Origin of the sequence: Myxococcus virescens, assembly GCF_900101905.1 — a bacterium.
Taxonomy (GTDB): Bacteria; Myxococcota; Myxococcia; order Myxococcales; family Myxococcaceae; genus Myxococcus; species Myxococcus virescens.
In genome coordinates this window covers 276,935-325,117 of record NZ_FNAJ01000008.1, presented here as the reverse complement: position 1 = coordinate 325,117, position 48,183 = coordinate 276,935, and the positions used below count along the sequence as shown (strand labels likewise).

Annotated in this window: 43 protein-coding genes and 1 pseudogene (2 of these 44 only partly in view); 20 read left to right on the top strand and 24 right to left on the bottom strand. The window is 67.4% G+C overall.

The features are described from left to right. From BLU09_RS23915 to BLU09_RS23900, 4 genes are all read right to left on the bottom strand, one after another. On the bottom strand, positions 1-230 hold a 230-nt coding region (locus BLU09_RS23915), incomplete at its 3' end, for a transposase (RefSeq protein WP_167371144.1). A 178-nt stretch (positions 231-408) separates the two neighbouring features. After that, a complete protein-coding gene (locus tag BLU09_RS23910; protein ID WP_090491812.1) occupies positions 409-624 on the bottom strand; it encodes a hypothetical protein in 216 nt (71 codons plus the stop codon). An 80-nt stretch (positions 625-704) separates the two neighbouring features. Further along, the gene (locus tag BLU09_RS23905; protein WP_228560528.1) at positions 705-1,202 is read right to left on the bottom strand and encodes a hypothetical protein; all 498 of its coding nucleotides are present in this window, start codon (positions 1,200-1,202) and stop codon (positions 705-707) included. A gap of 242 nt (positions 1,203-1,444) precedes the next feature. Next, on the bottom strand, positions 1,445-3,580 hold the full coding sequence (locus BLU09_RS23900; RefSeq protein ID WP_090491810.1) for a S9 family peptidase: 2,136 nt from the start codon (positions 3,578-3,580) through the stop codon (positions 1,445-1,447). A 127-nt stretch (positions 3,581-3,707) separates the two neighbouring features. Between BLU09_RS23900 and BLU09_RS23895 the strand changes: the two genes are divergently transcribed. Both BLU09_RS23895 and BLU09_RS23890 read left to right on the top strand, forming a co-directional pair. Beyond that, positions 3,708-4,778 (top strand): hypothetical protein, encoded by a 1,071-nt coding sequence (locus BLU09_RS23895; RefSeq protein ID WP_244171986.1) that lies wholly within the window; start codon positions 3,708-3,710, stop codon positions 4,776-4,778. A gap of 247 nt (positions 4,779-5,025) precedes the next feature. Continuing rightward, positions 5,026-5,958: a hypothetical protein gene (locus BLU09_RS23890; RefSeq protein ID WP_244171985.1), complete on the top strand. Its 933-nt coding sequence runs from the start codon at positions 5,026-5,028 to the stop codon at positions 5,956-5,958. A gap of 724 nt (positions 5,959-6,682) precedes the next feature. Here the strand turns inward: BLU09_RS23890 and BLU09_RS39490 are convergent. Further along, positions 6,683-6,982 carry a hypothetical protein gene (locus tag BLU09_RS39490; protein WP_222595300.1) on the bottom strand — a complete coding sequence of 100 codons (300 nt, stop codon included), beginning with the start codon at positions 6,980-6,982 and terminating at the stop codon, positions 6,683-6,685. 284 nt (positions 6,983-7,266) lie between these two features. On the opposite strand from BLU09_RS39490, the gene BLU09_RS23880 reads away from it, so the two are divergent. Then, positions 7,267-8,952 (top strand): LVIVD repeat-containing protein, encoded by a 1,686-nt coding sequence (locus BLU09_RS23880; RefSeq protein ID WP_090491807.1) that lies wholly within the window; start codon positions 7,267-7,269, stop codon positions 8,950-8,952. 47 nt (positions 8,953-8,999) lie between these two features. Here BLU09_RS23880 and BLU09_RS23875 read toward each other — a convergent pair whose 3' ends face one another. Beyond that, on the bottom strand, positions 9,000-10,529 hold the full coding sequence (locus tag BLU09_RS23875; protein ID WP_244171984.1) for a DUF4034 domain-containing protein: 1,530 nt from the start codon (positions 10,527-10,529) through the stop codon (positions 9,000-9,002). Positions 10,530-10,689: 160 nt separating this feature from the next. On the opposite strand from BLU09_RS23875, the gene mtgA reads away from it, so the two are divergent. Continuing rightward, positions 10,690-11,589, top strand: a complete 900-nt coding sequence (gene mtgA / locus BLU09_RS23870) for a monofunctional biosynthetic peptidoglycan transglycosylase (RefSeq protein WP_090491805.1) — start codon at positions 10,690-10,692, stop codon at positions 11,587-11,589. A 58-nt stretch (positions 11,590-11,647) separates the two neighbouring features. Here the strand turns inward: mtgA and BLU09_RS23865 are convergent, their stop codons facing one another. After that, a complete protein-coding gene (locus BLU09_RS23865; RefSeq protein ID WP_090491804.1) occupies positions 11,648-12,730 on the bottom strand; it encodes a hypothetical protein in 1,083 nt (360 codons plus the stop codon). Between the two features lie 65 nt (positions 12,731-12,795). Then, entirely contained in the window at positions 12,796-13,614 is an 819-nt protein-coding gene (locus BLU09_RS23860) for a hypothetical protein (protein ID WP_090491803.1), read from the bottom strand. Between the two features lie 224 nt (positions 13,615-13,838). Between BLU09_RS23860 and BLU09_RS23855 the strand changes: the two genes are divergently transcribed. Continuing rightward, positions 13,839-14,993: a hypothetical protein gene (locus tag BLU09_RS23855; RefSeq protein WP_244171983.1), complete on the top strand. Its 1,155-nt coding sequence runs from the start codon at positions 13,839-13,841 to the stop codon at positions 14,991-14,993. Between the two features lie 189 nt (positions 14,994-15,182). Then, a complete protein-coding gene (locus BLU09_RS38885; protein ID WP_167371143.1) occupies positions 15,183-15,587 on the top strand; it encodes a hypothetical protein in 405 nt (134 codons plus the stop codon). Between the two features lie 170 nt (positions 15,588-15,757). On the opposite strand, the gene BLU09_RS23845 is transcribed toward BLU09_RS38885, so the two are convergent. After that, a complete protein-coding gene (locus BLU09_RS23845) occupies positions 15,758-16,780 on the bottom strand; it encodes a hypothetical protein (RefSeq protein ID WP_279627367.1) in 1,023 nt (340 codons plus the stop codon). A gap of 667 nt (positions 16,781-17,447) precedes the next feature. Here BLU09_RS23845 and BLU09_RS23835 point away from each other — a divergent pair. After that, positions 17,448-18,929, top strand: coding sequence for a DUF3943 domain-containing protein (locus tag BLU09_RS23835; RefSeq protein ID WP_244171982.1), 1,482 nt, complete (start codon positions 17,448-17,450; stop codon positions 18,927-18,929). Positions 18,930-19,026: 97 nt separating this feature from the next. Here the strand turns inward: BLU09_RS23835 and BLU09_RS23830 are convergent, their stop codons facing one another. The 4 genes from BLU09_RS23830 to BLU09_RS23815 form a co-directional block, all read right to left on the bottom strand. Further along, positions 19,027-20,802, bottom strand: a complete 1,776-nt coding sequence (locus BLU09_RS23830; protein ID WP_090491797.1) for an ABC transporter ATP-binding protein — start codon at positions 20,800-20,802, stop codon at positions 19,027-19,029. Further along, positions 20,802-22,607 (bottom strand): ABC transporter ATP-binding protein, encoded by a 1,806-nt coding sequence (locus BLU09_RS23825; protein ID WP_186817921.1) that lies wholly within the window; start codon positions 22,605-22,607, stop codon positions 20,802-20,804. The genes BLU09_RS23830 and BLU09_RS23825 overlap by 1 nt, the downstream gene beginning before the upstream one ends. A 144-nt stretch (positions 22,608-22,751) precedes the next feature. After that, positions 22,752-23,564, bottom strand: a complete 813-nt coding sequence (locus BLU09_RS23820) for a helix-turn-helix domain-containing protein (RefSeq protein ID WP_090491795.1) — start codon at positions 23,562-23,564, stop codon at positions 22,752-22,754. Positions 23,565-23,646: 82 nt separating this feature from the next. Then, positions 23,647-23,931 (bottom strand): hypothetical protein, encoded by a 285-nt coding sequence (locus BLU09_RS23815; protein WP_244171981.1) that lies wholly within the window; start codon positions 23,929-23,931, stop codon positions 23,647-23,649. Between the two features lie 138 nt (positions 23,932-24,069). On the opposite strand from BLU09_RS23815, the gene BLU09_RS23810 reads away from it, so the two are divergent. Continuing rightward, positions 24,070-25,305, top strand: coding sequence for a single stranded DNA-binding domain-containing protein (locus BLU09_RS23810; protein WP_244171980.1), 1,236 nt, complete (start codon positions 24,070-24,072; stop codon positions 25,303-25,305). 64 nt (positions 25,306-25,369) lie between these two features. Here the strand turns inward: BLU09_RS23810 and BLU09_RS23805 are convergent, their stop codons facing one another. Further along, on the bottom strand, positions 25,370-26,971 hold the full coding sequence (locus BLU09_RS23805) for a PKD domain-containing protein (protein ID WP_186817920.1): 1,602 nt from the start codon (positions 26,969-26,971) through the stop codon (positions 25,370-25,372). 935 nt (positions 26,972-27,906) lie between these two features. Between BLU09_RS23805 and BLU09_RS23800 the strand changes: the two genes are divergently transcribed. After that, the gene (locus tag BLU09_RS23800) at positions 27,907-28,743 is read left to right on the top strand and encodes a ferritin family protein (RefSeq protein WP_186817919.1); all 837 of its coding nucleotides are present in this window, start codon (positions 27,907-27,909) and stop codon (positions 28,741-28,743) included. Positions 28,744-28,908: 165 nt separating this feature from the next. Here BLU09_RS23800 and BLU09_RS23795 read toward each other — a convergent pair whose 3' ends face one another. The 3 genes from BLU09_RS23795 to BLU09_RS23785 form a co-directional block, all read right to left on the bottom strand. Further along, positions 28,909-29,592, bottom strand: coding sequence for a ferredoxin (locus BLU09_RS23795; RefSeq protein ID WP_090491792.1), 684 nt, complete (start codon positions 29,590-29,592; stop codon positions 28,909-28,911). A 71-nt stretch (positions 29,593-29,663) separates the two neighbouring features. Then, a complete protein-coding gene (locus BLU09_RS23790) occupies positions 29,664-30,908 on the bottom strand; it encodes an MFS transporter (protein WP_090491791.1) in 1,245 nt (414 codons plus the stop codon). Positions 30,909-31,225: 317 nt separating this feature from the next. Then, positions 31,226-32,206, bottom strand: a complete 981-nt coding sequence (locus tag BLU09_RS23785) for a hypothetical protein (protein ID WP_090491790.1) — start codon at positions 32,204-32,206, stop codon at positions 31,226-31,228. Positions 32,207-32,859: 653 nt separating this feature from the next. On the opposite strand from BLU09_RS23785, the gene BLU09_RS23780 reads away from it, so the two are divergent. The 4 genes from BLU09_RS23780 (at position 32,860) to BLU09_RS23765 (ending at position 35,834) form a co-directional block, all read left to right on the top strand. Then, a complete protein-coding gene (locus BLU09_RS23780) occupies positions 32,860-33,291 on the top strand; it encodes a hypothetical protein (protein ID WP_244171979.1) in 432 nt (143 codons plus the stop codon). Positions 33,292-33,321: 30 nt separating this feature from the next. Continuing rightward, positions 33,322-34,314 carry a hypothetical protein gene (locus tag BLU09_RS23775; protein ID WP_090491789.1) on the top strand — a complete coding sequence of 331 codons (993 nt, stop codon included), beginning with the start codon at positions 33,322-33,324 and terminating at the stop codon, positions 34,312-34,314. Beyond that, on the top strand, positions 34,311-34,706 hold the full coding sequence (locus BLU09_RS23770; protein WP_208610772.1) for a hypothetical protein: 396 nt from the start codon (positions 34,311-34,313) through the stop codon (positions 34,704-34,706). Before BLU09_RS23775 ends, BLU09_RS23770 begins: the two co-directional genes overlap by 4 nt. Before the next feature lie 669 nt (positions 34,707-35,375). Continuing rightward, positions 35,376-35,834 (top strand): GNAT family N-acetyltransferase, encoded by a 459-nt coding sequence (locus tag BLU09_RS23765; protein WP_090491788.1) that lies wholly within the window; start codon positions 35,376-35,378, stop codon positions 35,832-35,834. Between the two features lie 78 nt (positions 35,835-35,912). On the opposite strand, the gene BLU09_RS23760 is transcribed toward BLU09_RS23765, so the two are convergent. Beyond that, positions 35,913-36,653 carry a YggS family pyridoxal phosphate-dependent enzyme gene (locus BLU09_RS23760; RefSeq protein WP_261771127.1) on the bottom strand — a complete coding sequence of 247 codons (741 nt, stop codon included), beginning with the start codon at positions 36,651-36,653 and terminating at the stop codon, positions 35,913-35,915. A gap of 103 nt (positions 36,654-36,756) precedes the next feature. Between BLU09_RS23760 and pdxR the strand changes: the two genes are divergently transcribed. Then, a complete protein-coding gene (pdxR, locus tag BLU09_RS23755) occupies positions 36,757-38,220 on the top strand; it encodes a MocR-like pyridoxine biosynthesis transcription factor PdxR (protein WP_090491786.1) in 1,464 nt (487 codons plus the stop codon). A 335-nt stretch (positions 38,221-38,555) separates the two neighbouring features. On the opposite strand, the gene BLU09_RS23745 is transcribed toward pdxR, so the two are convergent. Then, a complete protein-coding gene (locus BLU09_RS23745) occupies positions 38,556-38,945 on the bottom strand; it encodes a hypothetical protein (RefSeq protein WP_143043186.1) in 390 nt (129 codons plus the stop codon). 292 nt (positions 38,946-39,237) lie between these two features. On the opposite strand from BLU09_RS23745, the gene BLU09_RS39930 reads away from it, so the two are divergent. Next, positions 39,238-39,372 carry a hypothetical protein gene (locus tag BLU09_RS39930; RefSeq protein ID WP_261771115.1) on the top strand — a complete coding sequence of 45 codons (135 nt, stop codon included), beginning with the start codon at positions 39,238-39,240 and terminating at the stop codon, positions 39,370-39,372. A gap of 241 nt (positions 39,373-39,613) precedes the next feature. Here the strand turns inward: BLU09_RS39930 and BLU09_RS23740 are convergent, their stop codons facing one another. Genes BLU09_RS23740 through BLU09_RS23730 form a run of 3 tightly spaced genes read right to left on the bottom strand, consistent with a single transcriptional unit; the run spans position 39,614 to position 42,683 of the window. Continuing rightward, positions 39,614-40,549: a cation diffusion facilitator family transporter gene (locus BLU09_RS23740; RefSeq protein WP_090491784.1), complete on the bottom strand. Its 936-nt coding sequence runs from the start codon at positions 40,547-40,549 to the stop codon at positions 39,614-39,616. A gap of 55 nt (positions 40,550-40,604) precedes the next feature. Beyond that, positions 40,605-41,174: an RNA polymerase sigma factor gene (locus BLU09_RS23735; RefSeq protein WP_090491782.1), complete on the bottom strand. Its 570-nt coding sequence runs from the start codon at positions 41,172-41,174 to the stop codon at positions 40,605-40,607. A gap of 9 nt (positions 41,175-41,183) precedes the next feature. Beyond that, the gene (locus BLU09_RS23730; protein ID WP_244171976.1) at positions 41,184-42,683 is read right to left on the bottom strand and encodes a hypothetical protein; all 1,500 of its coding nucleotides are present in this window, start codon (positions 42,681-42,683) and stop codon (positions 41,184-41,186) included. 266 nt (positions 42,684-42,949) lie between these two features. On the opposite strand from BLU09_RS23730, the gene BLU09_RS23725 reads away from it, so the two are divergent. The 3 genes from BLU09_RS23725 to BLU09_RS39995 all read left to right on the top strand — a co-directional run bounded on the left by BLU09_RS23725 (position 42,950) and on the right by BLU09_RS39995 (position 45,881). Next, positions 42,950-43,279, top strand: a complete 330-nt coding sequence (locus BLU09_RS23725) for a hypothetical protein (protein WP_090491779.1) — start codon at positions 42,950-42,952, stop codon at positions 43,277-43,279. Positions 43,280-43,622: 343 nt separating this feature from the next. Then, positions 43,623-44,543: a hypothetical protein gene (locus BLU09_RS23720; RefSeq protein WP_090491778.1), complete on the top strand. Its 921-nt coding sequence runs from the start codon at positions 43,623-43,625 to the stop codon at positions 44,541-44,543. Positions 44,544-45,311: 768 nt separating this feature from the next. After that, positions 45,312-45,881 carry a DUF3175 domain-containing protein gene (locus tag BLU09_RS39995; protein ID WP_306440805.1) on the top strand — a complete coding sequence of 190 codons (570 nt, stop codon included), beginning with the start codon at positions 45,312-45,314 and terminating at the stop codon, positions 45,879-45,881. Between the two features lie 527 nt (positions 45,882-46,408). On the opposite strand, the gene BLU09_RS23705 is transcribed toward BLU09_RS39995, so the two are convergent. Then, entirely contained in the window at positions 46,409-47,212 is an 804-nt protein-coding gene (locus BLU09_RS23705) for a polysaccharide deacetylase family protein (protein ID WP_090491776.1), read from the bottom strand. A gap of 151 nt (positions 47,213-47,363) precedes the next feature. Continuing rightward, entirely contained in the window at positions 47,364-47,801 is a 438-nt protein-coding gene (locus tag BLU09_RS23700) for a YciI family protein (RefSeq protein ID WP_011555222.1), read from the bottom strand. Between the two features lie 72 nt (positions 47,802-47,873). Here BLU09_RS23700 and BLU09_RS39925 point away from each other — a divergent pair. Further along, a pseudogene (locus tag BLU09_RS39925) lies at positions 47,874-48,183 on the top strand (hypothetical protein) (its annotated part continues 56 nt past the right edge of the window); the annotation flags it as partial. Beyond that, positions 48,137-48,183, top strand: partial view of an arginase family protein gene (locus BLU09_RS39920; protein WP_306440806.1) — the start only. It continues 346 nt past the right edge of the window; only the first 47 of its 393 coding nucleotides appear in the window; its start codon is at positions 48,137-48,139; its stop codon lies beyond the right edge, outside the window. The pseudogene BLU09_RS39925 and the gene BLU09_RS39920, both read left to right, overlap by 103 nt.

The following is a 48,183-nucleotide window of genomic DNA, read 5'->3' as shown; positions in this document are numbered from 1 at the left end:
TCGCTTCGCACCGAGTAGAACGCCATCAGGAGACAGGACTTCAGCAAATGCTCCGGCGGAATGCTCGGCCGCCCGGTGCCGCTGTACATCTCATCGAACGTCGGCGAGAGCGCCGCCAGCGCGGCGTCCGCCATGTCCTTCACCCTGCGCAGCGGATGGCCTGCGGGCACCCGGTCTCCCGGCGTCCGCAGGCTGAACAGTGTCGTCTGTTGCTTGGGCCGTCCGCGCATCACTGCCTCCGATGAGCGGAGGACACCACGTCACGCGGCGGGGTGTCGATCCCTCGGAGGGGTTTCTCAACAGCCTGCTAGTGGGCGTCGGCGTCCATCCGGATGCAAGCCGGGCATCGAGGAGTTCATCTGCGCTGGGTCGGTGGTCCCACACGGAGACCGAAGTGACTCCGCCCAGTCAGGTCGTGTCAAAGACGAGGTAGCTGCCTTCCATCCACGGCATCACCACGTCGTGGGTGAACTCGTCCTGGACGATGACCTCCGTGACATCGCGCGGCGGCGAGCTCGCGAAGCCCCAGCGCACGACGTCCTGGAGCAGCGTGAGGGACGCCAGCTCTTGTTCCAGGGCGGAGCGCGCTTCATGAGGCAGCGAAGCCCGGTCGGTCAGAGGCACCGCGACGGGGCCAGCTTGTACTTCCCGCCACCGAAGTCGTGCAGGGCCTTGTCGGACGCCTGTTTGTCGCTGGGGACGAACTAGAACCGGTGTACCGCCGTGAGCCTCACGACGGGGTGCAGCGTCTGTGTTGTCTCGACGGTGCGCTCGGGCTTCGAAAGCAGACACCAGGAGAACAGCGTGCAGGTCGCGGAGCGCGGCAGCTCGGTCTCCTGCCGGAGATGGCTGAACCCAGCGCCGCCCGCCAGGGCGATATGCCACTGGTTGCCCAACTGCTGCGAATACCCGACCAGTCCGCTGACGGATGCGCGGAGCTTCGATACATCCTCATCCGCGTCGAAGAAGGTCCCATCGCCCTGGACGGACAGGAAGGGGCCCTGGAAGGGCCTCCCGGTCAGATAGACGCGGCCGCCAGCCTGGAGGCCCGTCGCCTTCAGGTTCACGCCCACGTGCCCGCCTGCGAACACCGAGATGAACGGTGACAGGGGCTGCTCGATGTCCACGATGAAGGCCATCGAGGCAGGGGAGACGGAGTCCACGGAGAGCGAGTGCACGCCCAGGGCCGCCGCGCTGCTCAACCTCTGGGTTCCCCCATGGACAGCGGGAGGCGCGGAATGGGGTGCGACAGTCGGTACTTCCTGGGCGTGCGCGAGCATCGGCGCGGACACGAGGCCAGCAAGAGCACGGACGCGAAGGGCGCTGAGATTCATGTGCCCATACTCATCAAGGGGCATGCCAACGCGAAACCCCACGAAATGACAGAAGGCCGTGTCAGCCACTGTGCATGCAGTTGCACAAGTGCGAAGCCGTGCTCGCGGCTTCAGGGGCTCTGTCGGAGGTGCTGGTCCAGGAAGGAGAGGATTCTCACGGAGGTCTCCGCTTCGCTCTTCGTGCTGCTGAAGCCATGGCCGTCGTTGGGGAGGACGAAGTAGTCGACGGGCACGCCGTTCTTCCGGACGGCTTCGACGAGCGCGTCTGTCTTGCCCTTGGGCACGCGCGGGTCGTTGGCGCCCTGGATGACGAGCAGGGGCCTGCGAATCTTCTCCGCGTGGAACAGCGGGGAGATTTCTCGAAGCATCGCCTCCTGCGTCTGGGGGTTGCCCAGTTCCTGGTAGAGCGCCTCGCGCAGGGCCTCCTTGTGGGGCGGCAGCTCGCGCAGAGCGCTCAGCCAGTCGGAGATGCCGAACGCATCCACGCCCACGGCGAAGACGTCGGGATGGAACGCCAGCGCCGCGAGCACCATGTATCCGCCGTAGCTGGGGCCCAGGATGCCCACGCGCGCACCGTCCACGTAGGGGAGGGCGGCCAGGTACTTCTTCGCCTCGACGCAATCCTGGAGCGGCGCCTTGCCGTGCTGCTGGTCATCCGCCGCGAAGAACGACTTGCCGTAGCCCTCGCTGCCCCGGTTGTTGACGGCGAGCACCACGTAGCCGTGGTGGACGAGGACCTGGAAGAAGCTGCTGTAGCCCTTGGCGGACTGTCCTCCCGGTCCCCCATGGACGAAGACGATTGCGGGGGCGCGCTGCTTCGCGGTGGCCTGCTGGGGCTTGTAGAGCAGCGCCGGAATCTCCAACCCGTCGAAGGACTTGAAGCGCACCCGCTCCGACTCCACCAGGTGCTGGGGGGCCAGCGCCCGGCCCAGCGTGTCCGTCAGCCGGGTGAGCTTCTTCGTCTCGAAGTCATAGACGTACAGGTTGCCGGGCGAGCGGTCTCCGTCGACGTGGAAGGCCATGCGCCTCTCACCGCGGGACAGGCTCACACCGGAGATCGCCCCCTCTGGAATCCCTGGCAGGGACACGCGCCTGCCGGCCTTCACGTCGTGGACTCGAAGCGTGGTGCGGCCGTCCTCGTTGACGCGGGTGATGCGCCACGTGCCACGTCGCGAGAACACCGTGGAGAGCACGTCCCAATCCAACTGCTCCACCAACTCGCGCTTCCCGGAGGCGAGCACGTGGCGCTCCACGCGAATGAACTCGGAGCCCTCGTTGGTGAGCAGGTACAGCGCGGAGGACGCCGGGTCGAAGGTCGCGGCCTTCCAACTGGCCGAGCCCTCGTGCGCGGTGAGGTGCCGACGCTGCTGGGTGGCGAACTCGTAGAGGTAGACGTCGCTGTCGGACAGCGTCCGTGACTTCTCCAGGGCCAGCCACTTCTCGTCCGGGGAGAGGGCGCCGGGCACATGCTCGCCATCGCCCGCGTAGAGCAGGGTGCGGGCATACGTCTTGGCGTCGTAGCGGTAGAGGTCCTGGAAGCGTGCGTCGCGCTCGTTGGTGAGGACGTAGAAGGCGGCGCCGTCCTGGCTCCAGCCGAAGAAGGACGCGCGGTGCTCGTCGCCCGGAGTGAGGTCTTTCTCCTGGCCGTCCAGCGTGCGCACGTAGAGGTGGGCGAGTTCGTTGCCTCCCGAGTCTCGCGTGAAGAGGACGCGGTCGTCGGTGGGGAAGTAGGCGGCGGCGATGGAGGCGTCCTGGGTGGAGCGGGTCAGTTGCGTGGGCTTTCCGCCCGTCACCGGGACGGAGAAGACATTGAAGACGCCGGTCTCGTTCGACGAGTACAGCACCCGCTTCTCGTCCGAGGAGAAGGACGCACCGAGCACGGAGGTCGTCTCCATGAACTGCTCGACGGTGTAACGCTTTGCCGGGCCTGGGGGCCGGGTCGCTCCGGCGCGGGGAGCGGACAGCGCCAGTGAGGGGAGGACCACGATGACGACAAGGGCTCGCGTGAGGGTGGACCAGGAGGTCATGGGGGTTCCACAAGTCGGGCGGTGGAGCAGGGACGTGCAAGAGACTGTGGCGTGATTGAGGACGGGAGACGAGTTTCCAGGTGGAAGGCGTGGCACCGCGCCAGGAGGAGGGCTCAGCGCACACCCCTTGCCTGTGTCGGGGAAGAGGTTGGATCCGGCGCACAGCCGCCGGTCCCAACAGCTCCGACGCGGGAAGGCGCTGCGAAGCGGCGGTGGCACCCGCGTAGGCGGCGCGCCAGGACGCCGATGTCAGGAACGGACCGGCCCGGGCTCGCGTCCTCAGAGGGAGCGGGCCTCTGCACCGGTTTTGCACTGACATCCAGGCTCACCGGTGGAGGAGGTTCCCATGCGCTGGATGCGCACGTTGACGTTGGGTGTGTTGGCGATGTCGGGCGGCTGTACCGAGAGCAAGGTGGCGGAGGACCAGGACATCGTCCTGAGTGGACGACTCGTCGACGAGGCGGGTGCGCCGCTCTCGGACGCGCTGCTGAAGCTCTACCGCAGTGAGAACTCCTCGTGCGCGTTCGCTGCCTTCTCGGCGAGCTGGAGGTCGGTGAAGACCCGCTCCGATGGCACCTTCGAGGTCGACCTGCTGGGGGCGGACACCCGCAACGGGAGCATCGCGCGTTGCTTCGTGGCCCGCTCGCCCGAGCAGTCCCAGGGAAGGCGCGTTTCGGCCTTCTTCCTCATCCAGCAGTCGGAGGTCGCGCTGCCCGTCGTCCAGGAGTGGACCGGCACGCTGACGGCCACCGCGCAGGCGCAGGGAGTGAGCGTGGGCTTCCGGCCGCTGTCCGCCACCCACGGTGCCGGGAGCGATGAGCACGTGCTGTACCTCCACCCGTCGAGCGCCAGGGAGGCCTGGCAGGTGCTCAAGGCCACCTCGCCGGTCCATCTGAGCGACTACGTCCTTGAGGACGCGGAGGGGCTCAAGGCCTCCCTCATCACCACGCGCGATGTGAATGCGGGGGGTGTGACGGTCGGCCTCACCTATTCCAGCGATGACGTTGTCCTGCCTCGCCGCGCCCTCGTCCCGGCAAGCCGTGGCGCGGCGTGCACCTACCTGAACGCCGAGACGCCCTGCCGCGTCACCAACGGCGACCTCGGCGGGATTGTGCTCTTCCAAGAGGGCGTCCGTGAAGTCGCCGTGCAGCTCTCGCGGCCCGTGGTGCCTCGCAAGGCCGTGCTGCGCAACTTCGGGGTGACGGGCACCATGAGCGAGCTGGTGCTGGAGGGAAGCGCTGACGGCGCCCAGTGGATGCCTCTGGCCAACTTGCTCAATGGCTCCAGTGTGCAGTCCTTCATGGAAGTGGACCTCACGGGCACGACACCCGTGTCGCAGGTCCGTGTTCGGGCAACTCCGCAAGAGGCGGTGGGAGCGTTGCGCTCACTGGGGCAGCTCTCGCTCTTCGAGGAGTGACAGGACCGCGGCCAGGGTTCTTCGTTTCTCGGTGAGGGACGTCGGGGCTCGGCTCCGTTCAGGGGAGTGACGGCGAATGAGCGCCGTCCTTCCTCACGGAGTTCCCGCTATGACGTCGCCCCGTTCATTCCGAGCGCTGGCCTGCACTGGTGCCCTCGCCCTCCTGGGGGCATTCCCCGTATGGGCGGCGCCCACCGAGTCGTCCGGACCGCGCGAGATTGCCCGTGTCGGGACTTCTGACAGCCATGTGCTCTGGCTCGAGGGAGAGGGGGGCGCGGTCAACGTGGCCGTCATCGCCCAGTATCCGCGGCGTCCACTCGTGGCCCCTCGTTTCTTCCAGACACACTCGGCGGCGGAGGTGTTCCTGGCCGTGGCACCCGAGGGGCACGCGCTGCCCCCGGCCCTGGCGGACCACGCGCTCGTCGCGATGGATGAGGGCGAAAGAGCGCAGCTCCGGCGGCAGAACGAGGCGGAGCTCTCCGCCTTACCGACCACCTTCCCCGATGAGCCTCGCTCGCTCACCGGGAGCTGCTCGGCCTCGAACCGCGCCTGGGCTGCCTCCGTCTATGGGGACCCCACCTGCGGGGACCCAAGCCAGGAGGTCATCCACACGGCCTTCACGAGCGACTACTACTGCAACTCCCCGGACTGTGACTTCCCACTCGGAAGTGAGGACGGCGATCAGTGCTCCCCTCAATTGCTCGCCTGCGACAGGGTTCGTGGCACCGCGACGCGAGTCCGTCTGCGCGCCACCAACTGGAACGGGGCCCTGTCATTCAATCATCCAGGGCACTCCATGCACTTCGCCGTGCTGAACTGCGCGGGCAATGGGCCGGTGACCTTCAACTTCAGCCGAGGCACGGGGGCCGACAGCGTGCAGCTCAACCCTGGACAGATGGGGAACGTCAAGCTCGGGGCGCACATCGCTCCGGCCGTCGCCGCAAAGCGCGTCACCATGGGCCGGTGGACCGAGGGCCTGCCCGCGAGCGGCGACTCGTACGTCTCCAACGCCATGTCGGTGGCCGACAATTCTGGCACGGCGGACGCCGTGCTTGCCTGCGGAGACATCATCACCCGTTACACCATGTCGGACCTGACCGTCCCCGCCTGTCACAACTACGCTGACCTCGCGCTCTGCAACGGCACGAACTGCAGCAACGCCTGCTATTACACCTGGTAACGGGAGGGCTGCTCCGCCCTCGCTTCCGGACGGACTTGCTCCGGGCGAGGGCATGCTGCTAGGGCACGCGCCCGTCAATGACCAAGACCTCCTTCGGGCGCGCACTCCTCCCGCTGTTGCTGTGCTGTTTGTTCACCACCGCTTGTTCCTCTGAGGGGCCCGTGGGCCCCCAGGGGCCGGCGGGACCGCAAGGGCCGCAGGGCCCCGCGGGCGGACCTCCGGGGCCGCAGGGCCCCGCGGGTCCGCGCGGAGAGCAGGGCCTGACGGGCCCACGAGGCCCGATGGGCGTGGAAGGCCCGCGCGGCGTCATGGGGCCCCAGGGCTCGCAGGGACCCAAGGGCGACACGGGCGAGCAGGGCCCGCCTGGCGCGACGGGCGCGCAGGGCCCCCAGGGGCCCCGGGGCGACACCGGGCCGGTGGGCCCCATGGGGCCTGTGGGGGAGTCGCCGGAGATCTGCACGCCCGGAGAGTTCTTCTGCGAGGGAACGAGGCTGTGGGCCTGCACACGCTCGGGCACCGACGCCGTGCTGAACTCGAAGTGTGCGGGTGGCACGACGACGAATCCCACGGGGTGCTTCACGACCGCCTGCGCCCCCGGCGACGCCGCGTGCTGCCGCACCGAGAGGCCCACGTGTCGGTGGACCATGAGCCGACCCCTCACCAGCACGGGCGCGGTCTACGAGAACGCACATGGCGGCTCCGTTTCGCCTGACCGTTTCTACTGCTACGCGCCCTCGAGCTGCTTCTCGACGGATACCTTCACCGTGCAGATGGGAATCACGGGCAATGAGAGCGTCACCTGTGGCGCGGTCTTCTCGACGCTGATCATCCGGTTGACCCGGCCCATGACGGCGCCGGGGCAGGTCTTCACCTTGCCGAACTCCAGGGCGTCGCTCTCCCTGTTCGCGGATGAAAACGTCCGGGCCTGCTCGAACTGGACGGGCACCGTGACCTGGCATTCCGAGGTCCCGGCCTGGAGCGTCAGCGTCAATGCGACCTGCTCGGAGACGGGCAAGAGCCACATCCAGCTTGTGGGCTCCTACAGCGGCGACACCTGAGCCTCCCACGGCCCGCCCACGCCCTGTCCTCACCCGGCTGGGCGTGGCTGCTGGACGCTGGAGCCGCGCCGGTCCGGACGTCATGCAAGGCCAGGACCGTACGGGGCGCTTTCCCCGGGATTCCGAGCTCGCGGGCGGACCTTGTCTCCACGCCGCAACCATCTCTCGCCTCAATGAGGGAATCCGGGCGTCAGGCCGCTTGAGTCATGGCCCCCACGTTCGTGGGAGGCCTTTGCTCGCGAGGTCCACGATGCCGTCCATGTTGCGTCCGTCCTGGGGGCTGCTTTCCTCCTGCGTCCTGTCGCTGTCCACGCTCTCCGCCTGCGACGAATCCGGCCCCACTCCTGATGCAGGGACCTGGCTTCCCGAGGACGCGGGGGCGCCGGACTCCGGCGCTCCCGATGCGAGCGCGGAGGCGCCGTGGGATGGCGGCTACACCGTGCTGGAGGAACGCGGTGACTGGATTGACCGGGGCCGTTACTCGCCATGCGACTTCAATCAGCAGGGAGACCCCACCACCATCCGGTGTGATGACCTGTCGCGCTACGACGTTTCGCAGTGCTCACCGGAGGCGCTCTCCCAGGTGGCGCAGCACGGCATCTACCTGGCCGACATGCGAGGTGAGCGCCTGCTGTCTGACGGAGGGACCCAGATTGCCCCCGACTTCACCACCTACCAGCTCTTCTCCGACGGAGGGACGGACACGCTCAACGGCCAGCCGTTGCTGACGCGGAACACGGACGGCGGGAGCTTCTTCGTCGTTGGCAGCCGCACCAATCCCTTCAATGGGGCCGTCACTGTCACCGCGCTCGCCGGCTGCCAGGTGCCCTCACCCGGCATCATCACGGGCTGCTACGCCCGCTGCACCAACGGAAGGTTCAGCCGGGCCGGCACCTTCGAAGCGTGGCGCATGCCCTCACAGCGAGGGGAGGGCGAGTCCTCGGGCGGGCTGCGCCTCATCTCCGAATCCCCCGTCGCACTGGGGGATGCCGTGGACGTCTATGTCACGAAGAACCACGCCTACGTCGTCTCCATCGACGACCTCGGCGGCACCAGCAACGGCGGACTCACCGTCTTCGACGTGAGTGACAGGGCGCACCCCATCTTCAAGGCCTCCATCAGTCTGCCAGGAGACTCGAGCTGGAATGGCGTGTGGGCCAAGGAGGATGCCCTCTACATCGCCGGCAACCGCGCGGGCGTCGTCGTCTATGACATCTCCAACCCCGCGCAGCCAGAGTACGTGCGCCACCTGCCCGCGGGGCAGGGGGCGCACACCGTGCTGGTGGATGGAGACCGGCTCTATGCGATGTCACCCGGCGAGGTGACCTATGTGCACGACGTCACCTCGCCGCTGGCGCCCGTCCTGCTCCAGCTCATCACCGTGCCGTCCGAGTTCTCCTCGGGGGGCGCGCATGACGCCTTCGCGTACGAGGGCCGGCTCTACGTCAGCAATGGCTTCGGTGGTTACTCCGTCATGGATGTCACCGACCTCGACAACGTGCGGCACCTGGGCCAGTACGTGCACGGCTTCAACGCCTTTGCGCACCACAGCGCCGTGGGGACCTTCGCCGGGCGCACCATCGCCTTCGAGGGCACTGAATTCAATGGCAGCCACCTGCGCGTGCTGGACGTCACCGACCCGGCGAACATCGTCAAGATGGGGGAGTTCCGCCTCAGCCCCGTCACGTCCATCCACAACCTGATTCTGAAGGGCCACCTGCTCTACATCGCCTGGTACCACGAGGGCGTGCGCGTGCTGGATGTGTCCAACCCCACGAAGCCGCGCCAGGTGGCGCACTACAACACCTTCCGTGAGAGCGACCCCGGCCGCACGGACAACCTTTTCGAGGGCACCTTCGGCATCCGAGTGCCCGGCGACGGGTACGTGTACGCCGCCGACTCCGTGCGCGGCCTGCTCATCCTCAACGAACTCTGAGCGTCCCACGGCGTCGCTGGAGCAGGGGGGGGCTGTGAGGTCACGCCTCAGCGGGCCGCGGCCTTGGCGCGCTCGACCTGGCGCGCCCGGGCACAGCCTTCGTTGACGCCCAGGTCACACGCCTTCTTCAGGTCGGACAGCGCGGACTCGAGGTCCCGCAGGTGGTAGTGCGTCCCGCTGCGCTCCATGTAGGCCAGCCCATGGTCGGGATTGCGTTCGATGAAGGCATCCCAGAGCGGGAGGATTTCCTTGAAGCGCCGCTCGCGCGCCAGGGCGTAGTCCCGTTGCTGCACGGTGCGGAAGTCCTCCGCCCCCTCGCCTTGCTCCTCCTCGGTCCGTGCCTCTGCCTGCTGTGGAGATTGGACGACCCATGCACGCCGCCGCGCCACCTCGGGGTTGCCTGGGGCGAGCTCCCCGGCTAGTTCCAGCAGGCCCAACGCTTCCTCGCGGCGTCCGGCCTTGTGCGCCTCCCAGGCGTCGTAGATGACCCCCTTCACCACGTGGTCCCGCAGGGCCCGTCCGTCCGAGTCCGTCGCGTCCAACCGCAAGGCGTGCAGGAGGTCCTTGCCCGCGGGTTCCCACTTCCGGCTGTTGGAGAAGATCCGAGCCCGTTCGAAATAGACGGACGCACGAGCGGGCCGCAGGGCCACGGCCCGGTTCGCCTCCGCCAGCGCGGCGTCCAGGGCCTTGGTGCGGCGCAGTTGCTTCGCCCGAGCCAGCCTGAACTCCCAGTAGTCGCCGGCTGACAGTGCCTGAGCGAGCAGGACCAGTCCCTGGTCGTGCTTGCCCTGGACCGCCAGGTCGTGTGCGCGGTCAAAATCGGCGAAGCCGCGCAGGAAGCCCACCTTGGGGTGAGCAAGGCTCTGCGCCTCGGCGAAGGCGTCCATCTTCTCGTAGGTGCCACCCCAGCGTGGGGCGAGACCATGGAGATAGACGGCCCGGACGTCCGCACACGTGGGGCACTGCTCCATGGCGCGGGTGTAGGCGCGCTCGCGAGCCTCGTCGTCGCCCAGCGCGTTCGCCACGTAGATGAGCGGCCGCGCCGCCGCAACCGCCTTCGGCTGGAGCGACCACGCTCGGACGAGATCGGGCACCGCGCGTTCGAAGGCTTCATGCATCCCGGCGAATTCCTCCTTCGCCGTTGCGCCCACGGTCTTCCCCCCGCGGCGCAGGTATCCCACCGACACCCAGTGGGTCCCCCTCGCGAGGTAGGGCGCGAAGGAGCGCGGTGACGCTTCCACCCAGGCGTCGAGGAGCTCCGTCGATTCGGAGGAGCCGTTGCCGAGCGCCAGGATGCCGTCCGTCATCCAGTGCTCGTCCTGGGGGTTCGACTCCATGCCCCACTGGAGCTGCTCGACCGCCAGCGTCAGCTCCTCGAACTGGCGTCGGAGCAGGAGCGAGCGCAGTGCCACCCCGTCCACATGCCCTTGGGGGACTTTGCCCTCCTCGCGCCCGGCAGGCGTCACGATGGGGAGCCCTTGCGGCGCGGGGCCGGGGGCGGGTGTCAGGACGGGCTCCTGGCGCGCCGCGATGCGCGCTTCGACTTCGGCGCTTCGCGTTGCCCGTGAAGCGGTCACGGCAAGTCCGGCGCCCAGACCTATAACGAGGACTCCCGCCCCGAGCGCGGTACGAAGAGATGGCATTGAGCCTGGCATCCTACTCAAGACAGGCTGCTGCGTGCCTTCCTGGCCGTCTTCTGGACAGGGACCGTGGACCGGGGCAGATGTGTGCATACCGATGGCCTCCCGTCCGCCCTCCGTCCGTGCCTCCTCCCCCCGGACGCAGAAGACGAAGCAGCTCCCTGCCGGCGCCCGGCGCGCCGTGAGGAAGGATTCCAGCCCGGGCTGGGGCCGCTGGATGTTTGGCGCGTGGCTGCTGTTCGTCGTCTGGCTCAGCGTGGAGTACGTGCGGCTGCCCGACGTCCGCTCGCTTCAGACGCAGAACCCGCGCACCACCGCGCTCATCACGCAGCGGGCCGAGGAGGCGCTGGCGGAGGGGAAGAAGCCCCGTGTGCGGCAGGCCTGGGTGCCTCTGGAGGCGGTGGCGCCGCACGCGGTGGACGCCGTGCTGAGCTCCGAGGACGCGCGCTTCTACAAGCACGAGGGCGTGGATTGGATCGAGGTGGAGAACGCCCTCGAGCAGTCCGTGCGGAAGGCGCGCCTGGGCCGCGGCGCGTCCACGCTCACCCAGCAGCTGGCCAAGAACCTCTACCTCTCCACGGACCGCAGCCTCCTTCGCAAGGGCAAGGAGTTGCTGCTCGCCCGCCAGCTGGAGACCCATCTGTCCAAGCAGCACATCCTCACGTTGTATGTGAATGTGGTGGAGTGGGGAGAGGGCGTGTATGGCATCGAGGCTGCGGCGCGTGAGCACTTCGGTACCTCGGCGCGGGCGCTCTCCGTGGCACAGGGGGCGATGCTCGCGGGCATGCTGCCCGCCCCACGCCGCTGGCTGCCCGCCCAGAAGCCCGAGACGCTGCGCATCCGGGCCGGCGCCATCATCGGGAGGCTACAGCGCGAGGGCCGCATCACCGCGACGCAAGCCCGCGAGGCTCAGGCCGAACTCTCGCGTTTCTTTGGCGAAACCTCCGTGCCCGGCTCCGTGGTGGAGGCCATCTCCCGGATGTCCTCGGAGAGCTGACCCGCGGACCCGGTCAGGTGAGCCTCGAACGATGGGGACCGCGCTGCGAGGCTTCCCGCTACCTCGGCGTGTTGATGAGCGTCAGCCGGTGTGGCTCCGGCGTCGCCCAGTTCTGGGGACTGTTTCCAGACAGCGCAACCCCGTCGAGGATCACGTTGCTGTCGAAGAAGTAGAGTGCCCCGCCCTCCGGTGCCCTGTTGTTACGGAACTCGCCGCCGCGGAACGTCCATTGGTTGCTGGCCGGGAGGTGCGCGGTGTTGACCGCGCCACCCACGCCTCCGAACTGGGTTCGCGGACCGGTGCATTCGTTGCCGTGGAAGATGTTCCCGGTGGCGACGCCCGAGCTGGTCGGCGCAATCAGCATCAGCGCGCCGCCGAACGCGGGCGCCTTGTTGAAGCGGAACTCGTTGTGGTTCAGGTTCACGTTCGCGCGTGAGCCAATCCAAAGCGCGCCACCGGCGTTCTCGGAATAGGAGCCCTCCGCGCCCGCGCCGTTCTCGCCGTCGATCTTGTTGCCGTACTCCAAGATGCAGTGTTCCAGGAAGTCCGACCCGGCGTCCGACGTCGCTGCCAGACGCAGTCCAGCCCAGCCTCGGGAGGGATTGTTGGCGGTGAAGACAATGGGGCTGGCCGAGGTGCCCTGCGCGGTGATTCGCCCATGCACGGCGAGCTTGTGGTGGCCCATGAAAATGAGGTGGACGCCGGGCTCGATGGTGAGCCGGCTCCCCGCGGGCACCGTCAAGTCACCCGTCACGTGATACGGCGAGCCCGCGCGCGTCAGTGTGCGCGTCGTGAGGCTTCCGGAGAGATTCGTCCCATCGGACGTGCTCACCGCGACCGTGGTGCTCGCGGTGGTGCTGCCGCTCGCGTTGGTCGCCGTGAGTGTGTACGTCGTCGTCGCTGTCGGGCGGACCTGCACTGACTTTCCGGGCACCTCGCCCACGCCGTAATCGATGGAGAGGTCCTGCGCGCCGGTGACTTCCCAGGACAATTCGGCGGACTCGCCCGGAGCGATGGTCGCCGGGTTTGCTTCGAAGCGCAGGATGTTGGGGCGGTCCGGGACTGGATCCGGCGAACTGCAGGCGGTGGCAACCGCGACAACGGACGAGAGGGCCAGGACGAAACGACGCGAGTGGAGCATGCGCCCGTTCTATCTCAACAGGGGAGGCCCGATAATCCAACAGCCAGCGGGTTCTCCTGGCGTGCCTACATCCACGTCGCGTCACACCGGGGACACATCGTGGCGCGCTCATACTCCTCTCGTGGGCCCTCGAAGCCGCAGGCGTAGCAGGTCCGCAGTGACTTCAAGACATGCGCTGCCATGGCAGGCGTGGGCTCCGTGCTCCAACTGGGCGCGGCGCTGGCGGCGGGGAGGGCCATCCCCGGCTCCCAGACGAGCTCGCATTGCAGGTCGGACAGTGGCTCCACGGGGCCGTCGACCACGGCTGCGATGAAGGCGGTCGGAAGCGTGGCCGCCGCGTGGCGCTTCACAGCCAGGCTGCCCGGTGAAACCTGGGGTCCCATCTTCATGTAGGCGGTGACACTCAGGCCCCCAGACATCACGGTGTTGAGCAGGGATTCACCGAGGTCGATTCCCATGGAGACCTCGCCCGACACCGCCTTCATGTCACTCTCCTTGGGAATCTCCAGGGTGTCGAAGAGCTTCCACGCGGGCCGCACGCGCCCGGCGTTGGGGTGAAGACTCGACTCCACCTGGAAGTGGACTTCATCGAACTCCGGGGGCAGCTCGAGCGGAAGCCGCCACCGCACCACGCGACCTCCCGCAAGAGACGGCAGCGGGAACTGGCCCAGCATCCGGTGCGCGGAGCCCTGCTTCTGCCTGCCCATCACCCGCACGGACGACGGGGTGGTGGCGAGGGGCTCGAAGGCGGCCTGGAGCCACACGACGGCGGTGGCCTGCCCGAGTGGATTTCGAATCACGGGCTCCACGTGCAGGTGGACGGAGCCGAACTCTCGGGGGGGACGCCCGACGTGGTCGAGGACGTCCGCGTAGAAGTCATCCATGCCGCGCATCCTCGCCGAGCCAGCGGCGTATGGACAAACGGGAAGCTCCGGCCTCACTCGCTGCCGCCACTCGTGCATGCGGGCGGACATCCAGGACGTGCATCGAATCGTCGGCGTATGGCAGTGGGTGCGCGGGAGCGTGGAGGAGCTCACGCCTTGAGCGGGATGGCCCGCGCTGCGCTCATGCTTTGAGGCGCTGTCATTCGTGGGGGATAGTCGCGCTGATGCTCATCGGGATTCCCGCACTCGACGCGACGGACTGGTCACGGCTGGTACACGCCTATGGCCGCGCCACTGACACGCCTGAACACCTTCGTGCCTTGCTCACCGAGGACGCGCGGGCGCGCGGTGCAGCCGTGCAGCACCTGTGGTCGGCCATCATCCATCAGGGCACCGTCTTCCCCGCGACGGCTCCAGTTGCACTCGTGATTCTCGGGTTGCTCGACGACGCGAGGCTGGATGCGGGCGAGGAGCCTGTTCGCGCGGAGTTGCTGTTGTTCCTGACGCGTGTGGTGGACGCCTTCGAGCGGAGCGGCGCGACGATGGAGGACCTGGAGTCGATGGCCCGGTTCGACCTGGGGCCGCTCCTGGACGCGGACGACGATGATGCCATTTACGAGGACGAGGACGCCTCGAACGCGCTCCATGCGCAGTCCGTGCTGGCGTGTGTCCGGGTGGCGCCGTTCCTGACCCGCTCGCTGCTGGCCAACCTGGACCATCCGGATGCCCGGGTGCGGATGCACGCGGCGATGGCCGCCACCGCGCACGCCACGTCACCGGCGTCGGACGTGCGGCCGGGCGAACTGGTGGAACGGCTGACGGAGCTGGCGACGCGGACGGTGGATGTGGCGGAGCGATGCTCCCTGCTCCTGGCGCTGGGAGAGCTCAACGTGTCCCTGGAGCGCTTCTTGTCGGATGCGGAGCCCTCGGTGCGCCTTTGCGCGGCGATGGCGCCGTCCCTGGCACGGAGCGAGGTCGCGACACGCGAGTTGCGCACCGCGCTGGAGCAGCATGCCGCGCACATCAACGACTGGTTCCCGGTGAAGCCGCCGCAGCTTCCGATGCAGCCGCGCTTCACGGTCGTCCAGCGGCTCCTGGAGCGCGTCCCCGACTTCGACCTCGTGGTGGACGCGGCCGTGGCGGTCGCGCGGACCACCAAGAAGTCCTGGGTGGACTTCGAGTGGGGCCCCCTCCTCGTCCACGCCTTTCCGAGTGGAGATGGGGTGGTGAGGACAGAAGCACAGCGGCGCTTCCTCGCCGCGCTCGTGGACACCTCGCACCTCTGGGACCCGCGCTTCGGCAACGCCGGGGGGCACTTCAGGAAGGCGGGGCTCCCCTATGAGCGCGAGGCGTGCGCGAGGCTCGTGAGCACGGCGTGAAGGGGCGGGCTTCCTCACGGTGTCTGAAGTTGATCTGCCCCCGATTCATCGGTCGCTAGAATCACCAGGGGTTGGCAGCAACAGCGTTTGGGATTGAACGCTGTCAGGCGGTGTATGGGATTTCCATGAGTCCACCCGCCGAATGTTTGCCCTAGATTGCCTCCAACTCGTATGCATTGGGGGTGCGCCATGGCTATCACGACCCGACAGCCTGTCTTTCATGCAATGCGAAGTCTGCTGGGCATGGGCTCAGCCTCCAATGCAAAAAGCGCCGCGCCGAGCACGACGACCGCGACGAAGGCGTCTGACGCAGCCCCGGATTGGAGAGCGACGGCGGCAAACCTCATGGAGTCCTTCATCCAGTCCGGATACGTGATTGGAATCAACAAACCCGGCATCGCGAATCTCGAAAAGAAGATCATGGGTGAGATGGAGGCGTTCATTCGCGACAACCCGAAGCAGTCGGCGGAGGAACTCGACAAGGCGGCGAAGCGGGTCACGATGCGTCACCTGTCCATGGCGAGGACGGATGGCCAACGGGAGGCGAAAATCAAGGCTCGCCTTCAGGAACTCCAGCAAGACCGCTGGGGGTGATGGCTGTCCGCCTCAGCGTCTCGATCGGCGGCCGGCGTGGCGGCTTTCCTCAAAGGGGAGGGGGCCGGTGCTCTCGCCGTCGTCTGGCAGCGCAACGCTTCGGTGGGCCCAGGCCCCTGACACAGGGGCCTGGGCAGGTCCGACTCACCGTCAGGTGAGCCGGACCGCGGTTACTTCCTGCGCTTGAAGGTGTCGAGCGAGGGGCAGTAGGTGGCGTACCCGTGGCCGGTGATGGCGCCATTTTCGTAGAGGCCATTCAAATCGAAGGCCACGAAGTGCGATTCGGGAGGGGTACCGCTCAGGACGCAGGTGGGGCAGAGCGAGGCGGCCACAGGTGTGAAGGTGAGGCTCGTGCTGTGCAGGAAGTACGCGGTCATGAGCACACCCTCGAAGTCGAAGAGCGTCGCTGTCGGCTCGCCCGACATGGTTCCTACCTGCGGCGTTGCGTCCACCGGCATCCTCACCTTGTGAACGTTGACCAGCTGCGGCGGGAGCGGCGAATCCTCGGTGGGGCACTCACCCGGCGCGCCGTTGTTGAGCTCGATCCAAAGCTCCCACGGGGCCTCGGGGTTGTCCGTCTCTTCATATCCGAAGTAGGCGCTGGTCAAGACACGCTGGTTCTCGCCCAATCGAACCGTGGTCGCGGTTTCCTGGCACTCGCCCTCGCAAACGGTGAACGGATCCGGGTTGGTGCCAGCGTCGGGGTCGGTGCCTGCATCCGGGTCGGTGCCTGCATCCGGGTCGGTGCCGGCATCCGGGTCGGTGCCGGCATCCGGATCGGTGCCTGCATCTGGGTCGGTGCCGGCGTCGGGGTCGGTGCCTGCATCTGGGTCGGTGCCGGCGTCGGGGTCGGTGCCGGCGTCGGGGTCGGTGCCTGCATCCGGGTCAGTGCCGGCGTCAGGCTCGGTACCCGCGTCCGGCTCAGTGCCAGCGTCAGGGTCGGTGCCTGCGTCGGGCTCGGTACCCGCATCCGGCTCGGTGCCAGCGTCGGGCTCGGGCTCAATGCCGGCGTCGGGCTCAATGCCGGCGTCCGGCTCGATGCCGGCGTCGGGCTGAACACCCGCATCAAATCCCGCGTCCGGCGTCGGATCGACGTCATCGGAACCACAGCCGGAAAGTGCGGGAGCGACTGTGAGGGAGAGTATCAACAGGGAGCGTATCGAGAGTCGCAGGGTCATTTCGTTGATTGTCACGGGTTTCTCGCGGAGATGCGAGGGGGCTCGGCCTTCTGCGTTACAGCTTCGTTGCATCACGGCGGACGTGTCCACATGCCGCGAACACGGTTCCGGGCCGTCTCCAGCGCTTCACGCCGAGCTTTCACGATGTTTCCGGGACTGGCCTGGATGCCCAGCAGCATCCAGGCGTCAAGACGGACGCGCAGGCCGGAACACATGAAAGGGCACGAGTGGAAATGCACCACGTCGAGCACGTTGGTGCGTAAGCGCATGTGGACCTGGTCCACGCCACGGGTGATACGCGCAGGCGCCACCTACGTGTCCGGGGCCAAAGCCGAGCACGGACACCTGCAGTCCCGTCCGTCGCAGGGGCGACGCTCCCTGGAACCTCCTCGCACGGCTTGATGGAGCCCCGCATCAGCTGGAGTTCACTGCATGTCTCAGGGGCGTTGACGCGGCGGCGCGATGCACCACGGCCTCCAGGGAAGGTCGCCGGCGGGCGAACCCGCTCGCCTGCTTTCCCTCGCGTCCGGCACCGTCTGCCTGGCTCGACTTCGGTTCATCACGAGTGTTCGGTGCCATCGGAAACAGTTCTCAACTTGCGCTGGATTCGTGGCTCGCTCCGCGCCTGTAGCGGTTGGTGCGTGCAGTCGCTCCCGGGAGCAATTAGAGCCCGATGCACGCCATGAACCCGCTCCCCGTGCATCGCGTCTCAGGCCTGCTCCTTGTGTTCTCGCTCGTCTCAGGAGGCGACGCAGGCGCGGCGCCCGCGGATGCCCCCCTGGTGTCGGAGGCGTGCGTCGAGGCCGTTCCCGCGGAGCCCCGGCTCCTCGTGCCGGAGCTCGTGCACCCGCCTCGTCGCGCCATCTGGAACGCGCCGGATGGAGGAGGGCGCAATTTCGTTGTGCCCATCGTGGAGATGGGCGCCTTCCACGCCATCTTCTGGGGGACGGCGAAGCTCCTCGGCAAGCCCTACGCGGACATCTCGCTGGAGACCATGCGTCGCAACGTCGCCGATGGCTGGGCGTGGGACGAGGATGCGTTCGCGACCAATGCGCTCGGGCACCCCTACCAGGGCTCGCTGGCCTACACCGCGGCGCGCTCGAGCGGCTTCGGCTTCTGGGGCTCCGTCCCGTTCACGGTCGCGTCAAGCGTGTTGTGGGAGCTGTTCATGGAGTCTGAGACTCCATCCACGAACGACCTCATTACAACGTCCATCGGGGGCGTCGTGCTGGGCGAGGTCCTGCATCGCACCGCGCTCGCGATTCTCGACGAAGGCGAACCCACGGTGGCGCGCTCGGTGCTCTCGCTGCTCGTCGAACCCGTGGGCGGCATCAACCGTTACCTCTTTGGCCGCCGCAAGAACGACTTCCTCCCGGTGCAGGGGAACTTCCTCCAGTTGATGGCCGGCCTCACGAGCAACGTCGACAATTACAACGACATCGACGGCACGCGCTTCGATGTTCCCAACAAGATGGAGGGGCACCTCGGCGTCGAAATGGTCTACGGCCCCCCGCAGCTCACCACGAGCGACTATGACCAGCCCTTCGACTATTTCACGCTCACCGCGCGCATGGGCTTCTCGCGCGACACGCTGACGGTGGGATTCTTCAGCCGGGGGCTTCTCTACGGCGACCGCTTCGAGTTCCGCTCCATTTCGGGGCTCTGGGGTTTGATGGCGGGCTACGACTTCGCCAATCCGAACACGCTGCGGGTTTCCACGGTCAGCCTCGGCATCGGCGGGGTGGCGCAGGTTCCTCTCACGTCGCAGCTCACCCTGGACGTCACCGCGAACATGGCCGGGGTGCCGTTTGGTCATGGCGGCGGTCTCACCTCGCCGGAGTCCGCTCGTGACTACCACTTCGGGCCTGGGGCGCAGTCGGCCTTCGAGCTGGGCCTGGTGCGGCGGGGTGTCGGGCGCGTCGGCGTGTCCGTGCGCAACTATCTCATTTCGGGCGCCTTCCTCGGTGAGGGCGTGGAGCTCATCACCTATGCCACCGCGCGTGCCGAGCTCCTGCTCGCCGACCAACACGGCGTGGCGCTCGAAGCCTTCGTCGCCAACCGGGCGGGTGAGTTCGGCAGCGTTTCCGACGCCATCCGCCAGCGTGCAACGCAAATCCGTCTGCTGTGGACGGTCTCGAAGGGCACGGGCTTCGGAACGCGCTGAGGACCCACGGGAGCGAATTCCAGCCCGAGCGCGACTCCCACTGCTCGCGCTGACCGCCCGGCTCGGCTTTAGAGCCGGAGCGCAGGTGGAGAGCCCGTCAGGTCCGCTCCTCGGTGACGCGGGCGGCGGTGCTCGCCGCGAGCCGCCAGCCCTTGGCCCGCTCCTGTTCCTGCCAGAGCGCTGCGTAGACGCCGCGCTTCGCGAGCAATTCGTCGTGCGTGCCTGACTCCGCGACGCGCCCCTTGTCGAGCACGATGATGCGGTGCGCCCGCCGCACGGTGCGCAGCCGATGTGCGATCACGACGACGGTCTTCTTCCGGACCAGTTCGTCGATGGCGCGCTGGATTTCAGCCTCCGCCGACGCGTCGACAGAGGCAGTGGCCTCGTCGAGAAGCACAATGGGGGCGTCCTTGAGGATGGCACGCGCGATGGACAAGCGCTGGCGCTCACCCCCCGAGAGGGTTCCTCCTCCTTCCCCGAGCAGGGTGTCGTAGCCGTCCGGCAAGGCGGTGATGAAGTCGTGAGCGCGCGCTGCCCGCGCTGCACGCTGGACTTCCTCGAGCGAGGCGTCGGGCCGTCCAACGCGCAGGTTATCGAGGATGGTCCCGGAGAAGAGGACGACGTCCTGGAACACCATCGCGAGGTGCTGGTGCAGTTCCTCGAACGGAATGTCCCGGATGTCGACGCCGCCGATGCGGATGGCACCCTGCGGGATGTCCCACAGCCGCGCCACGAGGTGGACCAGCGTCGACTTGCCTGAGCCCGAGGCACCGACGAGCGCGGTCATCGAGCGCTCGGGGAACGTCACCGAGACGCCGTCGAGCACGGTCGCGTCTTCGTACGCGAAGGACACTGCGTCGACCTCCACGTCGAACTGCTGGATCGACGCCGCTCTTACGGACGGTTCCGCGAGCGGCTTCTCCGCGAGGAGCCGATCAACGCGACCGAGCGCGCGCTGAGACGCTCGAAGCATGAGCAGTGCCACTCCGAGATCCGCGACCTGACGAACGACCCCGACCGTCACGATGAGGAAGACGAGCAGCACCGCGGGCTGAATCGAACCGCGCAACGCCAGGGTGCTTCCGGCGTAGGCCACCGCGACGAAGCTCATCTCGACGACGAAGCCGAACACGGCGAGCAGCGGGGAGGGCAAGACATCGGCGCGGATGAGGGCGTCGCGCAGGCGCTCCATTGCCTTCACGAAGCGCTGGTAGACCTCGCCGTGCCGGCCGAACGCCCGAAGCACGGCGATGCCCTGCACGTATTCGACGACGCGGGCGTTGACATCCGCCGAGGCCTCCAGCACGGCTTCGAACTCTCGCACGAAGAGGGGCGTGGTCGCGGCCAGCACGCGGAGCGCCACCGGTAGGGCGGCGAGGATGATGAGCCCCAGGCGCCAATCGAGGAAACAGAGGCCGAGACCGACGAGCATCGGCAGCGCGAAGCTCGCCGTGAAGACGCCGATGGTGTGCGACCACACGTCTTCGACAAGCGCGACATCGGTGGTGAGCACGCCTGCCAGTTCACCGCTCCTTCGCTGCGTGAAGAAACCCATGGGAAGGCGTCGCAGGTGGTCGGCGGTGCGGATGCGCGCTTGTCCCATGAGCGCGTGCGCGGCGACGAAGATGTTGGACATCGCTCTGATCGAGAACGCCAGGCGCAGCAGCACCGAGAGCGCGATGCCGCCGGTGAGCCACCACGTCAGGTGCATCGAGAGCCGGTGCTCGAGCGCTTCGCGAACGAAGAAGAGGACCAGGGTGTAGGGCGCGGCGACCGCGAGTGCCTCGGAGAAGGCGAAGAGAAGGCCGCGCCGGAGCCGTGCGTCCTTTCGGCCCGCGAGCCGCTCGCCGAGCATGAAGAGCTCCCTGAGCATCACACCACCTCCTTCTGGATGTCAGGAGTGCCCGGCTCGCCCAGTGACCAGTCGAGCGCTTCGGTGTGGTTGCGCCAGAGTTGCTGGTACAAGGCGCAGCGCGCGAGCAATTCGTCGTGCGTCCCCTGGTCATTCACGTGCCCGCCGTCGAGGACGACGATGTGGTCCGCGGTGGCGATGGTCGAAAGCCGGTGGGCGACGACGAGCACCGTCCGCCCCGCGCATAGCTCGGACAGCGCTTCTTGGATGCGCGCCTCATTCTCGGGGTCGGCGAAAGCCGTCGCCTCGTCGAGCAGCAGCACCGGGGCGTCTTTGAGGAGCGCCCGCGCGATGGACAGGCGTTGCTTCTCGCCCCCGGAGAGGCGGGCGCCGCGCTCACCGAGCAGCGTGTCGTACTTCCCGGGAAGCGCCTGGATGAAGTCGTACGCACGCGCGGCGCGACACGCGGCATCGACTTGCGCATCGGTGGCATCGGGCCGAGCGAGACACAGGTTCTCGCGAACGGTGCCGTGGAAGAGGAAGACGTCCTGGAACACCATCGAGAGGTGGGAGAGCAGCTGGTCGAGCGGGAGCGCGCGCACGTCGACGCCGCCGAGTTCAACCGCGCCGTTCGTCGCCTCCCAGAGCCGAGGCACGAGCCTCACGAGCGTCGTCTTGCCAGCGCCCGAAGGCCCGACCAGTGCCGTGACCTTGCCCGCGGGCGCTTCGAAAGAGACGTCGCGGAGGACCTCCGGACCGCCGTCTTCGTAACGGAAACTGACGCCACGGAACGCGACGCCATCGTGCGTGGGCCGCGCGGCGCTCGCGGGAGTGTCAAGGTCGGGCGCCGCGAGGATGGCCTGGATGCGCGCGTTGCCCGCCTGGATCCGGTCAACGTTGCCCCACGCGAACATCAGCCGCATCATCGACATGAGGAGCTGCGGCCCGAGTACGAGGAAGAGCACGAGCGACTCGAGCGAAAGCGTGCCGCGCGTGTAGAGCCACCCGCCCATGGGGACGAGGACGACGAGGCTCGAGCCGATGAGCGCGCCGAACGCGCCGTAGCCACGGCCGTTGGTGCGCATGAAACCCTCCATCCACGCGAGCCCTTCCTCGATGGAGCGCGAGAGGTCGCTGAAGCGCCGCGCGGACAGGCCGAAGGTCTTGATGACGTGGATGCCCCGCAGGTATTCGAGCAGCGAGCGGTTCATCCGGTTCTGGAGCTCGTTCCACTGTTGATGGGCCTTGCCGACCTCGCGCATGGCGACGGCCATCGCCATGACGGCGAGCGGTGCCATCACGAGGCTGGCAAGGGCCATGCGCCAGTCAATCCACAGGAGGGCGACGGCCGTCGCGAGCGGGACGACGAGCGCGGTGACCGCATCCGGGAAGTGATGCGCGACGAACGCCTCGAGCTGGTTCACGTCGTCCATCAGTGTCTTCTTCAGCTCGCCCGCGCCACGACGGCTGAAAAACGAGAGCGGAACGGCGCCGAGCTTCTTCGCGAGCCGCACGCGCAGGTCATGGAGGATGCGGAACGCGGCGACGTGCGCCAGCATGTTCGCGGCGGCGACGAGGATGTAACGCAACGCGAGCGCACCCGCGGCGAGGAGGGCGAGCGCGCGAACCGCGTCGAGGTCCGGCGGCGTCGCGTAGATCGAGGTCGCCATGCGTGCGACGACGAAGAACGGCACCAATGCGAGGGCCGCCGCCATGGTCGACGAGAGCGCGGCCCCAGCAACGAGCGGCCCCTGCGGTCCGAGCAGTGCCCCAAGGCCCCTGAGAGGGCGTTCCTGGGCCCGCGTGGCGGGGGAGTCGGCGCTCATGCTCGCCTCCCTCTGTGGGGGCCCCTGCGGCTGGGGTGCGACCGTTCCGTCCATGCCGGGCCTGCCGGCACGCGCTGTGGGAGGCGTTCACTCGGTTCCATGACGCCAGGAAACGCCGGGACCGCCGCCGCGGATTGGATATTTTTACCCGGAGACCGCCACGTGGTCGGTGCCCTCGACGCGCGTTGCCAGGTACTCGCGGGGGCTTGAGCCGGCGAGCGACCGGAACTCGCGAAGGAAGTGGGCCTGGTCGAAGTAGCCGTGCTCGGCGGCCAACGCGGCGCCACGCAAGGCGCCCTGTTCGACGTCGAGGAGCGCCGCCCGAAACCGTCGAACGCGCCAGTACGCCTTCGGACTCAAGCCGACTTCCTCGCGGAACAGGGCCAGCAGGCGCTTGGGGGAGAGCCCCGTGCGGCGATTGACTTCAGCGACCGACGTGAGGTCGGATTCCTCGAACGCGGCCAGCGCCGCACGAAGCGCGGGCGCTGGTTCGGCGGGCCGGCGCAGTCGGTGCAGGAGGTGTTCTTCCAGCAGTCGCACGCGCTCGCGCGGTGAGGATGCCTCCATTATCCGTTCGCGCAGTGAGTGCGCCGACGCGCCCCATATCGCCTCCAGCGAAATGACTTGTTCCGCGAATTCGTTGCAGGGCACGTCGAGGAAGACGCGCGCGCCGCCGGGCTTGAAGTCGATACCGGCGGTCGGGCCAGCCACGGTCGCGATGGTCAGCGGGCTGCTTCTCGCGCCGGTGACGATCGCGCCCCGGATTTCAGCGGCCTCGTCTGTCTGGTCGCTGGAGTAGACGCGCAGTGGGATGGCGCCGAGAGGGACGATAAGGGACTGCGAGCCCGACGGCAGCACACGTTCTCGTGGCGTCTGGCCGACGTAGCCGGAGGACACCCAGAAGAAGTCCACGAACTTGTCGAGAGGCGCGTGGGGCCGATAGAGCGTGTGCATCATGGCGCGTGCTGTGAGTGAATCATGCGAGCTGCTCGCATGATTCTCAAGGCCCAAGTCCAGTGGCCGTGGCAGGGATTTCCGACTACGGCTCCGTGCCGCCGGTGTCCCCCGTGTCGACACACATCCAGGGGCAGTTCGCGCGACAGGCCGCAGCGGCCTCTTGGTGCGTATGGATTCCGACGGCGCAGGTCGCCGGCCAGGCGTAGGGATACTGGGGGCCGCGATAGCCACACTCGAAATAAGCATACACACAGGATTGCTCGAGGCCCTCGGCTGCCACGTCCGTGCCCGGCGCATCCTGCGTCTGGCCACCACAGCCCACCATGGACACGAGACCGGCCACGAAGCCCACTGCGATGCATCCCATCTTCATTGGTGCCTCCTTGGAGAGGGGCAAAGGATGACTGAATGGGTGGCTTTCAGTCTATTCTGAATTGGCGCAGGTGGCCGCTCCTGCAGGGTGGGGTGGTGGGATGGAACCGTCGTTTCAGCGATGAGGACTTGAATGATGTATGCATTTCGGCTGAGGCCATGCACCCTTCTGGTTGTCTCCCTCGGACTGGCGTGTGCTGGGCAGTCCAGTCAGGACGTTCCCGACGACGCGCTTCCTGGCACCGCTGATTCGGGCGTACGGCCCCCGGACGGTGGCGACACGGAGCCAGATGCGGGGGCGGAGGACGCGGGAGTCCCGGATGCCGGCGGCTCGGACGCGGGGGAGCCCGGCACGGCGCCCCCCATCAAGAGCGCCCGGGTCTTCTTCTCCGGACACAGCCTGCTCGACAACCCCATGCCCGACCACTTCGATGGCATCGCCACGAGCCTGGGGAAGGACTTCAACTGGAACCAGCAGAACGTGATTGGCTCACCCCTCCGGGTGCGGACCTGGGGGAATGGCGGATGGGCAGGGTACCGCCAGGGCAAGAATCGCGTGGGCTCCAACATGAACGTGGTCCAGGAGCTGTTGTCTCCCCAGACGCTGGGCCCAGGCGAGCGATACGACACCCTCCTCATCACCGAGCGGCATGACCTCCTGGGCACCATCGAGTGGGAGAACACCGTCGGCTACTTGCGACACTTCCATGACCGGTTGATTGCCGGGAATCCGCAAGCCGTGACGTATTTCTATCACACGTGGTTGGATATCGATAAAGCCAACCCGGCCCGGTGGATTGCCTACGAGAAGAGCGCTCGGGTGGCCTGGGAGTGTGTGTCCTCCAAGGTCAACCTCACGTTGCAGTCCGATGGGCGGGCGGACCGCGTGGTGGCGCTCCCGGGGAGCACGGCGCTGGTCGACCTGGTGGAGCGCGTCATCGCGAACGAGGTGCCGGGCATCACCGGTACGACGTCGCAGAAGCTCAACGTGCTCTTCAGCGACAACGTCCACTTGACGAGCCTGGGTGCGTACTACATGGCCGCGGTCCACCATGCGTCCGTGTTCCGGGCGTCGCCCGAGGGCGCCCCAGGGCCTGCTGGCGCGAACGCGGCGACCGTCCAGGCGCTCCAGCGCATCGCTTGGAACTTCGTGAGCGCCTATTACGCGCAGCCTGACGCGGGTGAGCGGACGATGGCGGACTGCCGCACGCGAATTCCTCGGGACGTCTGCCCTGGCTTCTGGGAACTGTTGGGGCGCCCGGAGAACGTCGCGGGTTGCCAGCGTTACTTCGGTGACGCGGCCCCGGGCTCAGGTGGAAACCCCTTTGTCTGGCCCGACCCGAACTGGCAGCCGCTGCCTCCTCCGTAGTCATGGGCTTCCAGGCGCAGGGGGGAATCCATCCCCTGCGCCGGAGCCTCAAGTTCCCGACTGTTCAGCGAACTTCGAACTCGTAGATGCGCGTCGCTGGGTCGCTGTTCTGAGTCGGCGTCGTCACGTTGAGCCGGATGTAACGCGCCGACGTCGCCGTGATTGCATGGGACGAAGTGCTGCCAGTGTTGTTGCTCACCGTGACGGGCGTGCTCCAAGTGGACCCGTTGCTCGACGTCTGGATGTTGAACGCCCTGCTGTTCCAAGCCGTCGATTCACCGCCCGCCCCCGCGTGCTGGATCGTGAAGCTGCTGACTGTCTGCGCCGTACCGAGGTCGACCTGCATCCACGCCGGCGAGGTCAGTGAGCAGAACTTGTCGGTGGTGCCGCCCGAGACGCTGCCGTTGACCGCCTTGGCGGCCGATTCGGTGCTGTTGCAGGGGGCTGAACTGGTGGTGGGCCTGTTCAACGCCAGATTGGCGTAGCCCGAACCAACGGACACCGTCTGGGCCTTCGTATGGCTGGCGCCGCCGTTGTCGGTGACGGTCAGGGTGACGTTGTAGTTGCCGGCGCTTGCATAGGTGCGCGAAGGGTTGGTCGCGGTGGAGGTGCTGCCGTCGCCGAAATTCCAGCTGTGTGAGGCGATGGTTCCGTCCGCATCGGTGGACGCATCGCTGAAGGTCGCGGTGAGGCCGCTGACGGTGACACCGAAGTTCGCCACCGGCGGGGTGTTGCCGCTGACGGCGGTGTTGATTGCCGCCGCATACTGCGCGCTCGTCCCCTGCGCGCTGCACTGCTGGATGTCGTCGTACAACCACATGAAGCCGCCGTTGATTCCGGCGCTGGTCTTCCAGTTGCTCATCCGGGACTGCACCGTGGCCGGGCTGTCGCCCGACGCGCAGCCGCTGCCATGCTTGGACCACAAGCCAGGGGCGACAGTCATGCCCATGGCGGTGTTCCAACTCGCGGGGTTGTTGCCGGCGCCGCCGGCGTACACTTGCAGGTAGATTCTATCGACGGCGCCGCCGAGGTTGTTCCTGAGGTTCCGCCAGAACGTCTGCTGCGTGTACGGCGCGAAGGTGATCTTGTAACCCATCCCGATGAGCATCTGGCTGAAGGTCGTGGTCGGGGCCAGGTCGTAGGCGCTTTCGTCGTCGAAGTTCACGGCGTCGGCGCCGGTGGCGGCCTTCAGCGCCTGGAAGTTCCTGTACAGGATGCTGTTGCTTCCGGTCCCGCAGACGATGGTGGTGCCGCAGCCGGGCGCGGTGCCGTTGACCAGTCGAATCATGCGTTCGAAGTCCGGAACACCCCAGGCACCGATCGACACCTCGATGCGATTGACCGAGGTCGGCGCGGTCTTCAGCGTGGCCAGCCGGGCCGGCCATGTTGGGTCGCCCATGTAGGCGCCGTTCTTGACCACTGGAATGTCGTTGTAGATCAGGTCACCGTTCTCCTCGATGTGGAAGCTCCACAGGATGACCGTGGTGAAACCCGAGCCGCGCAGGTCGTTCATCACCGCGGTCTCGCCGGAATAGAACGGGCCGCCGCCGTAGATCGCCGAGTATGCGCTGGCGTCCGGCGCGGCGACAGCCAGGGCGAGCGCGGCGAGTGTTGGCAACAGGCTGCGGCGAGAAAGGGTCGGCGCGGACTGATTCGATTTCGACATGAAATGCTCCTTGGCATTGCGTGCCGTGGACGATGCGATGGCCGGCGATTTGCGTCTGTTCGTGAGCCATTGCGCTCGTTCATGCCCAGACGCACTCCGGGTCGCCAATGATAGCGACGGTCCGAGATTGCGAGTGGCGACTCCAGCGTGTCAATCTTTGGGAGGATTCAAGTCAGGCAAGAACGTTCAAGCGCGGGTGTCTGCATGGCGCGTGAACCCGTTGGGTGGACGGGTTGATTCCGCCGCAGCCCTTTCGACTGAGGCAGTTGCTATCGCAAGTCGTGAAGGGGGAGTGGCTCGAGATGTGAGTTGTGAGTGTCGCCGCCTGGCGGCGCATACCGGGACGCGCACCCAATATGCCGAGGTGGTGTATGCCGAGCCTTGTTTGGGCGCGGCTCTGGATTGTGCGCCGACGGTTGAGTGATGGGCGTGTGTGCTCGTTGGACGTGAGTCGAGCAGTCTCCCCTGGGACTCACCCCAGCGCGCTGCAGGGGAGCTCATGCGAAGAGTGGTCGACGGCGCCCCCTGCGTGCGGCCGACCGGCCCTTGTCCCCGTGTAGCGGCGTGCACAGGTGTGCTGCGACCGCGCCACCCATTGCACGCCCGGGGCTTCTCGGAAGGGCCAACGGCGCTGGCATTCTCGGTGCATTGCCGACGACACTCGTGAGACCGAGGCACGTCGCCGCGGACTCTCGCAGGGGTTGGCCATGGCTGCAGTGACCGTGATTCTCGTTGTCCTCCTGTTCGTGGGGGCTTTCGTGGGCGGACTCGTCCTCATGCTCCAGAAGCACCAGCCTCGGGTCATGAGGGTCCTCGGGGGTATCATGGCACTCGGCACCGCTGTGACGGTGGGGGGCCTGGTTTGGCTTGCCCACCTGATCAGCTCGACCAACTTTTCGAAGGGGAGGGTCCTTCGCCTGCGTGGACGAACGCGCGTGGCTCGCCGAGCGCTGGGCGCGGGCTGGGCGGACGACGCCGTTCCGGATGTCTCGGGGCTCACACCCTGGCAGCGAACGGTGCTCGGGGAGGTTTGGATGTACTCAGCGGGCCTGGAGCATGCGTCCGTTCCCGCCTTCTCGAAGTTGTCGCTCAAGCTCTCCGCGTTGGGGGCGCCCTCGGAGCTCCTGGAGGACTGTCACCTGGCGGCGCTGGATGAAATTCGTCATGCCAGGCGGTGCTTCGCGCTCGCCAACGCCTACTCGGGAGTGGGCTGGACGGCGGGAACGATTCCGGAGCTTGGACAGGGAAGTACGCCGCCTTCCCCGATGGATTCGGGAGATACCTGGGCCCGGCTGGTGCGCGGTTCGCTGCTGGATGGATGTCTGGCCGAGGGGATGGCCTCCCTGGTCGCCGGCGAAGGCGCGAGGCGGGCCTCAGACCCTGTCGTCCGGGAGACCTTGTCGGTCATCTCCGAGGACGAGGGGCGGCACGCAGAGCTGGCCTGGGACGTCATCGCGTTCGCCCTGAAGCGGGGCGGCCGGAGTGCAAAGGACGCGTTGCGCCAGGCCCTCTTGGCGCTGGAGTCGCAGCAGACGCCCGCGCTCCCTCGCATCCTGGGCGTCGACGAGGATTTTCTCGCGCGAAACGGCGTCCTGCCCCAGGTGGAACTGGGGCGACTGATGGCGGTGTGCATCGACCGGACGCGCGCCCGGGCGGAGGCGCTGCTGGCGCCGTCGAACCTCTCGATGCGGCACGGCCTCAGTGACTTCCAGGGGGCGCCCGTTTCGTCTTCGCGGGACGCGGTGCCCACGGAGGCCGCGCCGCGCTGCTGACCGGTGTGCGACGTGGGGGGGGGGGCGCCGGCCGGGCTGCCATAGGCGCCGCGGTCAGCGGCGAGACTGGTGCGGAAGCTGCCGCGTGGGCTGCTGCGTCTCCGCTCCCGCCAGGGCCCTCACAGAGGCGCTATCCATTTGATGCTCGGAGCGGAAGTCATCGTCTTACCAGGGGCGAGCCTGGCCCAGCTGGCCACGCGTCCACTCCTCCTGCGAGTACCACCGGACCGCGCCTAGTTCTTCCGCATCCATGAGCCACCGGTCGATGGTTTCGGACGCAGCGAGGTTCCCTGCGTGTTGGATGAGCCATCGGCCAGGTACGTCGCCAATGGGACTGACCATCACATGGTGGAAGTCCTCTTGGGTCCAGGCAAAGGAAAAGGAAGCGCCGGAGCCGCTCCTGATGATGGAGGTGGTCTGATGGCGCCGGTCCGTCAGCCAGTGGCGGAATCGCTCGAGCACGGTGTCTGATTTCCAGGCGCGGGCATCACGACTCTGTACTTCGACGGAAACATGGTTCCGCACGACGGGGCGGATACCCGCGGGCAGCGGCGCGTCGCACTGGTCGCCTGAATCTGCTTCCGTGAGGCGGCGCAGGATGACAGGGTCGGTCCCCCGGTATCGAATGCATCCGAACTCCTGGCAACGGACGACCATGAGCGCGCGGTCGACTTCCTCGGGGCTGGTGGGCTGCCGCTGGACGTAGCAGCTCGCCCCAGGTTGGTCGTTCTCGAACGCGAACGTCTCTGGGGCATGGTGTGTTGGAACACCGCACGCCGTGCAGCACTGGTCCACGACATAGAAGTCGCCAGCCACGTTCATGGGATGGGGAGCGTGGTATTTCGACATGTACTTCTCCTTTGGGCGCGGGAGTGCCAGCGCACGCCCTCGTTTGTCGGAACCGGCACGTGCGGCCACCCTCAGCTGGCCAGTTCCTGGGATTGAACTGGGGGGCTCTTGGGCTCACCGAAGGACATCAGCCGACGGTGTAGCGGCGTGAGCAGTCCGAGGAGGATCACCAGCACGCCGGTGACCTGCAGGAGCCGCTCGATGGAGACCACTTCTGCCAGGGGCCCGAAGAGCAGCATGGACAATGGCATCAGCGAGGTGGAGAGCATGGTCATCACACTGATGACGCGGCCCAGGTAGGCCGGCTCCACGCGCTCCTGGAGCATCACCATGGCGGGCGTGTTGTAGAGCGGCAGCGCCACGCCGAAGAGCCCCATGGCCGCCAGGTACACCCCGAAATGGGGCACCACGCCGAGGGCCACGGTGCACGCACCCATGATGAGGTTGGATGCGACCATCGTCCGCATGCGGCTGGTGAAGCCGCCCCACGCCGCGAGCCCGGCGCCCCCCAACATCATTCCCACTGAGAAGACCATTTCGATGGCCGACAATCTCCACACCTCGTCCCCGAAGCTTCGCGCCGTCTGCAGCGGCGTGAGGAATGCGGCCGGAGTGATGAGGACCATGATGAATCCCAGGTAGCCGAAGAACGGCACCAGGTGCGCGTGGCCGCGGATGTAGCGGAAGCCGTCTTGGATCTCCGTTAGCTGCGAGGCCCCCTCCTGCTCCGGCGCGCGGGGGCGCGGCGCTACCTGGACGAAGAGCGTCACCAGGGTGATGGCCAGGGCCGCTGTCACCACGTCGATGTAGAAGAGCACCTGCAGGGGGGCCACGGACATGAGGAAGCCAGCGAGCGCGGGCGCCCCCAACATGTTGACCGAGTGGAGGGTGCCCTGGATGCTGTTGACCCGCATCAGCTGGTCCTCGGGCACCAACTGCGGCAGCAGCGCGCCCACCGCCGGCTGTTGAACGGCCGTCCCCACGGAGCGGATCGCCGCGGCCAGGAAGAAGAGCCACAGCTCCGTACCGCGCAAGGTGAACACCACGGCCAGCGCCAGGGTCACCAGCGCAATCATCGCATCGGCGAGGACGATGAGCTTGCGGCGGTCGTATCGGTCGGCCCAGACACCCGCGAAAGGCGAGAGGAGGAACGTGGGCAGGAAGCCGGCCACGATGTAGAGCGTCATCATGACGCTCGAGCGTGTCTGCAGCGTCACCTGCCACAGGAGCGCGTACTGCACCAGGGAGGAGCCGAGTAAAGAGAGGGCCTGGCTGCCCAGGAAAAGGGCTGTGTTGCGCTTCCAGGAGGCGTGCATGGCGTGCACTGTAACCGCTGGCCGGGTATCAACAACCGCACCGGTCTGGATGGCCCTATTCTGGTCGTGCTGCTCGGCTTGACTGCTGGTGAATTCTACTCAGTCGATAGACACCTCAGGAGAGACTTTCCAGGCACGAAGGGAAGTGGGCCCTCCTGGATGCGAACCAGGGACCCATCGGTCATGAGCCGGGGTGGGGCGGATTGGCAGGGGCTCGACTTCGACCTGGCCTGGGTTCCATAGGTCGCTCGCCTGATTCGCCGCGAAGGCGCCCTTGGTCGTCCGGGCGGCTTCGCGTCATTCCTGGAGCGGGCGCATCAGGCTCCGGGCAGCACGAGAATTCGCACGAGCCCGGAGTTGTCGTTGACAGGCGCGTCCGCGAAGCGCACCTGCAGGGGCGCGTCCTCTCCCGTCAGGTCGTAGGTGTACTTGTGCTCGGCCGCGTTGAAGTCCGCCGTGGAGGCCGGGTGCTTCCAGGTCTTTCCTCCGTCGAGACTGACCTGGACGGAGCTCGCCCTGAGCGGAGCGGCCGCCGGGGGCTTCACGCCCGCGAAGACGAATTCAGGGTCGAAGCCGACGTTGCGATTGGTGACACCCGGGCTCGGGAACATCGGCGCGGGCTCGGGTTGACCGGACTGCGGGCCTGGGACGATGTTGTTCCCCCACACGTTGAAGGTGCCCTGCATCGTGACACGGTAGGGCTTGCCCTTCTGGAGCACCTGCTTGCTGGGAACGGGCGCCGCGCTCCGGGTGTTCAGCCACAGCTCCTCGGCGGGTACTACGACAATCTTCAAGCGCCCGGAGTTGTCGGTGACGGGCTTGTCGGCGATGCGCACCTGTAGCGCGGACTCTCCGCCCGTCACCTCATAGCCATACTTGTGCTCGGCCGCGTTGAAGTCCGCCGTGGAGGCCGGATGCGCCCACGTCTTTCCTCCGTCGAGGCTGAGCTGGATGGAGCTCGCCCTGAGCGGAGCGGTCGCCGGGGGCTTCACGCCCGCGAAGACAAACTCAGGGTCGAAGCCGACGTTGCGGTTGGTGACGCCCGGGCTTGGGAACATCGGCGCGGGCTCGGGCTGGCCTGACTGCGGGCCCGGAACGATGTTGTTCCCCCACACGTTGAAGGTGCCCTGCAGGGTGACGAGATGCGGCCATCCCTGCTTCAGCACCATCTGGCTCATCATGGGAGCGGCGCTCCGGGTGTCGAGCCAGACCTCTTCCTGCTGCTGCGCCCACGCGGGGGCGGCGGCCAACACCCACAACCCAGCACAACGCGCGGTCAGCTGCGAAAAACCTCTCATGCTCTCTCTCCATTGTCTCGAACGGGGACTGCGGATGCTCGGGAGCTTCTCCGCGAGTCGTGGGATTGCAAGCGAGGGACCAGGAGGAGAGAGTCTTCACTGCTCAGCGTGTCTGCTCTGCCATCGGATGGGATGGGGCCCGAGGCGCTGTCGCCAGCGCGGGCCTGACACGTCAGGAGGCATGGGCGGGCACGGGGGTGACGCGTCAGAGAGGGCTTCAGGCCCGTAGGCAGGCCAGGGCATCAACCCGTTTTCGGGGTGACTTCGTAACGAGCAGGTACGGAGGGGGCGTGCAAGGCGGGCCCCTGCGCGAGGGCCAGCGCAGGCCGCGCGGCGTTGAGGCTCAATCCATGGCCAACAGGCTCAGGCCCCTGCCGCGCCCCTCGTGGGAGAAGGGCCTGGACAGGCGCGTACCCGAAGGGGGCTGCGCGGCCTCTCCACCCGCCTGGCAAATAGCTCGGACGACCCCCGTCAGCTACCTTCCTCATCCCCTAGGCTCCTGTCCGTCACCCTCACAGAGTCCCTATTCGTCTGATGCGCTCGCCCACGCTGTCCGGCTTCACGACGTAGGACGCTTGTGCCGGGGCACATTGACTGCGAGGCGGTGCAGCAGTCATGCCCTGGATGAACTCGTGAGGACATACCACTCCAGGATGATGGTCAGGGGCGCGTACCTCGGGCGAGTCTTCGCTCCGCGGTTCCACCACGAGGACTACGTCCTGGGGGGCTTTGGCATGGTTTTGAATTACGACCCGAGCATCATCCACACTCACGCGGTCGCGCTCTATCGGCGTGCCGCGCGAATCGTCTATATGGCGGCCTTCCTGGGCTTTGTCTTTGGCGCCATCGTGGGTTCCGGCTTGGGCGCTCCTACAGGAGGAAAGATTCCCGTATTCGCAGTCGCGGGTGGAATTTTCGGAGCGCTGATTGGCGTGAGCGTCGGCCGGGCCCGGGCATTTGTCTTCCAGCTTCAGGCACAGCTGGCCTTGTGCCAGGTGGCCATCGAGGCCAATACGCGGAGGGCTGCGGAAGTCGCTACGGCCGAGGCGACTTTGACTCCCCACGCAGTGTCGCGAGTTGGTTGATTCCAGAGACGATCGACGAAAGGATGTCACATGCCATTGCCACTGATTCCTGTTGCGCTCGGTGTCGCCGCCCTGCTCGGGTTCGGCGGAAAGAAAGGCTACGACGGCGTCCAGGCCATGAAAGAGGCCAAGGCCATTGGTGATGAAGCCGAAGAGCGCCATCAAGAGTGGGTTGCCCGCCTCGAAGAGGCTCGCTCTTCGCTCCAGGTCAAGTTGGACGCCCTGGATGCACAGCGCAGCGCGGTGACGACAACCACCTTCCGGCGCCTCTTCGATTTCCTCGAACGGCTCGATCAGAAGGCCCGATTGTCCGCACTGGAGAGTCTGGGCTCGCTGGGCGTGACTCGCGAAGAAGTTGGTCGGTTTGCAACTCAGTACCTGGAGGCGGGTGGAACCCTCTCTGGCGCAGTCGCGGCAACCCTCACCGGTGCTGGTGCGAGCGCGGTGACCACGAGTCTGGTCACCACGTTCGCGACCGCCGGAACCGGAACCGCCATCTCCGGGCTGACAGGCGCCGCCGCGAAGAGCGCGCTGCTCGCCTGGCTTGGTGGTGGCTCTCTCGCGGCAGGGGGCTTCGGCGTCGCGGGTGGCGCCGTCGTCCTCGGTGGGATCGCCGTCGCCCCGGCGGCGGTCGTCGCGGGCTTCGTCATCGCCAGGGAAGGGGAGAAGGCGAAGACCAAGGCCGAGGAGTTCGCGGCCGAGGTAGACAGGATGGTGGCGCAGCTCGAAGCGGCCATCGCGCTCCTTGCCCGGGCGGGCACCCGCGTTGACGAACTGCAGCACGTCACGACGGAACTCGACGTGCGCGCCAACCGCGCCATTGACGCCCTCTGGGCATTGGATGGCCGCTTCGACGCGGCCAATGACGAGCACCTCCGCATGTTCGCCTCGGCGATGCAGCTCGCCAAGGCGGAGAGCGAACTGCTTCGCGTCGCCATCTTCACGCCCGAGGGCAACATCAACGACCAGGCAGAGTCCCTGCTCGCCCAGCAGCGCCAGTTGCTTCAGGAGTCCTTCGCATGACAGCTGACAAACTGGTCAAGAGCCCGACCCCTGGCCTCGCCGAGGTCCTCGAAGGCCTCAAGACCGTGGCCGAGTGCGTCCGGGACATCCAGAAGGAGAAGACGGAGCAGGTCCGCATCCAGATGACCGCGCAGGTCGACGTCGAGCGCATCCGCGCAAATCGTGACGTCCTGCTCGACTATCTCGATCGTTCCTTCGACGAGCGAAAGGAGAACTTCCGTCAGCTCTTCGCGCGGCTCGACACCGCCATCGCCTCGAACAACACGGAACTCACCGGTGCCGTGCTCGACTCCGTGCTGAAGCTCGCGGATTCATCCCCGTTCAAGGCGCTCCGGGACGTGGCCGCGACCCGAGAGGCCCTGAGCGAGAAAGGCAAGGAGTGGCAGTTCTAAGCCGTGCCCCTCAGAACCGGCTCCTGGCGCCGGTCCGTGTACACGTTCGCGCTCACGGACCGGACGCCCACGTCGACGCCAATCAGGCTCCCCGGGTGGCCCAGGAAGAAGTACCCCGCGGGTGGGCGCCGATGCAGCATCTCGAGAATCGCACGGCCACGGGTTTTCGCGCCGAAGTAGCCGAATCATGTCGTCGCCACTTCGTGCGACAGTCAGACGGAATGGCCGCTCAGGGACGCCGCCTCCGCCGAGTGCAGGTCGTCCTTGGGCTTGACGTCGCACAGCTTCGCGAACTCGAGCAGGGCGCGGCAATGGCGGGTTGCAGTGCTCCAGTTCTGATGAACGGGTAACGCATCTGCCCTTCGAATTCACTCCACAGGACTCGGGACTTGACCTCACACGCGCCTGGCTCGGTCACCTCACGCACCCACTCGAGAGGACATCGAGGGAGACTCCAGCGTGAGAACACCCCGGCGGCGAGCCATCGAAGCGCCAGTCCATCTGGACCCGTCCAGTTCTCAATTCTGGAGCATGTCACGCGACTTGCGACAGGGTAATAGCCCCGACCGTGGAAGGTTCGATTCCCGCAGGCGAGCGACGAGGGCGATGCCCAGCATCGCGCGCCTTCTCGTTTGGAATTGACAAGAACCAACGACAAGGAGCGCTGGCATGAACGAGAAGAATCACATGATCGTTCGCCCCGTTGAGAGGGGCGACTTTGAACAATGGCTTCCGTACTGGAAGAGCTACCTGGAATTCTACAAAATCACTTTGCCGGAGGAAGTGACCCAGGCGACCTGGGAGCGATTCTTCGACGACCGCGAGCCGATGCACTCGGCCGTCGCGGTGGACGGCGAACGAGTCGTTGGGTTTGTCAATTATCTCTTCCACCGTTCGACGTGGGCGCAGAATGACTTCTGCTACCTCGAAGACCTCTTCGTCGATCCAGAGACACGGGGACGCCATGTCGGCAAGAAGCTCATCGAGTTCGTACAGGAGCGCGCCCGCGCAAAGGCCTGCGGGCGTCTCTACTGGCATACTCAAGAAACCAATCTCACGGCGCAACGACTCTACGATTGGATCGGAGAGAAGCCTGGTGTGATTGAATATCGGATGTCGCTCGCTTGATCGACAGATGACCGTCGAAGTTCGTCTCGGCGATGCTCGAAGCCCTCGGTATGGATGAGGCGGGGGCTTCGGCGGTCGTTACGACGTGTGGCCAGAGGTCGCGTTCGGCTCAGGCCAATAGTGGCTGTCGGGCAGCTCGCGAGGGCCGAAGATCGCCTGCCCCACGCGCACGATGGTAGCGCCCTCCTCGACAGCCAACTCGAAGTCGCCGGACATCCCCATCGAGAGCTCGTTCATCGTGATGCCAGCCGGCGCCTCCTCACGCAGCCGCTCTCGCAGCTCCCGAAGCAGCGCGAAGCACGGACGCACACGCGTCGGATCGGCCGACAGCAGCGCGAGAGTCATCAGCCCATGGACGCGCAGCGAGGAGAAGGCGGGCAACTCGCGGACGAAGCGGGCGACCTCATCCGGCGGCAGGCCGAACTTGCTGGCCTCACCGGACGTGTTGACCTGCACCAACACGTCGAGCGCGCGCCCCTCCACCTGCAAGCGTCGATCGAGCGCTTCCGCGACGCGAACGCTGTCCAGCGCTTGAAACTCGCTGGCGAAGCGCGCGACGACCTTCGCCTTGTTCGTCTGGAGGTGCCCGATCACCGACCACCGCAGGTCGGTGAGATCTGTCATCGCCTCGGCTTTACCCAACGCCTCCTGGACCTTGTTCTCGCCGAGTTCGCGGCAGCCAGCCGCGTAGGCCATGCGGATGCGGGCCTCGGGCATGGTCTTGCTGACCGGCAGGAGACGGACCTCGACCGGATCGCGACCGACTCGCGCGCATGCGGCGGCGATGCGCCCGCGAACAGTCGCCACGTTGCGCCGAATGTCCTCGGCACTGTACGCAGGTGAGTATGCAGGGGTGCTGATGGCTGCCTCCTGGAACGCGCACGTCCTTGCGCGCGTTCATAAATGGCAAGAGACTGGCCCCATGGACAGCCCCAGAATCAAGAATGATGAGGGTCCAGTCAGGCGGCCGTGGCGCTTCGACTTCACCCTCGAACGGGACACGTCCGTGTCGCAGCAGACGCAGCTCACCCGAGCGCTCATCCACGAGATCCAGCGCGGGAGGCTCCCTCCGGGCTCGATGCTTCCGGGAAGCCGAACCCTCGCAGACCAGCTCGGGGTGAATCGGAAGGTGGTCGTCGCGGCGGTGGACGAGCTCGTCGCCCAGGGGTGGCTCGAGACGCGCCCCGCCTCTGGAACGCGCGTGGCGGCCTCCCTACCGCGCTCGGCGATCGCTGACGTCGAGTTGCCCACGCAGCGCAAGTCGGCCTGGCCGCGTCGGGACACCTCCCTCGTGTCGATCACCGATGGGTTGCCGGACCCTCGGCTCGCGCCGCAGGCGGAGTTGGCGCGCGCATACGCGCGGGCGCTTCGCTCTCTCAGCCGAGCGGCGGTGGGCTACGGCGACGCAGCAGGAGATCCGAGCCTCCGCGAAGTGATTTCGAGTTTCGTCAATCAGGCGCGCGGGCTCTCCACAACCATCGATGAGATCTTCCTCGCTCGTGGAGCGCAGGGCGCGCTCGGCCTCTATTCACTGGCGATGCTCGAACGTGGCGACGTGGTCGCTGTGGAGGTGCCAGGTTACGCACCTGCGTGGCGCGCGTTCGAGTTCGCGGGGGCGAAGGTCTCGTACATCCCCATCGATGGCGAGGGCTTGAGGACCGACGTCCTCGAGAAAACGGCGCGGAGGCTGTCGGGCAAGCTGAAGGCCGTCTACGTGACGCCGCATCATCAGTACCCGACGTCGGTCTCCATGACGCCGGAACGACGGATCAAGCTGCTGCAGCTCGCCGAGCACTTCGACTTCACCATCATCGAGGACGACTACGACTACGAGTACCACTTCGAAGGTGAGCCGCTGCTACCGCTCCACGCGACCGGAGGATCGCGGCGCGTCGTCTACATCGCGTCGCTGTCCAAGCTGCTCGCGCCGACCGTGCGGCTCGGCTACCTCGTCGCGTCGGAGGAGTGCATTCGCAAGCTGAAGGAAACGCGTGAGCTGCTCGAACGACAAGGTGACGTCGTCCTCGAGCACGCCATCGCGGAGCTCTTCGAAGACGGGACGCTCCAGCGTCACGCGAGGCGAGCCCGCCGAGAATACAAAGCACGCCGAGATCACCTCCTCTCGCGGCTCCGCGCGACGCCTGCGCTCGACGCGTGCTTCGACTACTCCGTGCCGGCGGGTGGGTTGGCGCTGTGGCTGACCCTGCGCAAGGGGAGCATCGACTCGTTGGTGGCAAGGGCGCGTGAGGAACACCTGCTGATGGCCCCAGGCTCCACCTACCTTCCCAAGGGGCGCCTGGACGCCATTCGGCTCGGGTTCGCCGCGCACACGCCGGACGAGCTTACGCGAATCTGCGACACGCTCGCCCGTTGCATTCCAAGCTGACCGCCCCGCTGTCCCCCTCCTGCCTCCCGGGCGGCTTTGCCTCCGAGGAGGCTCCCCCAAGCAGGAGGTGAGGAGGCGAGGGTGGCACCCCAGGCAGCGGCCAGGAAGGAGCCGATGAGGGAGAAGCCGGCGCGTGTGGCATGGGCAGAACTGCCGGGGAGGACGTTCGACTTCGACGTATGCGCCTGCGTGAGGTGAGGTGTGGAGGCAGGCGGCGGGTGCTGGCGTACGAGAAGGAGGCGGGAGGGGGGCGAGGGATTTTGGAGCAGCTGGGACTGCCTGCAGCAATCGTGAAGAGACCTGGATGGGGTGAGTAGGCCCCGGGGGCAGTGGTGCTACCAGCCTCTGCGCATCGCTTCCCGCCGGGCCTCATCTCGCCGTGCGTCCTCGCGCTGCTGGCGGCGCCGCTCTTCCTGCCGTGCTTCCTCTCGGCGTGCATCCTCGCGCTGCTGGCGGCGGAGCTCTTCCTGTCGCTGTGCCTCCTTTCCCCAGTGCACCTCGCGCCAGATGGCCGCCTCACCTTTCTCCGGTGTGCGTCGGCCTGGGGGCGACGAACCGCTGCCACCTGCTTCCGCGCTGCTCTCCTGCTGGCGCTGACGCTGCTCGTGCAGCGCGACGTTGGAGACGCACGTGCCACTGACGCAGGTGTTCCCCAGGTAGCAGGGCTGCTGGGAGCCGCAGGACTCGCCCTCGTCGCGGTAGCGAATCTGGCTTCCTGGGGCCACGCACTGGCCAGCCTGGCACGTCAACCCGGTGCAGCAGCCTCCGTCAGCCGTACACCTTGCCCCCGGGCCGGAGCAGGTCGGTGCTGCCGCCAGGCCGGGGAGGGTGCACGTCCCGTTTCGGCAGGCGAGGCCGCCACAGCAGGAAGTGCCAGCGCCACAGGCGGCGTCTTGGCCCGCGCATGTGGGCTGGGCCAGGCATTGTCCCTGCTGCCACGGGTTGCCCGGGTCCTTGCCCGCGCAGACGTAGCCGGGGCAGCAATTCTCCTGTGAGAAACAGCCCCCGCCGCCTCGCATGCAGAAGTTCGGCGACTTCTTCAGTCCTCGGCAGACTCCCTCCACGCAGGCGTTTCCAGAAGAGCAGCAGTCCGCGCTCGACGCACAGGGGCCGTCGCTGTTGCTGCACGTGGCGCCGTTGGCTCGGGCTTGAAGCGGGGCGAGGAGGAGGGTGGCAAGGAGGAGGAAGAGGTAACGGGGCATGGCAGGGCGTCTCGCAAGCGGAGTGCCTGCTCGCGGCAGAGGGCCGCCATTGGATGGGGCGTCTACGTGCTGGGACGGGCGTACCGGCTCCTGGCCTGGAGCGGGGGCAGGCCACTGTCCCCGGCCTCCGCTCCAAGCAGAGGCCGGGGCTTCACGCCCGTGGGCACCACGGCGGGCTCCGGGCCGCCGCGTCAGGCAGGCTCGAATGCGAGCTGGCAGCAACCCGTGAGCGCCCCCTCCTCCACCTGGAGCGTGATGTGCTCGATGCCGAACTCGTCATGGAGCCGCCGCTTCACGTCGTCGAGGAAGGCGTCGTCCAGCCGCGGCTCCCGCATGACGAGGTGCGCGGTGAGCGCGGCCTCGGTGGTGCTCATGGCCCAGACGTGCAGGTCATGGACCTCGGACACCCCTGGAGTCTGAACGAGCCGCTCGCGCACCTGACGCACGTCGATGTGTCCCGGCACCGCCTGGAGCGCGAGGTTGACGGAGTCCTTGAGCAGCCCCCACGTCCCCACGAAGATGAGGCCCGCGATGGCCAGCGTCACCACCGGGTCCAGCCACGCCCAACCCGTGTAGTAGATGAGGAGACCCGCCAGGACGACGCCCAGCGACACGGCCGCGTCCGCGGCCAGGTGGAGGAAGGCGCCTCGGATGTTGAGGTCGCGCTCGCGGCCCTTCCAGAAGAGCAGCGCCGTGGCCGCGTTGACGACGATGCCCACGCCCGCCACCGACATGATGGTGAAGCTGGACACAGTGGTGGGCTGCCCCAGTCGCCGCACCGCCTCCCAGCCCATGCCGCCCACCGCGACCAGCAGCAGCAAGGCGTTGAGCAGCGCGGCCAGGATGGTGGCGCTCCGGAAGCCGTAGGTATGGCGCTCCGTCGCCTTGCGTCGGCCCAGGACGCTCGCCCCCCAGGCGAGGACGAGCCCCAGCACGTCACCCAGGTTGTGCCCCGCATCCGCCAGCAGGGCGAGCGAGCCGGACAGGATGCCATACGTGGCTTCGACGCCGACGAAGGCCAGGTTGAGACCGATGCCGAGCATGAAGGCCCGGCTGTGCGAGTCGGGCGCGGCGTGCGCGTGCGCGTGCCCGTGTCCGTGAGAGTGGGAGTGCAAGTGTCCCGCCATGGAGAACGGCTCCTTCGTTCCAGTTCTCCCTCCTGACGACGCGCCTGGGCCCCGGTTACAGTCCGCCCGCCTCCTCGCAGGGGCAGTCCACGCAGCCCTTGCGGCAGCAAGTGGTTCCGCACGCCTGCTCCAGCCTCCGGCCCAACGCCTGCCGGGCCCGATGGAGGCGCACCTTCGCGTTGGTGTGGGTGATGCCGGCCGCCTCCGCGAACTCCGCCAGGGTCTGCCCGTCCAGGTCCACCCGCTGGAGCGCGTCGGAGTACTCGGGCTTCAGGGTGGTGGTGAGCGTGGAGACACAGGCACAGACGGTCCGCTCCAGTTCGGCCGCGTCCTCGGTGGACAGGGGGCTCTCCTCGGCGAGGGCCCGCAGGGCGCGCCCCTGGCGCTGCTCGTGCCGGTAGCGGTCGATGAGCGCGTTGCGAAGCAGGCGGTAGAACCAGGCCACCGCCCGCTCCTCCTCACGCAGGGTGCTCCCGCGCTCCACGCTCTTGAGCAACGCGGCCTGGAGCACCTCCTCCGCCGCCTCGACGCTCCCGACGTGGGGTGTCAGGAAGGCGAGGAAGCGCTGGCGGTTCTGGAGCAGGAGCGCGAGGACCTCCGGGGACATGGCCCCAGCCTCGCACATCGCGATGCATCAGCGGGCGTGGACTTCCTGCGTGGGACAGGCCACGGTGGCGGGCATGGCCCACAGCGCGTCGCCTCGCGTGTCTGAGCGGGCCCGGAAGAAGAGGGTGCTGCCCACCTGGGTGAAGGCCTGTGGGTTGGAGCCCCCCAACGGAGAGAGGTCCGCGACCAACCCCGTGCGTCCGGGCGTGCCGTCCGTCACCCAGGGCTCCAACCCCGTCCCGCCGCCGTCCGCGCTGAAGAGCAGCGTCCCGACACCGGTGTCGAAGAGCGGCGAGTAGTTCTCGTCGCCGGTGGAGAGCCCCCGGCTGAGCTCCCGCGTCCCCGCTTCCGTGCCATCCGTCACCCAGAGGCCCACCTCGCGCGGCGCGGGCCCCGAGGTGCCAATGGCCATGGACACGTAGAGCTTTCCGCCCGCGACCGCCGAGTACTCGACGTAGGGCCACGCGTCGGGCTGGCCCGCGTAGCGGTTGGGCAGCCACGTCGCCGTCGCCTTGCCACCGCCCGCGAGCGACACGCGGGAGATCTTCAACGCGGAGCCGTCCACGGTGCCAGAGGCCACGTAGACATACCCACCCAGCGCGCCCAGCAACCTCACGTAGCCGCCGAAGGAGTCCAGGCGCACCGTGCCGCCTGGCGTGCCATCCGTCCTCCACACCTCCGTGATGGAGCCTTCATCGTAGAAGGAAAACACGCTCAGGCCCGTCGCAGTGACGGCCGTGCCCTGCAACCAGACCAGATCCGCGTCCAACCGTTTGACGACCGTGGTCCCCGCCGCCGTGCCATCCGTTCGCCACAGGTAGGTGCCATTCGCCGCGTCGTGCAGGGTGAACAGCCGCGCTCCCGCGACCGGGGGCACCCCCGACGCAAACGAGTCCTGCGCGCCGAAGGTCACCAGGCGGAACGTCCCCACCTCCGTCCCGTCCGAGCGCCACAGCTCCAGCGGCCCCCCCGAGGCCGGTCGGCGGAAGAAGGTCAGCACATCCCCTACCGAAGCGAAGAGCATCAGGTCGTCGCTGGCGGGGCCTGGCGCGAAGTCCCGCACGAGCCGCGTGCCCGCCTCCGTGCCATCGCTGACCCACAGCTCCCGTCCGACCACGGGGTCCTTCACCAGGAAGAAGACGCGAGTCCCCACCGCGACGAGCGGCGAGAAGTCGCGGTAGGTCCCCGCAATCGCGGAGAACTCCTTCACGGGCACGGTGCCCACGGAGGTGCCGTCACTGCGCCACAGGACGCCGGGGCCGTCGAAGAGGTCGGCCACGAAGAAGAGCGTGCCCTGCGCGTTCGTCAGCCAGTCGGGGACCGGCAAGGCGTTGGATGGCACCGGCGCACCCGGTGGCAGGACGTCCTTCACCTTGTAGACGGCGCCCGGCGGCGCGCAGGCCAGGGCCTGCACTGGCACCTCCGAGGTCTCCTTCACCGCATCCACTGCCGCCGAATCCACGGCCTCACCGCACCCCAGGCCCGCCACCCCCAGGCCAGCCAGGACCCACCAGAACCCGACGCGCATGTGCACACTCCCTCGCCTGCCCGGAACCCGGTGACGGTGAGTCACCCGGTGGCGGGCGCCAACTGCCCTGGAGGGCAGCTCCTCGGAGGAAATCCGACACTTCGGCGTCCACCGCTGGGGTGACACCTCCCGCGCGACACCCGGGCCTGGAGGACACCTTGGAACACCGGGTGGGGCCGCCATGGCGCGCCACACCTGGTGCGTGCTTCAGCGCGAGGAAGGGGTGATTCATCATCCCGGGCTTCCCCATCCGAAAGGAGCCTTGCATGAATGCCTCCCGCCTCGCCGCTTCATGGGCCGCCGCGCTCTCCCTCTCGCTCATCGCCTGCGGAGGCGGAGACGCCTCCCTGGACGTCCCCGAGGGTGAGGCGCCCGCCACCGTCGAGCAGGGCCTGGGCGTTCCGCCGCAATGCCCGAACGGAGACCTCATCTACTGGGTTGAGAACGTGCAGGCCTGTACGATGAAGTGCGGTACCACGCGCAAGCCCGGGAAGCCCTCGACCCAGTACGCCGCCTGTCAGTCCAACATGACGGGCACGCGCACGCTCATCAACGTCCAGTACTGCCTCCCTGACTGCGAAATCGTCATCGACTAGGTCTCCCACCGGGAAGGACAGCGAGGCCTCCGGGCCCACCATCGACATCATTGGCAGCGTCGCAGGCGGTGCTGCCGCTACCTTCGAGTTCGGAGCGCGGTGCGCGCGCCGACCTCGAGAGCTCCGTGCTCCTCTCGTCCAGGAGCAGCGTTCCGCTGGTCGAGCCACGGCGGATGAAGGACTTCCCTGAGTAAGGAGCTCGCTCGTCGGCCGTACGGAGCACGCACACCCCCGGGAGGTCCGTCGAACGGGCTCTGCGCATAGATCCGCGTGCTCGCCTATCCGCACGCTCTGCCGCCCCCGTTCGGGATGATCTCGTCACCGCACGCGGTTCGCACCGCCCATGACGCTCCCAAACTTCTTCAGAGCTTCGTTCATCTCCGCGCTCGTCATTGGCACCGCCGCTCCGGCGCTCGCCGCCCCGGCCACTCCTCCCGCTCCCGTGGCGGAGGTCGGTCCCCACGGAGTGGGGATGCTGTTCCCCTCCGAGCCCTCCGGCAGCAGCTTCCACCTCGGCGACGGCGACCCCACCGACTCCGAGCCATTCTTCGACATGGAAGGCGACGAGGCCACGCCCGGCCTCGAGTCCGGCGTCCCTTACTGGTCGACCACCGGCCACCGCGTCACGTACGCGAGCGGCAAGCCCGCCGGAAAGACGGTGCGGCTCCACCTCCGTCCCGGCGGCGGCGAGCAGTCCTTCACCTGGCGTGACGGCGCCCTCGAGAACGGCTTCATCGGCAGCCCCGACGATCTCCTGAACTTCGAGGCCACCGTCTACGTGCGCGTCCACGAGGACAACGGCACGCACCACTCCATGTCCTGGAAGTTGCGCGGCGGCCAGCACACGAAGCCTGAGGTGGCGCGCTCGAGCTGCGTCGGCATGGACGTCCCGTTCGGCGGCGTCTCGCCCCAGGCCTACCGCGAGCTCGACCACCCGACCTACGACCACCTCTCGCTCACGCCCCACTTCGACTACCAGTTGCAGGAAGGCCGCTGGCTCGGCGTGAAGGTGGTCTCGTATCTGGTCGAGGGTGGCACCCGGAACCTGCTGTTCCTCGACACCAATCCCTTCGACGCCTCCGGCACGCCGCGTAACGAGTTCCGCCTCTTCACCGAATGGCACGACCGCGACGGTGAGAGCACCGGTCACTACAATCGGGCGGCCACGTGGGCCGGCTGGGAGACGACGTTCCGCGTGGACGGCTGGCGGCGGGTCGACTTCGCCTACCCCTCGGCACGCGAGATCGTGCCGCCGACCCCGTAATCGCCCTGGCGCCACGCGCGCTCGCGGTCGTGGGGCTGCTCGCCCCAGCCGATCGCGAGCGCGACGCGTCCGGTCGGCGGTGAAGCGATCGATTCGCGATATGCGCTCGGCAGAGAAGTGACAAAAACAATCACCGCTCATGCTGCGGCAAGCCATCGGTGATTTCGTAGGAGTCGCCCTTCTCTTCGACGAAGAAGTGCATTTTCACCGTCGTGTTCGTGTGTCCCTCGAAGGCGCCATCGCGATGCCGAGCCAGTCGTGCATGCGCGTGTCGAGCGGGTCCCAGAAGAGGGGGGCCCCGCACGTCGAGCAGAAGCCGCGCCGCGCCCTCTCCGACGATCGGAACCCCCTCGCGTGTCCGCACAGTGAACCGTCAGCGCGGAGCGCGGGACGTCGGTCGACACGAACACGTGCCTCTGAGTCTCCCCGGGTCTTGTCGCGCCACCTCGCCTTGTGTGGGCGGCGGTTGCTGGTGTACGTGAAGTGCCTTCGAATAGCGCTTGAAGCTCGAGGATGACCGGCCCGGCAAACTGCATGGCGGGCCGCCGGGCACACACGCCCCAACTGCTTGCGGCCGATGCTGGCGTGGGCTCCTCGCGAGGCGTGAACCGCATTGAGCCAGCGGGCCGACGAGCCAGGCAGCCGCTTCCGAAGGCCCTCGCGAGTCGGCCGCTCCAGCGCCGCGCGGAACTTCGAGCCTGTCGATGCCTCACGCCATGAACAGCATCACGACAGACGGGGTATGGCCGGCAGGCGCCGGGCCGAGGGATGCAACGTCCAGGGCCCGGCGATACCAGCCAACCCACCTCGTATCGTCTGCTTGGAGGCCACGGGCCGCGCGGCCCGTGTGCTCCGCGGCGACACTGCATTACGGAGTCCTTGGACGTGAGCACAAGCAAGGGAACATCCCGGCGGGCACGCTTGACCCAGGCAGATGTCGCGGGCCGCGGTTCGAAGTCACCGGAAACAACGCCCGGGATGTCCACTCCGCCGTCTCAGCGGGCCCCGAGGCCAGCACGTCACCAGCGCGAGCCGGGTGAAGGCCAGCAGGAACGCCGTTGGTCACGCGACGTGACGGAGCGAAGCAACGCACTCGACCTTGAAGAGGGAGTCTTCACGCGGGACCCGAAAGACATGGCCCGCTCACTGAAACGCTCGGCGGAACAAAGCAGCCGACGGAAGGCTTCACCCTTCCAGTCCGCCATGTCGATGCTCACGTTCTTCGAAAACCGAGCGGGCCGCGGCCTGACGCCGGAAAGGCGGCAGGCCCTCGAACAAGCCAAGGATGAACTCCGGAGACTCTACGGCCGGCCGACGAAGGGCACACCACCCGCCTGATGTGATGCCACGTCCTATCTCAAGGCCGAGGAGGTGGCGACGGTGCTTGTCCAGGTGCCTCCCGAGTGGCGGTGCCTGTCCGCCACGGCCGTCGATACCGGAATGCGGCGGGGCGAACTCGTGGCTCTCCAGAAGGGGGAATCCTCGTTACGAGGAGTTGGGAGGCGGGCGCTACGAACTGCGGCCCTACCTCGTCCGGGCGATGCGGGAGAGCCCCTCGGGGGTGGGGTTCCCTCGCCCGGATGGCTCGATGCACTGCCCGAACGTGGACCTTGCCGCGCTGCTCCGGTCAGCGATGAACCAGGGGGCCGGTTGGCAGGGGCGCTCAGCCCCTGGCCGCGCTTCGCAACCCGCGGAAATGATGGGGGGCTTCCCAGAGACATGTTGCGGTGAGGGACAACCTCGCCCCGTCGCTGGCGGAGGCAGGCGAGTTGGGACGCGACCTGCGCCGGTACGTAGAGCGGGATTTCGCCAGGGACGTGGGCTGCCTCGCCGAGGGCTGGTGCCAGGGGACTCTCCCTACGCACTCACTCCTGCTTCGGTTCGGGCGACTCCCACGTGAAGTGCACGGAAGGAGCCTTCACCGCCTTCGCATCCTTCATCAGGAAGCCCTCTTCCCGCTGGGCCGCGCGCTTGAACGCTGGCCGTAGTTCCGCGGGGATGGTCAACAGCACGCCCACCACGAAGCTCCGCCCCCGGCACGCCTCGGCGGCGTAGCCGAACGAGATGCGCACGGCGACCTTGTTGCCCTCGATGTGGTGGAACGCGACCGAGCGCTTCACGGACTCGAGCCCACCGGAGTCGAAACCCACGCAGTCCTCGCCGGGCTCCAGGCTCTGCATCAGCGCCTCCACCGTCCTGGCGTTCTTGAACGCCGCCTCATCATGGATGTGCTTGCGGATGAAGCGGTCCGCCTTGAGCGCCGCGACCACGTCCTTCTCGGGAAACACGCTCAGCAGCGAGAAGGCGCCCTTGGGCTTCGTCACGTCCTCGGTGACGTAGGACGTGCTCGCGTACGGGTGCGCGCCCCCGGTGAAGCCCGAGTCCGAATTCTCGTAGCTCACCCAGTGGCCCACCACGGACAGCACCTTCATGGACTGGGAGCCCTCCCAGCCGAACGTATCGGTGCCCTCCTCGGCCTTGAAGTTGGAGAGGAAGTCTGGCTGACGTGACTGGAGGCCGAACACCTCCTTGCCATCGCGCAGGGCGCGTAGGTCCTTCGCGGACATCTCGAACGTGACGTCCGCTCCTGTCACCTTCCACTTGAGCGGCTGGGTAGGAGCCGCGAGCAGTGCCACCATCAACAGGGCGCTCATGTGCATACGCGCCATTCTGCCCGGATTCCGCTCTTGGGTCAGGCGCTTCCCGAAGCGGGAGCGGAGGAGTCGAGCATGGCACCCCGGGGCAGGGCAGAGGCCGAGGAAGGAGAGGACACCGCGAGTGGAGCGGGGGCGGGACTGAGGTGGCCCGCCTGTGTGGGCGCTACTTGCCCGCGTCCTTCGCGACGTCCTTGGCATCCTCGACGGGTGGGGCCTTGGGGAACGCGAGGTAGCCCTTCTCCGTGTACCAGGCCATGACCTGCACCTTCAGCCGGCCCGCCTTTACCATCGGGTCTTGCTCGGCGAGCTGCTTCGCCTCCGCCTTGGTGGCGGTACGGTAGATACACGCGCCGCGCATGCCCACGTCGTCCTGCTCATCGAAGGGGCCCGCGAGCACCATCTTGCCGCTCTCCCCCATGCGCGTGAGGTGCGCGAGGTGCTCTTTCTGCAGCTGCGCCAGCTCGGCCTCTGGCAGCTTCTTGGCGCCAGGCACGCGCTCGAGTAGGACGAGGTAGTGCCTGTCGAACTCGAACTTCTTCGCGGCGGGCTGGGCCGGCGCGGCGCCGAGGGTGAGCAGGAGCAGGGCGGTCGTGAGCGTCATGGCGAGGGTCCTCGGGAAGCAGGGGCGGGGAACCCTAGAGGCAGCGGCTGACGCGACGCCACTTTCCGGTCGATGAGAGAAGGGCAATCCCACCACCCCGAGGTGGCGATGAAGGTGACGCTGGGCAGCGTGCTCGTGGACGAGCAGGCCAAGGCCCTCGCGTTCCATGCGGACGTGCTCGGCTTCGTGATGAAGCTGGACCTCCCGGCGGGCGAGTACCCGGCTGAGCACGCCACGCCATCGTTAACAACGCGGCGCTGGCGGCGCAGCACCTGCGCGAGCGTGGCGGTGTTGGACGTGGACCACCACCACGGCAACGGCACCCAGGACATCTTCTGGGAGCGCGCCGACGTGCTCGTCGTCTCGCTGCACGGCACGCCGG

Bases quoted from the DNA above. Each gene is read 5' to 3' on its own strand.
- BLU09_RS23895 (WP_244171986.1), top strand. From the start codon at position 3,708: ATGCGCTGGATGCGCACGTTGACGTTGGGTGTGTTGGCGATGTCGGGC.
- BLU09_RS39490 (WP_222595300.1), bottom strand. From the start codon at position 6,982: ATGTGGCTCTTGCCCGTCTCCGAGCAGGTCGCATTGACGCTGACGCTC.
- BLU09_RS23880 (WP_090491807.1), top strand. From the start codon at position 7,267: ATGCCGTCCATGTTGCGTCCGTCCTGGGGGCTGCTTTCCTCCTGCGTC.
- mtgA (WP_090491805.1), top strand. From the start codon at position 10,690: ATGGCCTCCCGTCCGCCCTCCGTCCGTGCCTCCTCCCCCCGGACGCAG.
- BLU09_RS23865 (WP_090491804.1), bottom strand. From the start codon at position 12,730: ATGCTCCACTCGCGTCGTTTCGTCCTGGCCCTCTCGTCCGTTGTCGCG.
- BLU09_RS23860 (WP_090491803.1), bottom strand. From the start codon at position 13,614: ATGGATGACTTCTACGCGGACGTCCTCGACCACGTCGGGCGTCCCCCC.
- BLU09_RS23855 (WP_244171983.1), top strand. From the start codon at position 13,839: ATGCTCATCGGGATTCCCGCACTCGACGCGACGGACTGGTCACGGCTG.
- BLU09_RS38885 (WP_167371143.1), top strand. From the start codon at position 15,183: ATGGCTATCACGACCCGACAGCCTGTCTTTCATGCAATGCGAAGTCTG.
- BLU09_RS23835 (WP_244171982.1), top strand. From the start codon at position 17,448: ATGAACCCGCTCCCCGTGCATCGCGTCTCAGGCCTGCTCCTTGTGTTC.
- BLU09_RS23830 (WP_090491797.1), bottom strand. From the start codon at position 20,802: ATGCTCAGGGAGCTCTTCATGCTCGGCGAGCGGCTCGCGGGCCGAAAG.
- BLU09_RS23825 (WP_186817921.1), bottom strand. From the start codon at position 22,607: ATGAGCGCCGACTCCCCCGCCACGCGGGCCCAGGAACGCCCTCTCAGG.
- BLU09_RS23820 (WP_090491795.1), bottom strand. From the start codon at position 23,564: ATGATGCACACGCTCTATCGGCCCCACGCGCCTCTCGACAAGTTCGTG.
- BLU09_RS23815 (WP_244171981.1), bottom strand. From the start codon at position 23,931: ATGGGATGCATCGCAGTGGGCTTCGTGGCCGGTCTCGTGTCCATGGTG.
- BLU09_RS23810 (WP_244171980.1), top strand. From the start codon at position 24,070: ATGATGTATGCATTTCGGCTGAGGCCATGCACCCTTCTGGTTGTCTCC.
- BLU09_RS23805 (WP_186817920.1), bottom strand. From the start codon at position 26,971: ATGTCGAAATCGAATCAGTCCGCGCCGACCCTTTCTCGCCGCAGCCTG.
- BLU09_RS23795 (WP_090491792.1), bottom strand. From the start codon at position 29,592: ATGTCGAAATACCACGCTCCCCATCCCATGAACGTGGCTGGCGACTTC.
- BLU09_RS23790 (WP_090491791.1), bottom strand. From the start codon at position 30,908: ATGCACGCCTCCTGGAAGCGCAACACAGCCCTTTTCCTGGGCAGCCAG.
- BLU09_RS23785 (WP_090491790.1), bottom strand. From the start codon at position 32,206: ATGAGAGGTTTTTCGCAGCTGACCGCGCGTTGTGCTGGGTTGTGGGTG.
- BLU09_RS23780 (WP_244171979.1), top strand. From the start codon at position 32,860: ATGATGGTCAGGGGCGCGTACCTCGGGCGAGTCTTCGCTCCGCGGTTC.
- BLU09_RS23775 (WP_090491789.1), top strand. From the start codon at position 33,322: ATGCCATTGCCACTGATTCCTGTTGCGCTCGGTGTCGCCGCCCTGCTC.
- BLU09_RS23770 (WP_208610772.1), top strand. From the start codon at position 34,311: ATGACAGCTGACAAACTGGTCAAGAGCCCGACCCCTGGCCTCGCCGAG.
- BLU09_RS23765 (WP_090491788.1), top strand. From the start codon at position 35,376: ATGAACGAGAAGAATCACATGATCGTTCGCCCCGTTGAGAGGGGCGAC.
- pdxR (WP_090491786.1), top strand. From the start codon at position 36,757: ATGGACAGCCCCAGAATCAAGAATGATGAGGGTCCAGTCAGGCGGCCG.
- BLU09_RS39930 (WP_261771115.1), top strand. From the start codon at position 39,238: ATGCAGAAGTTCGGCGACTTCTTCAGTCCTCGGCAGACTCCCTCCACG.
- BLU09_RS23740 (WP_090491784.1), bottom strand. From the start codon at position 40,549: ATGGCGGGACACTTGCACTCCCACTCTCACGGACACGGGCACGCGCAC.
- BLU09_RS23735 (WP_090491782.1), bottom strand. From the start codon at position 41,174: ATGTGCGAGGCTGGGGCCATGTCCCCGGAGGTCCTCGCGCTCCTGCTC.
- BLU09_RS23730 (WP_244171976.1), bottom strand. From the start codon at position 42,683: ATGCGCGTCGGGTTCTGGTGGGTCCTGGCTGGCCTGGGGGTGGCGGGC.
- BLU09_RS23725 (WP_090491779.1), top strand. From the start codon at position 42,950: ATGAATGCCTCCCGCCTCGCCGCTTCATGGGCCGCCGCGCTCTCCCTC.
- BLU09_RS23720 (WP_090491778.1), top strand. From the start codon at position 43,623: ATGACGCTCCCAAACTTCTTCAGAGCTTCGTTCATCTCCGCGCTCGTC.
- BLU09_RS39995 (WP_306440805.1), top strand. From the start codon at position 45,312: ATGCAACGTCCAGGGCCCGGCGATACCAGCCAACCCACCTCGTATCGT.
- BLU09_RS23705 (WP_090491776.1), bottom strand. From the start codon at position 47,212: ATGGCGCGTATGCACATGAGCGCCCTGTTGATGGTGGCACTGCTCGCG.
- BLU09_RS23700 (WP_011555222.1), bottom strand. From the start codon at position 47,801: ATGACGCTCACGACCGCCCTGCTCCTGCTCACCCTCGGCGCCGCGCCG.